The sequence below is a fragment of the Streptomyces sp. NPDC026673 genome (assembly GCF_040638135.1).
In the GTDB taxonomy this organism is placed as follows: Bacteria; Actinomycetota; Actinomycetes; order Streptomycetales; family Streptomycetaceae; genus Actinacidiphila.
Window position 1 is genome coordinate 113,931 of sequence record NZ_JBEZXR010000005.1, and the last position, 57,128, is coordinate 171,058.

At 71.2% G+C, this 57,128-nt stretch carries 55 protein-coding genes and 2 pseudogenes (2 of these 57 cut by a window edge); 43 read left to right on the top strand and 14 right to left on the bottom strand.

Annotated elements, in window-relative coordinates:
* Positions 1–312, top strand: partial view of a bifunctional hydroxymethylpyrimidine kinase/phosphomethylpyrimidine kinase gene (thiD, locus tag AB0F62_RS06095; RefSeq protein ID WP_361792669.1) — the 3' portion only. The gene continues 477 nt to the left of window position 1, outside the view; the window shows 312 of its 789 coding nt (coding positions 478–789); its start codon lies beyond the left edge, outside the window; the stop codon is at positions 310–312.
* A 97-nt stretch (positions 313–409) separates the two neighbouring features.
* On the opposite strand, the gene rpmB is transcribed toward thiD, so the two are convergent.
* Complete coding sequence (gene rpmB / locus AB0F62_RS06100; protein WP_014628431.1) at positions 410–595, bottom strand: 50S ribosomal protein L28; 186 nt, start codon at positions 593–595, stop codon at positions 410–412.
* Between the two features lie 268 nt (positions 596–863).
* On the opposite strand from rpmB, the gene AB0F62_RS06105 reads away from it, so the two are divergent.
* The 10 genes from AB0F62_RS06105 (at position 864) to mutM (ending at position 11,032) form a co-directional block, all read left to right on the top strand.
* Positions 864–2,537, top strand: a complete 1,674-nt coding sequence (locus AB0F62_RS06105; RefSeq protein WP_361792671.1) for a DAK2 domain-containing protein — start codon at positions 864–866, stop codon at positions 2,535–2,537.
* A gap of 782 nt (positions 2,538–3,319) precedes the next feature.
* A complete protein-coding gene (gene recG, locus AB0F62_RS06110; RefSeq protein ID WP_361792673.1) occupies positions 3,320–5,509 on the top strand; it encodes an ATP-dependent DNA helicase RecG in 2,190 nt (729 codons plus the stop codon).
* 95 nt (positions 5,510–5,604) lie between these two features.
* Entirely contained in the window at positions 5,605–6,123 is a 519-nt protein-coding gene (locus tag AB0F62_RS06115; protein WP_361792675.1) for a hypothetical protein, read from the top strand.
* 70 nt (positions 6,124–6,193) lie between these two features.
* On the top strand, positions 6,194–6,775 hold the full coding sequence (gene rsmD / locus AB0F62_RS06120; protein WP_361792677.1) for a 16S rRNA (guanine(966)-N(2))-methyltransferase RsmD: 582 nt from the start codon (positions 6,194–6,196) through the stop codon (positions 6,773–6,775).
* 35 nt (positions 6,776–6,810) lie between these two features.
* Entirely contained in the window at positions 6,811–7,290 is a 480-nt protein-coding gene (gene coaD, locus AB0F62_RS06125; protein ID WP_018562090.1) for a pantetheine-phosphate adenylyltransferase, read from the top strand.
* 10 nt (positions 7,291–7,300) lie between these two features.
* Positions 7,301–8,377 (top strand): cell division initiation protein, encoded by a 1,077-nt coding sequence (locus AB0F62_RS06130; RefSeq protein WP_361792679.1) that lies wholly within the window; start codon positions 7,301–7,303, stop codon positions 8,375–8,377.
* Between the two features lie 178 nt (positions 8,378–8,555).
* On the top strand, positions 8,556–9,095 hold the full coding sequence (locus tag AB0F62_RS06135; protein ID WP_361792681.1) for a DUF177 domain-containing protein: 540 nt from the start codon (positions 8,556–8,558) through the stop codon (positions 9,093–9,095).
* A 2-nt stretch (positions 9,096–9,097) separates the two neighbouring features.
* A complete protein-coding gene (gene rpmF / locus AB0F62_RS06140; protein ID WP_026251550.1) occupies positions 9,098–9,271 on the top strand; it encodes a 50S ribosomal protein L32 in 174 nt (57 codons plus the stop codon).
* Between the two features lie 19 nt (positions 9,272–9,290).
* The gene (gene rnc, locus AB0F62_RS06145) at positions 9,291–10,040 is read left to right on the top strand and encodes a ribonuclease III (protein ID WP_361792683.1); all 750 of its coding nucleotides are present in this window, start codon (positions 9,291–9,293) and stop codon (positions 10,038–10,040) included.
* Positions 10,041–10,132: 92 nt separating this feature from the next.
* The gene (gene mutM, locus AB0F62_RS06150) at positions 10,133–11,032 is read left to right on the top strand and encodes a bifunctional DNA-formamidopyrimidine glycosylase/DNA-(apurinic or apyrimidinic site) lyase (RefSeq protein ID WP_361792685.1); all 900 of its coding nucleotides are present in this window, start codon (positions 10,133–10,135) and stop codon (positions 11,030–11,032) included.
* Here mutM and AB0F62_RS06155 read toward each other — a convergent pair.
* The gene (locus AB0F62_RS06155; RefSeq protein ID WP_361792687.1) at positions 10,975–11,427 is read right to left on the bottom strand and encodes a helix-turn-helix domain-containing protein; all 453 of its coding nucleotides are present in this window, start codon (positions 11,425–11,427) and stop codon (positions 10,975–10,977) included. The two genes, mutM and AB0F62_RS06155, sit on opposite strands and share 58 nt — an antisense overlap.
* A gap of 200 nt (positions 11,428–11,627) precedes the next feature.
* Here AB0F62_RS06155 and AB0F62_RS06160 point away from each other — a divergent pair, with 200 nt between their 5' ends.
* The 3 genes and pseudogenes from AB0F62_RS06160 to AB0F62_RS06170 all read left to right on the top strand — a co-directional run.
* Positions 11,628–12,497: an aminoglycoside phosphotransferase family protein gene (locus AB0F62_RS06160; protein WP_361792689.1), complete on the top strand. Its 870-nt coding sequence runs from the start codon at positions 11,628–11,630 to the stop codon at positions 12,495–12,497.
* A 486-nt stretch (positions 12,498–12,983) separates the two neighbouring features.
* The gene (locus AB0F62_RS06165; protein WP_361792691.1) at positions 12,984–14,951 is read left to right on the top strand and encodes a SpoIIE family protein phosphatase; all 1,968 of its coding nucleotides are present in this window, start codon (positions 12,984–12,986) and stop codon (positions 14,949–14,951) included.
* A gap of 85 nt (positions 14,952–15,036) precedes the next feature.
* Positions 15,037–15,270: pseudogene (locus tag AB0F62_RS06170) on the top strand (site-specific integrase); the annotation flags it as partial.
* A gap of 23 nt (positions 15,271–15,293) precedes the next feature.
* Here the strand turns inward: AB0F62_RS06170 and AB0F62_RS06175 are convergent.
* Positions 15,294–16,187, bottom strand: a complete 894-nt coding sequence (locus AB0F62_RS06175) for a CAP domain-containing protein (protein ID WP_361792693.1) — start codon at positions 16,185–16,187, stop codon at positions 15,294–15,296.
* A 124-nt stretch (positions 16,188–16,311) separates the two neighbouring features.
* Between AB0F62_RS06175 and AB0F62_RS06180 the strand changes: the two genes are divergently transcribed.
* From AB0F62_RS06180 to smc, 3 genes are all read left to right on the top strand, one after another.
* On the top strand, positions 16,312–16,593 hold the full coding sequence (locus AB0F62_RS06180) for an acylphosphatase (protein WP_361792695.1): 282 nt from the start codon (positions 16,312–16,314) through the stop codon (positions 16,591–16,593).
* Positions 16,594–17,007: 414 nt separating this feature from the next.
* Entirely contained in the window at positions 17,008–17,196 is a 189-nt protein-coding gene (locus AB0F62_RS06185; protein WP_319131640.1) for a hypothetical protein, read from the top strand.
* 174 nt (positions 17,197–17,370) lie between these two features.
* Complete coding sequence (gene smc, locus AB0F62_RS06190; protein WP_361792697.1) at positions 17,371–20,928, top strand: chromosome segregation protein SMC; 3,558 nt, start codon at positions 17,371–17,373, stop codon at positions 20,926–20,928.
* A gap of 88 nt (positions 20,929–21,016) precedes the next feature.
* Here smc and AB0F62_RS06195 read toward each other — a convergent pair whose 3' ends face one another.
* Positions 21,017–22,006, bottom strand: coding sequence for an LLM class flavin-dependent oxidoreductase (locus AB0F62_RS06195; protein WP_361792698.1), 990 nt, complete (start codon positions 22,004–22,006; stop codon positions 21,017–21,019).
* Between the two features lie 100 nt (positions 22,007–22,106).
* Here AB0F62_RS06195 and ftsY point away from each other — a divergent pair, with 100 nt between their 5' ends.
* On the top strand, positions 22,107–23,330 hold the full coding sequence (gene ftsY, locus AB0F62_RS06200; RefSeq protein ID WP_361792700.1) for a signal recognition particle-docking protein FtsY: 1,224 nt from the start codon (positions 22,107–22,109) through the stop codon (positions 23,328–23,330).
* Positions 23,331–23,441: 111 nt separating this feature from the next.
* Here ftsY and AB0F62_RS06205 read toward each other — a convergent pair whose 3' ends face one another.
* Positions 23,442–24,116 carry a bifunctional DNA primase/polymerase gene (locus AB0F62_RS06205; protein WP_361792702.1) on the bottom strand — a complete coding sequence of 225 codons (675 nt, stop codon included), beginning with the start codon at positions 24,114–24,116 and terminating at the stop codon, positions 23,442–23,444.
* A gap of 299 nt (positions 24,117–24,415) precedes the next feature.
* On the opposite strand from AB0F62_RS06205, the gene AB0F62_RS06210 reads away from it, so the two are divergent.
* The 7 genes from AB0F62_RS06210 to ftsH all read left to right on the top strand — a co-directional run bounded on the left by AB0F62_RS06210 (position 24,416) and on the right by ftsH (position 34,748).
* Positions 24,416–25,861 (top strand): hypothetical protein, encoded by a 1,446-nt coding sequence (locus AB0F62_RS06210; protein ID WP_361792704.1) that lies wholly within the window; start codon positions 24,416–24,418, stop codon positions 25,859–25,861.
* Positions 25,862–26,255: 394 nt separating this feature from the next.
* Positions 26,256–27,614, top strand: a complete 1,359-nt coding sequence (locus tag AB0F62_RS06215) for an ammonium transporter (RefSeq protein ID WP_361792706.1) — start codon at positions 26,256–26,258, stop codon at positions 27,612–27,614.
* On the top strand, positions 27,611–27,949 hold the full coding sequence (locus AB0F62_RS06220; RefSeq protein WP_361792708.1) for a P-II family nitrogen regulator: 339 nt from the start codon (positions 27,611–27,613) through the stop codon (positions 27,947–27,949). The genes AB0F62_RS06215 and AB0F62_RS06220 overlap by 4 nt, the downstream gene beginning before the upstream one ends.
* Positions 27,950–28,040: 91 nt before the next feature.
* Positions 28,041–30,521 (top strand): [protein-PII] uridylyltransferase, encoded by a 2,481-nt coding sequence (locus AB0F62_RS06225; protein WP_361792710.1) that lies wholly within the window; start codon positions 28,041–28,043, stop codon positions 30,519–30,521.
* An 84-nt stretch (positions 30,522–30,605) separates the two neighbouring features.
* Positions 30,606–32,144, top strand: a complete 1,539-nt coding sequence (gene ffh, locus AB0F62_RS06230; protein WP_361792712.1) for a signal recognition particle protein — start codon at positions 30,606–30,608, stop codon at positions 32,142–32,144.
* Between the two features lie 75 nt (positions 32,145–32,219).
* Entirely contained in the window at positions 32,220–32,735 is a 516-nt protein-coding gene (locus AB0F62_RS06235) for a GNAT family protein (RefSeq protein ID WP_361792714.1), read from the top strand.
* A gap of 75 nt (positions 32,736–32,810) precedes the next feature.
* Complete coding sequence (gene ftsH / locus AB0F62_RS06240) at positions 32,811–34,748, top strand: ATP-dependent zinc metalloprotease FtsH (protein ID WP_361792716.1); 1,938 nt, start codon at positions 32,811–32,813, stop codon at positions 34,746–34,748.
* Positions 34,749–34,778: 30 nt separating this feature from the next.
* Here ftsH and AB0F62_RS06245 read toward each other — a convergent pair whose 3' ends face one another.
* Entirely contained in the window at positions 34,779–35,606 is an 828-nt protein-coding gene (locus AB0F62_RS06245; RefSeq protein WP_361792718.1) for a methyltransferase domain-containing protein, read from the bottom strand.
* 217 nt (positions 35,607–35,823) lie between these two features.
* Between AB0F62_RS06245 and proS the strand changes: the two genes are divergently transcribed.
* The 18 genes and pseudogenes from proS to AB0F62_RS06335 all read left to right on the top strand — a co-directional run bounded on the left by proS (position 35,824) and on the right by AB0F62_RS06335 (position 48,236).
* Positions 35,824–37,236 carry a proline--tRNA ligase gene (proS, locus tag AB0F62_RS06250; RefSeq protein ID WP_361792719.1) on the top strand — a complete coding sequence of 471 codons (1,413 nt, stop codon included), beginning with the start codon at positions 35,824–35,826 and terminating at the stop codon, positions 37,234–37,236.
* Between the two features lie 190 nt (positions 37,237–37,426).
* Positions 37,427–38,017, top strand: a complete 591-nt coding sequence (locus tag AB0F62_RS06255; protein ID WP_361792721.1) for a hypothetical protein — start codon at positions 37,427–37,429, stop codon at positions 38,015–38,017.
* Positions 38,018–38,243: 226 nt separating this feature from the next.
* Positions 38,244–38,675, top strand: coding sequence for a 30S ribosomal protein S16 (rpsP, locus tag AB0F62_RS06260; RefSeq protein ID WP_018562959.1), 432 nt, complete (start codon positions 38,244–38,246; stop codon positions 38,673–38,675).
* Between the two features lie 2 nt (positions 38,676–38,677).
* Positions 38,678–38,917, top strand: coding sequence for an RNA-binding protein (locus tag AB0F62_RS06265; RefSeq protein ID WP_018562958.1), 240 nt, complete (start codon positions 38,678–38,680; stop codon positions 38,915–38,917).
* Positions 38,918–39,008: 91 nt separating this feature from the next.
* A complete protein-coding gene (gene rimM / locus AB0F62_RS06270) occupies positions 39,009–39,533 on the top strand; it encodes a ribosome maturation factor RimM (RefSeq protein WP_361792724.1) in 525 nt (174 codons plus the stop codon).
* A gap of 4 nt (positions 39,534–39,537) precedes the next feature.
* Entirely contained in the window at positions 39,538–40,347 is an 810-nt protein-coding gene (gene trmD / locus AB0F62_RS06275) for a tRNA (guanosine(37)-N1)-methyltransferase TrmD (protein WP_361792726.1), read from the top strand.
* Between the two features lie 131 nt (positions 40,348–40,478).
* Complete coding sequence (gene rplS, locus AB0F62_RS06280) at positions 40,479–40,829, top strand: 50S ribosomal protein L19 (RefSeq protein ID WP_018562955.1); 351 nt, start codon at positions 40,479–40,481, stop codon at positions 40,827–40,829.
* A 41-nt stretch (positions 40,830–40,870) separates the two neighbouring features.
* A complete protein-coding gene (lepB, locus tag AB0F62_RS06285) occupies positions 40,871–41,509 on the top strand; it encodes a signal peptidase I (RefSeq protein WP_361792728.1) in 639 nt (212 codons plus the stop codon).
* Positions 41,502–42,611: a signal peptidase I gene (lepB, locus tag AB0F62_RS06290; RefSeq protein ID WP_361792730.1), complete on the top strand. Its 1,110-nt coding sequence runs from the start codon at positions 41,502–41,504 to the stop codon at positions 42,609–42,611. The genes lepB (AB0F62_RS06285) and lepB (AB0F62_RS06290) overlap by 8 nt, the downstream gene beginning before the upstream one ends.
* Before the next feature lie 82 nt (positions 42,612–42,693).
* On the top strand, positions 42,694–43,404 hold the full coding sequence (lepB, locus tag AB0F62_RS06295) for a signal peptidase I (protein ID WP_361792732.1): 711 nt from the start codon (positions 42,694–42,696) through the stop codon (positions 43,402–43,404).
* 43 nt (positions 43,405–43,447) lie between these two features.
* Positions 43,448–44,212, top strand: a complete 765-nt coding sequence (gene lepB, locus AB0F62_RS06300; RefSeq protein WP_361792734.1) for a signal peptidase I — start codon at positions 43,448–43,450, stop codon at positions 44,210–44,212.
* A gap of 2 nt (positions 44,213–44,214) precedes the next feature.
* Positions 44,215–44,694: an NUDIX hydrolase gene (locus AB0F62_RS06305; protein ID WP_361792736.1), complete on the top strand. Its 480-nt coding sequence runs from the start codon at positions 44,215–44,217 to the stop codon at positions 44,692–44,694.
* A 39-nt stretch (positions 44,695–44,733) separates the two neighbouring features.
* Complete coding sequence (locus tag AB0F62_RS06310) at positions 44,734–45,060, top strand: DUF2469 domain-containing protein (RefSeq protein WP_018562949.1); 327 nt, start codon at positions 44,734–44,736, stop codon at positions 45,058–45,060.
* Between the two features lie 92 nt (positions 45,061–45,152).
* Positions 45,153–45,524 (top strand): YraN family protein, encoded by a 372-nt coding sequence (locus AB0F62_RS06315; RefSeq protein WP_361792738.1) that lies wholly within the window; start codon positions 45,153–45,155, stop codon positions 45,522–45,524.
* A pseudogene (locus AB0F62_RS06320) lies at positions 45,524–46,495 on the top strand (ATP-binding protein); the annotation flags it as partial. The gene AB0F62_RS06315 and the pseudogene AB0F62_RS06320, both read left to right, overlap by 1 nt.
* A gap of 86 nt (positions 46,496–46,581) precedes the next feature.
* On the top strand, positions 46,582–46,854 hold the full coding sequence (locus AB0F62_RS06325) for a hypothetical protein (RefSeq protein ID WP_361792740.1): 273 nt from the start codon (positions 46,582–46,584) through the stop codon (positions 46,852–46,854).
* 633 nt (positions 46,855–47,487) lie between these two features.
* Complete coding sequence (locus AB0F62_RS06330; protein WP_361792742.1) at positions 47,488–47,763, top strand: winged helix-turn-helix domain-containing protein; 276 nt, start codon at positions 47,488–47,490, stop codon at positions 47,761–47,763.
* Between the two features lie 53 nt (positions 47,764–47,816).
* Positions 47,817–48,236 (top strand): hypothetical protein, encoded by a 420-nt coding sequence (locus tag AB0F62_RS06335; protein WP_361792744.1) that lies wholly within the window; start codon positions 47,817–47,819, stop codon positions 48,234–48,236.
* 56 nt (positions 48,237–48,292) lie between these two features.
* On the opposite strand, the gene AB0F62_RS06340 is transcribed toward AB0F62_RS06335, so the two are convergent.
* From AB0F62_RS06340 to AB0F62_RS06375, 8 genes are all read right to left on the bottom strand, one after another.
* Positions 48,293–49,222 (bottom strand): hypothetical protein, encoded by a 930-nt coding sequence (locus AB0F62_RS06340; RefSeq protein WP_361792746.1) that lies wholly within the window; start codon positions 49,220–49,222, stop codon positions 48,293–48,295.
* A 206-nt stretch (positions 49,223–49,428) separates the two neighbouring features.
* Positions 49,429–49,923, bottom strand: coding sequence for a DUF4365 domain-containing protein (locus AB0F62_RS06345; RefSeq protein ID WP_361792748.1), 495 nt, complete (start codon positions 49,921–49,923; stop codon positions 49,429–49,431).
* A gap of 234 nt (positions 49,924–50,157) precedes the next feature.
* On the bottom strand, positions 50,158–50,442 hold the full coding sequence (locus AB0F62_RS06350) for a hypothetical protein (RefSeq protein WP_361792750.1): 285 nt from the start codon (positions 50,440–50,442) through the stop codon (positions 50,158–50,160).
* Positions 50,439–50,669, bottom strand: coding sequence for a hypothetical protein (locus AB0F62_RS06355; protein WP_361792752.1), 231 nt, complete (start codon positions 50,667–50,669; stop codon positions 50,439–50,441). The genes AB0F62_RS06350 and AB0F62_RS06355 overlap by 4 nt, the downstream gene beginning before the upstream one ends.
* A gap of 88 nt (positions 50,670–50,757) precedes the next feature.
* A complete protein-coding gene (locus AB0F62_RS06360; RefSeq protein WP_361792754.1) occupies positions 50,758–51,609 on the bottom strand; it encodes a GH25 family lysozyme in 852 nt (283 codons plus the stop codon).
* An 88-nt stretch (positions 51,610–51,697) separates the two neighbouring features.
* A complete protein-coding gene (locus AB0F62_RS06365; protein WP_361792756.1) occupies positions 51,698–52,237 on the bottom strand; it encodes a hypothetical protein in 540 nt (179 codons plus the stop codon).
* Between the two features lie 13 nt (positions 52,238–52,250).
* Positions 52,251–55,454: a carbohydrate binding domain-containing protein gene (locus AB0F62_RS06370; RefSeq protein WP_361792758.1), complete on the bottom strand. Its 3,204-nt coding sequence runs from the start codon at positions 55,452–55,454 to the stop codon at positions 52,251–52,253.
* Positions 55,455–55,463: 9 nt separating this feature from the next.
* On the bottom strand, positions 55,464–57,128 hold the 3' portion of the coding sequence (locus AB0F62_RS06375; RefSeq protein ID WP_361792760.1) for a phage tail tape measure protein. Its footprint extends 597 nt past the window's final position; 1,665 of the gene's 2,262 nt are visible here — the last part of the coding sequence; its start codon lies off the right edge, out of view; it ends in the stop codon at positions 55,464–55,466.

Sequence of the window (57,128 nt, forward strand, 5' to 3'; positions counted from 1 at the left end):
GCCGCGGAGGCCGTCCTCAAGTGCGGCCCCCGCTGGGTCCTGATCAAGGGCGGCCACCTGAACGGCGACGCGGTCGACCTGCTCACCGACGGCGGCCGGGAGCACTGGCTGCGCGCCGTGCGCCACGACAACCGGCACACCCACGGCACCGGCTGCACACTGGCGTCCGCCATCGCCTCATGTCTCGCACGGGGAATGGACGTTCCGGAGGCGGCCCACGCCGCCAAGGAGTACGTCACCGGCGCCATCGCCGCGGGCTTCCCCCTGGGCGGCGGCATCGGCCCCGTGGACCACGCCTGGCGGTGGCGCTGAGAAGCGCCGGCCGTGCGAAGTCACAGCAGAAAGCCGGTCCACCACGAGGGTGGACCGGCTCCGGTAGCCGCAAGGCTGCGCTACGACGTCCTATGCGTCAGCGCGCGACCTTGCCGGCCTTGATGCACGAGGTGCAGACATTGAGGCGCTTCGGCGTCCGACCGACCACAGCACGAACCGTCTGGATGTTGGGGTTCCAACGACGGCGAGTACGGCGGTGCGAGTGCGAAATGTTGTTGCCGAAGCCCGGCCCCTTGCCGCAGACGTCGCAGTTGGCAGCCACGGGTCACTCCAAAGACTTCAGATGCACTAACGGATAAATCCCGGCGGCGTCCGACATCCGTCCAAAACACTGAAGGAAGGCCGGTGATGCCGAGGGATGGCCCGGGACAGCCCCAGGCAACCGGAGCAGCATACTACGTCCGCTCCTGTCCCTCGAAACTACCATGGTCAGCGGTACAGGGCGGTCCCCCGGTGGGCCCCGTCCATCAGTACGCTGCGTGCGGACACCTCCCCATCCCAGGTCCCCGGCCGCCCCGCAGGAGGAACACGTGCCGCCGACGCTCGACCCTCCCGCGGTCCGCGCATGGTGCCGGCTTTCCCTGCAGGCCCTGGGGCGGGCCCGCGAGGAGATCGACGCGATCAACGTGTACCCCGTCGCCGACGGGGACACCGGCACGAACCTCTTCCTGACCGTGGAGTCCGCGGCCCAGTCCGTGGACGCCGTCTTCGAGGGCCACGCCGCCTCGGGCGGCACCCCGGACCTCACCTCGTGCCTGCGCTCCATGGCGCACGGCGCCCTCATCGGGGCGCGCGGCAACTCGGGCACCATCCTCGCGCAACTGCTGCGCGGCATGACCGAGGTCCTCACCGAGGACGCCGCCGACCTGCGGCCGGCCCTGCGCCGGGCCGCCGAGTCGGCCTACCAGGCGGTCGCGCACCCGGTCGAGGGCACGATGCTCACCGTCGCCACCGCGGCCGCCGAGGCGGCCGCCGCCGTGACCGGCGACGTCCACGAGGTCTCCCGGACCGCGTACGAGGCCGCGCGCACCGCGCTGGTGGCCACCCCGCGGCAGCTCGCCGTCCTCGGCGACGCCGGGGTGGTCGACGCCGGCGGTCGCGGCCTGGTGGCCGTCCTGGGCGCCCTGGCGGACGCCGTCTCCGGCCAGGCCCCGATGGGCCCGCTCGACGACGCCCCGCGCCTGCCCCCGCCGAGGTCCGCGACCCCGGTGGTGCCGTACGGCTGCGCGCCCGGCGGGGACGGCGCGGACCCGCACGTGGTGCCCGGCGGCCCCGGCTTCGAGGTCATCTACCTCCTGGAGGCACCCGATTCCGCCGTCCCCGGCCTGCGGACCCGGCTGGACCGGCTCGGCGACTCGCTCGTCGTCGTCGGCGGGGACGGGCTGTGGAACGTCCACGTCCACGTCGACGACGTGGGCGCCGCCATCGAGGCCGGGATCGAGGCGGGCCGGCCGTATCGCATCAAGGTCACGCACTTCGGCGACCAGGCCCGCGCGCTCGAACGGGGCCGCCGCGGCGCCGCCGGCGAGCGCGGCGAACGGGCGCTGCGCGCCGTCGTCGCCGTCGTCCGCGGCGAGGGCCTCGCCGCGCTGTGCGCCGAGGCCGGCGCGGTGGTGGTCGCCGTACGCCCCGGGGAGCCGCCCGCCAGCGGCGACATCGCGGAGGCCATCCGCCGCGCGTACGCCCGCGAGGTCGTGCTGCTGCCCAACGACGTCGAACTGCGGGACGCGGTCGGCGCCGCGGCGGAGCAGGCCCGCGCGGAGGGCGTCCGCGTGGCCCTCATCCCCACGCGGTCCGCGGTGCAGGGCATCGCCGCCCTGGCCGTCCACGAGCCCACCCGGCGCTTCGACGAGGACGTCGTCGCCATGACCTCCGCGGCAGGCGCCACGCGCTATGCGGAGCTGGCCGTGGCGGAGGCGCAGTCGTGGACCATGGCCGGCGTCTGCCAGGCCGGGGACGTCCTCGGGCTCATCGACGGGGACGTCGCGGTGATCGGCGGGAACCTCGTCGAGACGGGGATCATCGTCCTGGACCGGATGCTGGCCGCGGGAGGGGAGATGGTCACCCTGGTCATCGGCGCGAACGCGCCGGGGGATCTGGCGGACCGGCTCGAGGCGCACGTCCGCGACAGTCACCTGGCGGTGGACACGGTGGTGTATGTGGGGGGCCAGGAGATGTGCCCTCTGCTGATCGGGGTCGAGTAGGGCTTCCCCCGGGGCCGGTTGTCGTGTGCGGCGCCGTTTGTGGTTGATGTTGGGGGTTTCCCTGCCCTCCCGCCCTCCCCCAACCTTCGGCCGGGGGTGCCCCCATCCGGCGCGGTCGGTGCGGGCCTCGCACCGTGTGCCTGGGGTCGGTGCCGCGCCGGGGTACGCCCCCAGCCTCCGGCCGGGGGTACCCCCACCTCGGCGCTCGCGGCGCTGCCCCACGTCATTCGGCACTGCGCGCACCGCTCGTCTCCCCCAGCCTCCGGCCAGGGGGAGCACCCCGCCACACCCCCTCCGGTCGTGTGGGCGCACGACGGCCGGTGGGGGTCAGCAAGGTACTCGCGGCGACCCCGGACCGCTTGCTCACCGCCTGCGTCCCCCAGCTACCGCTGGGCGGTGCCCCCGTGGGGCGCCTGACCCGTTGGGGTCAGCAAGCACGCGCGGTGACCCCGGACCGCCCAGTTACCCCCCTCCGGGGATCAGGCGCGCTACGAGAGGGAGGGGGCGGGGTCGGAGGGGTGGGCGTTCTGGACACTGGGCGTATTTGTGTGCGGCAGAGACGGCACCGACTTGGACCGCCCGCCATGCACGTAAATATGCGTCCAGAATGCCCAGCCCCGGAGGCCCCGCACCCGGCCCACCCACACACGTAGCGGCGCGGTGCCTGACCGCGCCGGGCAATCGGGCGGGCGGGCGGGGAAACCCCCAACATCGACCACGGCGGCGCCGCACACGGCGACGGGCCGCACAGAATGTCCGCCGCGTGCGCAAAGATGGACGCGATGTCTGCCCCCCTTGACGAACCGCTCGCGAAATCCGTCGGCGGCCGCACCGCGAAGGTGTTCGCCGACCACCTCGACCTGCGCACGGTCGGGGACCTGCTCCACCACTACCCACGCCGCTACGCCGAGCGCGGCGAGCTGACCCGCCTCTCCGACCTCCCCCTGGACGAACACGTCACCGTCGTCGCGCGCGTCGCGAAGGCGACGAAGAAGACGTACGGCCCGGGCAAGGCGCGCCTGGAGGTGGTCGTCACGGACGGCAGCGGCTCGCTGACCCTGGTCTTCTTCGGCCGGGGCGTGTTCAAGCCGGAGCACGACCTCCTCCCGGGCCGCCGCGGCATGTTCGCCGGCAAGGTGTCGGTGTTCAACCGGGCGCTGCAGCTCGCGCACCCCGAGTACCAGTTGTTGGACGCCGAGGACGGCAAGGAGGCCGTGGACGCCTTCGCGAACCGGCTGATCCCGATCTACCCGGCGTGCAAGCAGGTCAACTCGTGGACGATCGCGAAGACCGTGGACACCGTGCTGACCTCGCTCGGCGCCACGCAGTGGGCGGGCGCGGGGGAGCCGCTGCCCCCCGCGCTGCGGGAGTCGCGCGGGCTGGTGGCGCTGCCGGAGGCGCTGGAGAAGATCCACCGGCCCCGTTCCAAGGCGGACATCGCCGTCGCGCGGGACCGGCTGAAGTGGGACGAGGCGTTCGTGCTGCAGGTGGCCCTCGCGCGGCGTCGCGCGGCGGACGCCGCGCTGCCCGCCGTGCCGCGCGTGCCGGCGGAGGACGGCCTGCTGAAGGCCTTCGACGCGCGGCTGCCGTTCACGCTCACCGAGGGCCAGGAGCAGGTGTCGGCCGAGATCTTCGCGGATCTGGCGACGGACCACCCGATGCACCGGCTGCTGCAGGGCGAGGTGGGTTCCGGCAAGACGATGGTGGCGCTGCGCGCGATGCTCGGCGTGGTCGACGCGGGCGGCCAGGCCGCGATGCTGGCGCCGACGGAGGTGCTGGCGCAGCAGCACCACCGGTCGATCACCGAGATGATGGGCGATCTCGCCGAGGGCGGCATGCTCGGCGGTTCGGACCTGGGCACGAAGGTCGTGCTGCTGACCGGCTCGATGGGGGCCGCCGCCCGCCGCCAGGCGCTGCTGGACCTGGTCACCGGCGAGGCCGGGATCGTCGTGGGCACCCACGCGCTGATCGAGGACAAGGTGGGCTTCCACGACCTGGGCCTGGTCGTGGTCGACGAGCAGCACCGCTTCGGCGTCGAGCAGCGCGACGCCCTGCGCGGCAAGGCCAAGCAGCCGCCGCATTTGCTGGTGATGACCGCGACGCCGATCCCGCGCACCGTTGCGATGACGGTCTTCGGCGATCTGGAGACGTCCGTGCTGGACCAGTTGCCGGCCGGGCGCTCGCCGATCGCCACGCATGTCGTGCCGGCGAAGGACAAGCCGCACTTCCTCTCGCGTGCCTGGGATCGGGTGCGGGAGGAGGTCGAGGGCGGGCACCAGGCGTACGTGGTGTGCCCGCGGATCGGTGACGAGGAGCCGGACCCGAAGAAGAAGTCCGCGGAGGACGAGGCGGAGAAGCGGCCGCCGCTGGCCGTGCTGGAGATCGCCGAGCAGCTGGCCAAGGGGCCGCTGGCAGGGCTGAGCGTGGAGGTGCTGCACGGGCGGATGCAGCCGGAGGCGAAGGACGACGTGATGCGCCGCTTCGCCGCCGGCGAGGTCGACGTGCTGGTGGCGACCACGGTCATCGAGGTCGGCGTCAATGTGCCGAACGCCACCGCCATGGTGATCATGGACGCGGATCGTTTCGGCGTCTCGCAGCTGCACCAGTTGCGCGGCCGGGTCGGGCGTGGTTCGGCGGCCGGTCTGTGCCTGCTGGTGTCCGAGATGCCGGAGGCGACGTCGGCGCGGGCGCGGCTGGACGCCGTGGCCGGGACGCTGGACGGCTTCGAGCTGTCCCGCATCGACCTGGAACAGCGGCGCGAGGGCGATGTGCTGGGGCAGGCCCAGTCCGGAACGCGCTCGTCGCTGCGCGTGCTGACCGTGATCGACGACGAGGACGTGATCGCGGCCGCGAGGGAGGAGGCCACCTCGCTGGTCGCCGCCGACCCCGAACTGGCCGGTCAGCCGGACCTGCGCAGCGCGCTGGAGAGCCTGGTCGACGCGGACCGCGAGCAGTACCTCGACAAGGGCTGACGGACCGTCATTGTCAGTGCCCCCTGGGAGAATGGACACAGTCCGCGCCGATCCGCTCGGGAATCGGCGTAATCGGACCCTTGGGGGCTGATTTCATGTCGTTCCGTCATCTCAACGAACTGCCGCTCGGTGAGAAGGTCTTCCGGATCGAGCTCTCCAGCGACGACGACACCACCGTCACCCTGTCCCTGGCCGGCTGGTCCGAGGACGACCCGGACACCCTCCTCGCCTCCGGCACCCTCACGCTGCCGCTGACCGACGTCCCGTCCCTGCGCATCGCCCTCAACCGGGCCCTGCGCGCCCTCGCGCTCGTGGCCGACGTGGCCGAGCCCATCCCCGACCGCGACGTGCTGCGCGAGCTCTTCCCCGGCCACGGCGCGCCGTGGGTGCCGCAGCACGAGGAGGAGCTCGTCCGGCGGTTCCACGACGGCGAGTCCATCGCCCGCATAGCCGCCCGCTTCGGCCGCACGCCCGACTCCGTGCGGACGAAGCTGCGTGAACTCGGCCACGACCCGCGCCGCCCCGAGTACTGCCCGCCCGACGGCTGTCTGTCCTGGTCCCGGTACGCCTCGCCCGCGCTCGTCGGGGCCGTGGAAGAGCAGGGCCGGGACTGACCTACGTATCGTGGGGGAGCGGCGCCGCGCCGGCGCCGCTCCGCCCGCCCACGAGACGAATGAGCCGCAGATGACCCGCGTGATCGCCGGAGCCGCCGGTGGCCGCCGCCTGGCCGTACCGCCGGGCAACGGCACCCGACCCACCTCGGACCGGGCGAAGGAGGGGCTGTTCTCCACCTGGGAGTCGCTGCGCGGCGCCCTGCACGGGGCGCGGGTCCTCGACCTGTACGGGGGCTCGGGGGCCGTCGGCCTGGAGGCGCTGTCGCGCGGCGCCGAGCATGTGCTGTTGGTCGAGGCCGACCCCCGGGCCGCCCGGGTCATCCGGGAGAACGTCCGCACTCTCGGGATGCCCGGCGCCGAGGTGCGGGCCGGCAAGGCCGAGAAGGTGATCGCGGGACCGCCCCCGCAGACCCCGTACGACGTGGTGTTCCTGGACCCCCCGTACGCCGTCACGGACGACGAGTTGCGAGAGATCCTGCTCACACTCCGCACCCAGGGCTGGCTCGACGCGGACGCGCTCGCCACCGTGGAACGGAGCACCCGAGGCGGGGAATTCCGCTGGCCCGAGGGGTACGAAGGGCTCAGGGCCCGCCGCTACGGCGAAGGGACGCTTTGGTACGGTCGCGCCGCCGACGTTACTGACGCGTCATGAACCACCCGCAGAACCCTCAGAGCGAGGAGTCACCGTTGCGCCGCGCAGTCTGTCCGGGATCCTTCGATCCCGTCACCAATGGGCACCTCGACATCATCGCCCGAGCCTCGCGCCTGTACGACGAGGTCTATGTGGCCGTGATGATCAACAAGTCCAAGAAGGGTCTCTTCTCGATCGAGGAGCGCATCGCCCTGATCGAGGAGGTCACCGCCGAGTACGGCAATGTGCGCGTGGAGGCCTTCCACGGCCTGCTGGTCGACTTCTGCAAGCAGCGCGACATCCCCGCCATCGTGAAGGGCCTGCGCGCGGTCAGCGACTTCGACTACGAGCTGCAGATGGCCCAGATGAACAACGGGCTGTCCGGCGTGGAGACCCTCTTCGTCCCCACCAACCCCACCTACAGCTTCCTCTCCTCCAGTCTCGTCAAGGAGGTGGCGCAATGGGGCGGCGACGTCGCGCACTTGCTGCCCCCCGTCGTGCTGGAGGCCCTCAAGAAGAAGCTCGCGCAGCAGTAGAGTCTGGGACGTGGACGTCCAGAAAAAGCTCGACGAGATCGTGGCCGCCGTGGAGGCCGCCCGGTCCATGCCGATGTCGGCCTCCTGCGTGGTCAACCGTGCCGAGCTGCTCGCCATGCTCGAAGACGTGCGGTCGGCGCTGCCGGACTCGCTCTCCCAAGCCCAGCAGCTGCTGGGCGGCCGGGAGCAGATGGTCGAGGAGGCCCGCGTCGAGGCGGGCCGGATCATCGAGGCCGCGCACGCGGAACGCGGCTCCCTGATCTCCGACACCGAGATCGCCCGCCGCTCCCAGCAGGAGGCCGAGCGCATCGTCACCGAGGCGCAGCGCGAGGCCGCCGAGATCCGCGCCGAGGCCGACGACTACGTCGACAGCAAGCTCGCCAACTTCGAGGTCGTGCTCACCAAGACCATCGGCTCGGTGGACCGCGGCCGCGAGAAGCTGCTCGGCCACGGCCCGGTGCTCGACGAGAACGGCTACCCGTACGAGGACGACGACGCGCCCGAGCGCAGCGCCGACCCCGAGACGCTGCGCCGCCGCGCCGACGACTACGTGGACGCCAAGCTGGGCGCCTTCGAGGCGGTGCTCAGCAAGACGCTGGAGGCCGTCGGCCGCGGCCGGCTGAAGCTGACCGGCCACCGCCCCATCGACGAGCTGGGCGCCCACATGGGGGCCGGCGACCCCGAGATGCAGGCGCCCGGGCAGTCCGACGCGGAGTACCTGGCGGGCCTGGCCGCCCCGGTGGCCCCGGGCGACTACCAGTACGACGCGAACGCCGTGCAGCAGCAGCCCGACTACGGCTACCAGCAGCCGGACCCGTACCAGCAGCAGGGCGGGCAGCCGGACCCGTACCAGCAGCAGGGCCAGTACGCCGATCCGTACGCCGCGCAGCCGCAGCAGGCGTACTACGACCCGAGCTACGGCTGGCAGCAGCAGCCGCAGACCGGCTACGAACAACAGCAGCAGTACATCCCGCAGCAGCACCAGCAGGGTCAGGGCGCGGCGCTGGACGAGACGAGCTTCTTCGACACCAGCATGATCGACCTGAACCGGCTGCGGGAGCTGGAGCAGGAGCGCGGTTTGGGCTGAGCCCGGGGGACCGGTATCCTGATCCCTCAGCCGTGTGATCCCCGGCGCTTTGGCGTGCCCGCCGTCGTATCGACGGGCACGCGCCGAACCGAAGAAAGCAGGAGCCCTGAACACCCGCCTCGACCACCGCAACCCGCTCGTGTTCGACACGCATGAGCTGGGTCGTCGTCCTGGGGCGATGAAGAAGGTCTCCCGCTCGGTGCCGGCCCCCAAGGACATGGGCATCGAGGTCATCGGTGTCCGCGAGGGCACGGAGATCACGCTCGACCTCCGCCTGGAGTCGGTGATGGAGGGGGTGCTCGTCACGGGCACCGCCCGCGCACCGCTCTCGGGGGAGTGCGTAAGGTGTCTGGAGCCGATCGAGCGCGAGCTCGAGACGGAGTTCCAGGAGCTGTACTCCTACCCCGACGCCGACACCCGGACCGGTGGACACCATGGTGCCGCCGACGCCGGTGACGACGTCGAGGAGGAGGACACGCTCTTCCTCGAGGGCGACCTGCTCGACCTCGAGTCCGTGCTGCGTGACGCGGTGGTTCTCGAACTGCCGCTGCAGCCGGTGTGCCAGGACGACTGTCCCGGTCTGTGCTCCGACTGCGGAGTGCGGCTGGCGGACGACCCGGACCACCACCACGAGGTCACCGACATCCGTTGGGCGGCCCTGCAGGAAATCCAGCTGAGCGGTGCCGAGAACGGTGCCGACGAGAACCAGGAGAAGTAGCCGTGGCTGTTCCCAAGCGGAAGATGTCGCGCAGCAACACGCGCCACCGCCGTTCGCAGTGGAAGGCTGCGCCCGTGAGCCTGGTGGCGTGCGAGCGCTGCCACGAGCCGAAGCAGCAGCACATCGCGTGCCCGAGCTGCGGCACCTACAACCGTCGTCAGGTCCTCGAGGTCTGATCGGCGGGTGAGGGGCTCCATGTCGTCAGACGGCGCAACGTCGACGGACGCCGGTAGGGCAGCCTCGTCCCCCGCGGTTCTGGAAGGGCGGCTCGGGTACACACTCGAACCCGCCCTTCTGGTGCGTGCGCTGACCCATCGCTCGTACGCGTACGAGAACGGCGGTCTGCCCACCAACGAGCGCCTGGAGTTCCTCGGTGACTCCGTCCTCGGCCTGGTGGTCACCGACACGCTCTACCGCACCCACCCGGACCTTCCGGAGGGGACGCTCGCCAAGCTGCGGGCGGCGGTGGTCAACTCGCGCGCGCTGGCCGGTGTCGGCCGCGGCCTGGACCTGGGCAGTTTCATCCGCCTGGGCCGGGGCGAGGAGGGCACCGGCGGCCGGGACAAGGCGTCGATCCTCGCGGACACCCTCGAGGCGGTGATCGGCGCGGTCTACCTGGACCAGGGCCTGGACGCCGCGTCGGAGCTGGTGCACCGGCTCTTCGATCCGCTGATCGAGAAGTCCTCCAATCTCGGGGCGGGACTGGACTGGAAGACCAGCCTCCAGGAACTCACCGCGGGCGAGGGCCTCGGTGTCCCGGAGTACGTGGTCTCCGAGACCGGACCCGACCACGAGAAGACCTTCACGGCTGCCGCCCGCGTCGGTGGTGTCGAGTACGGCACCGGCACCGGCCGCAGCAAGAAGGAAGCCGAGCAGCAGGCCGCCGAGGCCGCTTGGCGCGGCATCCGCGCCAAGCGCGACGCGAACGGCACTGCCGCGAGCTGAACCCGTCAGGCCCGTCCGGCCGGCCCCGAGCCGCCCGGGCGGGCCTTCCGGTTTCCCGAGCCGGGAACCGACATCCGAGAGGAGCGCACCGCGTGCCGGAGCTGCCCGAGGTCGAAGTGGTACGCCGCGGTCTGGACCGCTGGGTGAGCGGTCGCACCGTCGCCGGGGCCGAGGTGCTGCACCCGCGCTCGGTCCGCCGGCACCTGGCAGGGGCCGAGGACTTCACGACCCGGCTGGAGGCGCAGACCCTCGGACCGGCGCTGCGCCGCGGCAAGTACCTGTGGCTCCCGCTCCAGGACTCCCCGTTCGCGCTCCTCGGCCACCTGGGCATGAGCGGCCAGCTGCTCGTCCAACCCGAGGACGCTCCCGCCGAGACCCATCTGCGGATCCGGATCCGCTTCGAGGACGACCTCGGCACGGAGCTGCGCTTCGTGGACCAGCGCACCTTCGGCGGTCTGTCCCTGCACGACTGCGTGCCCGGCGACCCCGAGCGGCTGCCGGTCCCCCTGTCGCACATCGCCCGGGACCCGCTCGACCCGCGCTTCGACGACGCGGCCTTCCACACCGCGCTGCGCCGCCGCCGCACCACCGTCAAGCGGGCGCTCCTCGACCAGTCGCTGATCAGCGGGGTCGGCAACATCTACGCCGACGAGGCGCTGTGGCGCACGAGGCTGCACTACGAGCGCCCCACCGCGACCCTCACCCGACCGGTCACGACGGAACTGCTCACCCACATCCGCGAGGTCATGACCGACGCCCTCGCCGCCGGCGGCACGAGCTTCGACAGCCTGTACGTCAACGTCAACGGCGAGTCCGGCTACTTCGACCGCTCGCTCGACGCCTACGGCCGGGAGGACGAGCCCTGCCGCCGCTGCGGGACGCCGATCCGCCGCCGTCCCTGGATGAACCGGTCGAGCTACTTCTGCCCGCGCTGTCAGCGGCCGCCGCGCGGCCCGGCCGCCGCGGCCGCCGTCGTGGTCCGCTCGTCGTAGCGGCGCTGCGCCTCCAGCACCTCGGGCATCCGCGCCTCCACGAGATCGATCAGCGCCAGCAGCCGGTCGGCCGTGTCCCGGCCGAGGGGCGTGAGGCTGTAGTCGACCCGCGGCGGATTGGTGGGCTGCGCCTCACGGTGCACCAGCCCGTCCCGCTCCAGCGCGTGCAGGGTCTGGGAGAGCATCTTCTCGCTGACGCCGTCGACCCGGCGGCGCAGCTCGTTGAACCGCAGCGGCCCCCTGACCAGCGCCCCCAGCGCCAGCGCGCCCCATCGGCCGGTCACGTGCTCCAGCGTGGGGCGCGACGGGCAGGAGCGGGCGAACACGTCGAACTCCAGGGCCGCCGCCACGGCATCGCCGCCGACGGTGTCGCACACCCGCGCGGAAGTCTCCATGCCGCTCAGCGTAGGCGTTCCGAACACTTACCGCAGGGTTGCGCTTCCCCGGAGTCAGCGTCCCGCCGAACCCCTGTCCGCGGGGCACGGCGGACGGCATCGCCCCGTCCGTCGCGACCCTCTCCGTACCCCACCCGGTGATCGAGCGGCCGGGCAGGAAACCGCCGTACGACCGCGGCCGTGCGGCGCACAATGGGCGGATGCCCACCGACGGCACACCCGCCCCCGCCGCCACCTACGACGAACCCGCCGGGCCCCAGCCGGAGATCCCGCTCATCGGCGGTGACGTCACCGAAGGCGTCGTCCGCGTCGGCGACACGGTCCGCCGCCCGACCGGCGCCCACACCCCGCTGGTGCACGCCCTGCTGCGGCATCTGGAGGACACCGGATTCGCGGGCGCTCCCCGGCTGCTGGGCATCGACGCCGCGGGCCGCGAAGTGCTGACCTACGTCACCGGCGAGGTCGCCGCCCGCCCGCGGCCCGCCTGGATCGCCGACGAGGACCGCCTCGCCTCGGTCGGCCGCCTGGTGCGCGCCTACGACGACGCGGCCGCCGGCTTCACCCCGCCCGACGGCGTACGGGCCCCCTCCGGTCCCACCCCGCCCGCGGAGATGCCGCCCGCGCCGCCCTATCCCGCGGAGCTGATCGGGCACATGGACCTCACCCCCGACAACATCGTCTTCCGGGACGGCGAGGCCGCCGTGCTCATCGACTTCGACCTGGCCAGGCCGGTATCCAGGGTCGACGAGATCCACAACGCGATGCTCTACTGGGCCCCCCTCGGCGATCCCGCCGACGCCGACCCCCCGCTGCGCGACGTCGACGTCCCCCGCCGCTGCCGCGTCCTCGCCGACGCGTACGGCCTGTCCGGCACCGACCGCGGCCGCCTGCTGGAGGTGGCTGTGCTGCGCGCCCGCCGCGCATGGTTCTCCATGAAGCGGATGGCCGAGACCGAGGGCGGCGGCTGGGCCCGGATGTGGCACGAAGGCGTCGGCGACCGGATCAAGCGCCGCGAAGCCTGGCTGGAGCGCCACGGCCCCTCCGTCGAGGCCGCGCTCACCGCTCCCTAGACCCGGGGAGAGCGCCGCTTGCGACCGGGCAACACCCCGTACTGGTCGAGCGCCAAGCCGGCGGACCACCCCAGGAGGCACAGCGCGTCCTTCGCCACCGATGCGGCAAGCTCCTCCACCGCGTCCCATCCCCACTCCGTGGCAACCGGCGCCGACCGCGTACGAGCCGCCCTCCGGCGGCGTGCCCTTCCCGACCACACCCACCTTCACGTGTGCGGAGCCGCCGCCGTTCAACGCAGGGCCGACGGCCGTCCGAGTCCGTCGCCGTTGGTGCCGGCCATGGATGTCAGCGCCTACGTGGCCGCGGACGTCTTCCGGTCGTACCGAGCCGGCACTCGGCGACCGTGTGATCGAACTGCCTCCATCGAGTTCCTGCCGCCGTCACTCGACTGAAGGCGGTCGGACACCCCCTTCAGCAATACATCACGACAAAATGCGTGAATATGGCTGAAGAGGTGTTTTGCCATATGCCCCAGGGAGCCTCGGATGGACGCCTCGAACGAACTTCTTCGAAGGGCTTGCCCGTCGGCTCTTCTGACGCTGGACGGTGCCATGCGCGGCCTCAACGCCGCATTGGCCTCGGCGCTGGGCAGGCCGGCGGAGCAGTGCCTGGGACGTGACTTCGGTGATCTGTGGCCTGCGAGCCAGCGGACGTCGGCCGAGAGTCTGGTGGACCACGCGGCCAGGACGACTACGGCCGCGATGCGGGTGCTGGAGTTCCCCGGGCAGAACGAAGTACCCGTTGCCTGCTTGATCGAGGCGCGGCAAGTCAAGGATCCCGCCGACGGCGAGCAGCTGGTCTGGGTGCACGCGCTGGATTCGGGAAACGACCTGCGCAGCCTGCTGATCCCGTTCCGGCTGGCCACCGAGGCCGCCGACCTCGGCCTGTGGATGTACGCACCCCATCGGGACGAGCTGGAGTGGCTCGGTGGCGCACCCGCCGTGGCCGCGCTCTTCCCGGATTCCGCCGCTCCGCTTTCCCAGGTGATCTCGGCGGTGCACCCCGACGACCGGGAGGCCTTCCGGAAGCTCCTGTGCTCCACCCCCACCCAGCGGTCCCCCTGGGTGAGGTTGCGATACCTCACCCGGCACGAGGGCTGGCACCAACTGGCCGCCCGGACCCGTCGGCTCCAGCTGGGGTATGGCGGCCCCGAACGGATCTTCGGGGTGGTCCGCGACGACACCAAACAGGAGAAGCGCAGGCAGAAGGCGCAGGCCGCACTGGCTGCCGAGCGACAGCGCGCCAGGGACATCGCCGACTTCTCCTCCGCCTTGATCGCCGCAGCCTCGGAGCAGGAGTTGCAGCAGGTCGTCCTGACCCGGCTCGCCGCGACCTTCGGCGCCTGCGGCGCCCTGCTCGCCCTCGTCGAGGAGGACCGCCTGCGTGTCTCCACCGATGCCGGGATTGCCATGCGCGAGGTCGAGGCCCTGCACGGCCTGCGGCTGGGCCATCCGAGTCCGCTGCCCGAGGCGATCCGCACCGGCAGGCCGCAGTTCGTCCGCAACCGGAAGCACCACAGCCACCGCTGGCCGCAGGGCCCGTTTCCGCGGCTCGACCGGCTCGGCTCCGACTACGCCTTCGCGATCACCCCCCTCGGCGAGACCGGCGATCAGCCACTCGGGGCGTGGGGGATGGTCTACGACAGCGGATACCGGCCGTCCCTGGACGAGCGGACCCTTATGGGCACGCTGGCCGACCTGGCAGGCCAGGCGCTCCGGCGCATCCGGTTGCAGCAGGCGCGGGTCGAGCTGGCCGCGGCGCTGCAGCAGACCATGCTCCCCACGCTGCCCGAGCACCTCCCGGGTCTGGAGGTCGCCGCCCGCTACCGGCCCAGCCGGGACGGGCTGGACATCGGCGGAGACTGGTACGACGCCTTCGTGATGCTCGACGGCGTGATCGCCCTGGAGATCGGCGACGTTCAGGGGCACGACGTGGACGCCGCCGCCTTCATGGGACAGGTCCGCTTGTCCATGCGCGCGATCGCCGCCCAGGATCCGGATCCCGGAACCGTGCTGACCCGCACCAACGAGCTGCTGACCACGATGGATCCCGCACGATTCGCCAGCTGCACCATGTTGTGCATCGACCCGCGCGGTGGACGGGTCACCGGCACCAGCGCCGGCCATGTGCCGGTGCTGTGCGCCCACACAGACGGCAGCCACGAGGTCCGTGAGCTGCCGGGCGGGCCGGTCCTGGGCGTCATGCCCGGTATCAAATACCGCGAGGAGACCTTCGCCTTGGACGAGGACACCGCGCTGGTCATGGTCACTGACGGAGTGGTCGAAGGACCAGGCCTGACGCTGGACGCCGGACTGGAACGAGCCGGAACACTGGCCGCCCAAGCCGTCCACGACGGGCTGGACGCCGAGCAGACCGCCGACCGCATCCTCGACGCCGCGATCGCGGTCGACCACCTCGACGACGTGGCCGTGCTGGTCATCCGACGTACATGACGGCGCCAGCGTCCTCCCACAGCGGGCAGGAGCCGGCCCGATCCGCGGCCGGCGCAAGGCCCCCGGCCATGCTCGCCCCCAGCCCAGGGAGAACGGCATGCACGCGCTGCGGCCCTTCTACGCCCCCGTGCTCCTGGACGCGGGGGAGAACATCAAGGCCCTGAGCGAGTACCTCGGCCATCACGACCCCGGCTTGACGCTCCGGACGTACGCGCACCTGATGCCCGCGAGTGACACACGCACGAGGGCCGCCGTCGATCGCGTGTTCGGCTTCACGCCCGCGACCGACGACGGCCCGGAGACGGCCCGAGCCGTCTGACACTTATCCGACCGGCGGCTTTCTCAGTAGCCGAAGTCCTGCGTCCACCAGGGGCCGCCCTCGCCGAAGACCGTGCCGACGCCGATCTTCTTGAAGTCGCAGTTGAGGATGTTGGCGCGGTGGCCCTCGCTGTTCATCCAGGAGTCCATGACCTCCTGGGCCGTGGCCTGGCCGCGGGCGATGTTCTCGCCACCGAGGTTCTTCACGCCGGCCTGGGCGGCGCGGTCCCACGGGTCGTCGTCGTCGGGGTCGGTGTGGTCGAAGAAGCCTCGGGCGGCCATGTCGGCGCTGAAGTCCGAGGCGAGCTCGGCGAGCTTCTTGTCGTTCTGGAGCGGCTTGCAGCCCGCGGTGGCCCGGACCGTGTTCACCAGGGCCAGGACCGAGACCTCGGCGGCACTCTGGTCGCCGTCCGGAATCTCTTCGACCGGCGCGGTGGTGGCCGCGGGCGCGGACGGGGTGGCGGCCGGTGCCGAAGTGCGGGACGGCTCCGGCGCGGCGGTGGTGGGGGTGTCGGTCGGTGCGGAGGCCGAGGGGGTCGGCGTCGCGGTGGTCGCGGGTGCCGACGGCGCCGCGGGGGGCGCGGTCGTGCGGGCGTCGCCGCGGCTCGCGGGGGCCTCGGTGTTGCGGTCGGCGGGAATGGTGCCGACGTCCTGGGGGCTCGCGGTGTTCGGTTGCCCGGCGGCCTGGACCTGGCCGGGAGCGTTGTCGTGGTACGAGAGCCCGCCGGAACCGTCCGGCGACGGCAGCAGTCCGCTGGAGACGCCGATGGCGCCCACGGCCAGTGCGGCGGACGAGGCCAGCAGCCCGGTGCGCACCGGGTTCTGCTTGCGCCGCCGGGCCCTGCTGCTCTGCCCGCGGTGGCGCGGGGCCTCCGAGAACGGCGCCGGCTCAAAGGCTTTACGGCTGTGGCGGCCCATCCGGTGCAGTCCTTTATGTCGACGGTGTTCACCCGAACGGGTGAGTCCTGTTGCGGCGCGACTGTACCGAAAGACAGGCGGGGCCGGTGTGAACCCTGTGCAACTGGCGGGTTAGCGTGCTTCCATGAACGACGCTGTCCGACTCACCGCATGGGTGCGAGGCCGCGTGCACCAGGTGGGTTTCCGCTGGTGGACGCGGGCGAACGCGCTGGAGATCGGTGGGCTCGACGGTTATGTGAGCAATCTCTCGGACGGTCGCGTGCACATCGTGGCCGAAGGCGACCGGTCGCAGTGTGACCGTCTGCTCGACTGGTTGCGCACCGGCGACACGCCCGGACGCGTCGACGGCGTCACCGAGATCTGGGGTGAGCCGCGCGGCGGCTACGACGGGTTCGTGATCCGCTGAGGTCCCCCTCGCGCACACCGCCCCGTCGTCCCAGGTGAGGGGTGAGGTGACGGACCGCTGGCAATCTCACGTGGCAAGAGCGGCAAGGAGGTTGCCATTTCGCGCACCGCGTGCGAGGCTGCCGACAGCGAGGACGCGGTGATCTTCGGGGAGCGATGTGACGGCCCCGTCCTCCACGCCACGCGGGACGCCCGCGGTGCCTTCTCGCACCGTGATTTCTTAGGCGCACCCGACGACCGGGCTGTGATCGTGTTGACCGTCAAATAATTTGGTGAGACGCTGGAAGCCCCGCGCACCGCAGCTGTAGGCATGGCAAAGGGCAGCTTCGGCGCACACGGCGCGGGTGCCTCTAACCCCTCACTCACGACCCACACCGCTCCCCGGTCGGTCACTCAGCGTGGAGGACCATCCATCATGGCAAAGGCGCTTCTCGGTTACGTCGGCGGCCCCGACCCTCGACTCCTCGCCGAGATGCGAAGGCTGCAGCAGCGTGTTCAGGACCTGGAAACCGAGCTCGTACGGATCCAGGCCGAGAACGATGCGCTGGCCGCTGCCTCGCACGAGCTCGTCGACGTACCTCACGCGGAGCCGGTTCTCGCTTGATCCGGCCTTTCGGCCGGTCAGTGGAAACGACTCCGTTTGGGAATGTGCAAGGGACGCCCCGGCGTCCCTTCGTCGTTTTCCGCCCCGTTGCCCTCCCATGATCTCCGCCCTTACGTTGCATGTGCCCCCCGCATTCCTCGGTGAAACCGGGAGCGGGAGGTAGAGTCCAGCGGCGTGCACCTCAAGAGCCTGACCCTGCGCGGGTTCAAGTCATTCGCCTCGGCGACGACACTGCGGTTCGAACCCGGAATCACCTGTGTCGTCGGACCGAACGGCTCCGGCAAGTCCAATGTCGTGGACGCGCTGTCCTGGGTCATGGGCGAACAAGGGGCCAAGTCGCTGCGCGGCGGCAAAATGGAGGACGTGATCTTCGCCGGCACGACGGGGCGGCCGCCCCTCGGCCGTGCCGAGGTGTCACTCACGATCGACAACAGCGACGGTGCGCTTCCGATCGACTATGCCGAGGTCACCATCACGCGGATCATGTTCCGCAACGGTGGCAGCGAATATCAGATCAACGGTGACACCTGCAGGTTGCTGGACATCCAGGAACTGCTCTCCGACTCCGGTATCGGCCGCGAAATGCACGTCATCGTCGGCCAGGGCCAGTTGGATTCGGTGCTGCACGCCGATCCGATGGGCCGGCGCGCTTTCATCGAGGAGGCGGCCGGTGTACTCAAGCACCGCAAGCGCAAAGAGAAGGCGCTGCGAAAGCTGGACGCCATGCAGGCGAATCTCGCCCGCGTCCAGGACCTGACCGGTGAGCTGCGCCGCCAGCTCAAGCCGCTGGGACGGCAGGCACAGGTGGCCCGCCGGGCCGTGGTCATCCAGGCCGACCTGCGCGATGCCCGGCTGCGGCTGCTCGCCGACGACCTGGTCACCCTGCGGGAGGCGCTGCGCACCGAGGTGGCCGACGAGGCCGCGCTCAAGGAGCGCCGCGACGCCGTGGAGACGGATCTGGCGGCCGCGATACAGCGCGAGGCGCGACTGGAGGAGCAGGTCAGGGCCCTCGCGCCGCGGCTCGCCGACGCCCAGGCCACCTGGTACGGGCTGTCGCAACTGGCCGAGCGGGTGCGCGGCACCATCGGCCTCGCCGAACAGCGCGTACGCCACGCCACCGCGCAGCCCGCGGAGGAGCGACGCGGCCGCGACCCGGAGGACATGGAGCGCGAGGCGGCCCGCATCCGCGAGCAGGAGGCGGAGCTCACCGACGCCCTGGAGGCCGCCCAGCGCGCCCTGGACGACACGATCGACCACCGCGCCGAGCTGGAGCGCCGCCTCGCGGAGGAGGACAAGGCCCTCAAGGCGGCCGCCCGGGCGATCGCCGACCGCCGCGAGGGCCTGGCCAGATTGCAGGGACAGGTCAACGCCGCCCGCTCCAAGGCCGGCTCGGCCGAGGCCGAGATCGGCCGGCTGACCGCAGCCCGCGACGAGGCGCGCGAGCGCGCCGAGTCGGCCCAGGAGGAGTACGAGGAACTCCGCGCCCGGGTCGAGGATCTGGACGCCGACGACTCCGAGCTCGACGAGCGTCTCGAGGCCGCCAAGGACGAACAGGCCCGCGCCGACGAGGCCCACTCGGCCGCCCGTGAGGCCGCCACCGCCGCGGAACGCCGACGGGCCGCCCTCGCCGCCCGCCACGACGCCCTCGCCCTCGGCCTGCGCCGCAAGGACGGCACCGGCGCCCTGCTCGCCGCGGGGGACCGGCTGACCGGGTTGCTCGGTCCCGCGGCCGAACTCCTCACCGTCGCCGCGGGCCACGAGGTCCCGGTCGCCGCCGCGCTCGGTGCCGCCGCCGACGCGGTCGCCGTCTCCGGCCCGTCCGCCGCCGCGGAGGCGCTGCGGCTGCTCCGCAAGGACGACGCGGGGCGCGCCGCGCTGCTCGTCGCCGGCGACGTGGCGCCGTCGGAGGGAGCCCCGGTGCCCCCGGGCGCGCGGTCGGCGGCCGCGCTCGTCGGCGGCCCCGACGAACTGCTCCCGGCCGTCCGCCGCCTCCTGCGGGACTACGTCGTCGTGGAGACCCTCGCCGACGCCGAGTCACTGGTCGCCGCCCACCCGCGGCTGACCGCCGTGACCGCGGAAGGCGACGTCCTCGGCGCCCACTTCGCCCACGGCGGTTCGGCAGGTGCGCCCAGCCTGCTGGAGGTGCAGGCCGCCGTCGACGAGGCCGCCGCGGAGTTGGAGGCGCTGGCCGGGCGGTGCGAGGAGCTCGCCGGGGAGCAGGCCGCCGCCAAGGAGCGCAGGTCCGCCGCCGCCCGTGTGGTGGACGAACTGACGCAGCGTCGCCGGGCCGCGGAGAAGGAGAAGTCCGCCGTGGCCCAGCAACTGGGCCGGCTGGGCGGGCAGGCGCGTGCTGCGGCGGGGGAGGCGGAACGTTCTGCCGCCGCCGTGGGCCGGGCGGAGGAGTCGCTGGCGGCCGCCATAGAGGAGTTCGAGGAGCTCTCCTACCGCCTGAGCGAGGCGGAGGCCGCCCCCGCGGACGAGGAGCCGGACACCGCGGTGCGGGACCGGCTGGCCGCCGACGGCGCCAACGCCCGGCAGACGGAGATGGAGGCGCGGCTCCAGGTCCGCACCCACGAGGAGCGGGTGAAGGGGCTGGCCGGCCGTGCCGACGGTCTGGACCGTGCCGCCCGGGCCGAGCGCGAGACCAGGGCGCGGGCCGCCCGCCGCAAGGCACGCCTGGAGTACGAGGCCGAGGTCGCGTCCGCCGTGCTGAAGGGCGCGCAGGGCCTGCTGGCGTATGTGCAGATCTCCCTGGGGCGCGCCGACGAGGAACGAACGGCGGCCGAACGCGCCAAGGCGGAGCGTGAGGCGGAGCTGGACACCGCGCGCCGCCGGGGCCGGGAGCTGAAGTCCGAGCTGGACCGGCTGACGGACTCCGTCCACAAGGGCGAGGTGCTGGGCGCCGAGAAGCGGCTGCGGATCGAGCAGCTGGAGGGCAAGGCGCTGGAGGAGTACGGCGTCGAGCCGGAGGGCCTGGTCGCGGAGTACGGACCGGACCAGCCGGTCCCGCCGTCGCCGCCCGCCGAGGGCGAGGAGCTGCCGGAGGATCCGGAGCATCCGCGAAACATGCCGCGCCGGTACCACCGCGGCGAGCAGGAGAAGCGGCTGAAGGCCGCCGAGAAGGCGTACCAGCAGCTCGGCAAGGTCAATCCGCTGGCGCTGGAGGAGTTCGCGGCGCTGGAGGAGCGGCACAAGTTCCTGTCCGAGCAGCTGGAGGACCTGCGGAAGACCCGCGCGGACCTGCTCCAGGTGGTGAAGGAGGTCGACGAGCGGGTCGAGCAGGTCTTCACCTCCGCGTACCACGACACGGCACGCGAGTTCGAGGGCGTGTTCTCGCGGCTCTTCCCCGGCGGCGAGGGCCGGCTGATCCTCACCGACCCCGAGAACATGCTCACCACGGGTGTGGAGGTGGAGGCTCGGCCGCCGGGCAAGAAGGTCAAGCGGCTGTCCCTGCTGTCGGGCGGTGAGCGTTCGCTGACCGCGGTGGCGCTGCTGGTGTCGATCTTCAAGGCCCGGCCGAGCCCGTTCTACGTGATGGACGAGGTGGAGGCCGCCCTGGACGACACCAATCTGCAGCGGCTCATCCGCATCATGCGGGAGCTGCAGGAGAGCTCCCAGCTGATCGTCATCACGCACCAGAAGCGGACCATGGAGGTCGCCGACGCGCTGTACGGCGTCTCCATGCAGGGCGACGGCGTGTCGAAGGTCATCAGCCAGCGCCTGAAGAGCTGACGCGACGTGTGAACGCACGGCAGCGATCCCCACGGGGGTTTCCGTCCCCCGTGCGGCGCCGTGCCCGGGCCCCGCGGCCCGGGCACGGTCAGTCCTTGAGCCGCGGCAGCACCTGCTCCGCGAACAGGCGCAGGCTCCGCCAGCCCTCCTCGACCGGCATGCCCCCGCACAGGGGGTGCAGGACGAGGGCGGCGGCCGGGTCGGTGCTCGTCTCCGCGAAGGCGACGCACTCGTCGGGGGTGACCACGCGGTAGACGCCCTCGCGGCGCAGTTCCTCCGGCGACGCCGCCGTGGAGCGCACCGCCGAGCGGATGCCGGAGGACTGCCAGGAGGCGTAGGTGGCCGCCTCGTGGAACAGATGGCCCCCGTACTCCGCCCAGGTGCGGTCCGGGTCCTCGGACAGATGGAGCAGCGGCACCTGCGCCGGGGGCATCAGGCACCAGCCCTCGGTGCCGTGCTCGGCCAGCTGCTGCCGGTAGTACGTCTCCAGCTCCGGGAGGTGGGCGCTGGGGAAGAACGGCAGGCCGAGCCGGGCCGCCCGGCGCGCCGCGGCGCGCGAGCTGCCGCCGACGATCAGCAGCGGGTGCGGGGCGCTGTACGGGCGCGGGGTGACCCGGACGGTGCGGCCGCGGAAGGTGAAGGGCTCACCGGTCCATGCCCGGAGCAGGGTCTCCAGCAGCTCGTCCTGGAGGGCGCCGCGCCGGTGCCAGTCGACCCCGAGGGCCGCGTACTCCTCCGGGCGGTAGCCGATGCCGGCGACGGTGACCAGCCGTCCGCCGCCGATGTGGTCGAGCACCGCGATGTCCTCCGCCAGCCGCAGCGGGTCGTAGAGCGGCCCGATCAGCGCCGAGACGGTCACCGCGATCCGGCGGGTCGCACCGAGGACGGCCCCGGCGAAGGCGAGGGGGGAGGGCAGCCAGCCGTCGGGGGAGCCGTGGTGCTCCTCGGTCTGGAGGGTCGCGACGCCATGCTCGTCGGCGTACGCGGCCATCTCCAGGGCGGCCCGGTAGCGGTGGCTGAGGGCCCCGGGCGTGGCCGCGGGGTCGACGAGGTTGAAACGTACGACAGTGGCGGGCATGGGCCGACGTTAGCTGACGAACCGTCAGATGAACAGACTCGTGGACCCCCGCCGGGTGGCTCCCTGGAGGGCGGGCCGCGTGACCGATACTGGACGGGTTATGGAAACCGTCATTCTTGCCGTAGTCATCGCCCTGGTCGTGATCCTGGCGGCCGGCGGGCTGGTGGTGGGCAGCCGCCGCAGGAAGCAGCTGCCCCCCGCGCCGCCCGCCGAGACGCCGACGATCACCGCGCCTCCCGCCGAACCGCACATCGGCGACGAGGCGGAGGCCCCGCGGGACGAGCCCCGCAGGACCATCGAAGAGGTCGAGCTCCCCGAGTCGGACGCCCCCGCGGGCGGCGTCATCGTCGAGGAGCGCCCGGCCGCCCCCGAGATCGAGCAGCCCGAACCCACGGCCGGCCGCCTGGTGCGGCTGCGCTCCCGGCTCTCCCGCTCGCAGAACGCGCTCGGCAAGGGGCTGCTCACGCTGCTCTCCCGCGAGCACCTCGACGAGGACACCTGGGAGGAGGTCGAGGACACCCTGCTCACCGCGGACGTCGGTGTCGCCCCCACCCAGGAACTGGTGGAGCGACTGCGCACCCGGGTGAAGGTGCTCGGCACCCGTACCCCCGCCGACCTGCGGCAGCTGCTGCGCGAGGAACTGCTGACCCTGATCGACCCCGACCTCGACCGCACGCTCCACACGGACGGGCTGCCCAATGGGGACGGGGCCGACCAGCCGGCGGTGCTCATGGTCGTCGGCGTCAACGGCACCGGCAAGACCACCACCACCGGCAAGCTCGCCCGGGTCCTGGTGGCCGACGGCCGCAGCGTCGTGCTGGGCGCCGCCGACACCTTCCGTGCCGCGGCTGCCGACCAGCTGCAGACCTGGGGCGAGCGCGTCGGCGCCCGCACCGTGCGCGGGCCCGAGGCCGGCGACCCGGCGTCGGTCGCCTTCGACGCGGTCAAGGAGGGCATCGCCGAGGGCGCGGACGTCGTCCTCATCGACACCGCGGGCCGGCTGCACACCAAGACCGGCCTGATGGACGAGCTCGGCAAGGTCAAGCGCGTCGTGGAGAAGCACGGCCCGGTGAACGAGGTCCTGCTGGTCCTGGACGCCACGACCGGCCAGAACGGCCTGGTGCAGGCCCGGGTCTTCGCCGAGGTCGTCGACATCACGGGCATCGTGCTCACCAAGCTCGACGGCACCGCCAAGGGCGGCATCGTCGTCGCCGTCCAGCGCGAGCTGGGCGTCCCGGTCAAGCTCATCGGCCTGGGCGAGGGCGCGGACGACCTCGCGCCGTTCGAGCCCGAGGCCTTCGTGGACGCGCTGATCGGCTCATAGGCCGATCAGGCCGGAGCCGTACGGACCGGCCCGACGACAAGGGGCGCACTCGCGTGAGTGCGCCCCTTGTCGTTGTCCGTTCCTCACGGTCCGTTCCTCACGGTCCGTGCGTCACGCGAACGCGCGGTCCCGGTGGCAGACGTACGCCAGCGTGCCGAGCAGCAGCCGGGCCTCCGGGGGCTGACGGGCGGCGTCCAGGGCCGGCGGCCGCAGCCAGCGGACCGGGCCGAGGCCGCCGAGGTCCGAGGGCGGGGCGGTCACATGGTCGCCCGGCCCGAGGCAGCGCAGGTCGAGGTCGGCGTCGTCCCAGCCCATGCGGTACAGCAGATGCGGGAGCTCGGCGGCGGCGCCCGGCGCGACGAAGAACTGCGCCCGGCCGTCCGGGGTGGCGATGACCGGTCCGAGGCGCAGCCCCATGCGCTCCAGGCGCACCAAGGCGCGTACGCCGGATCGTTCCGCCACGTCGATCACGTCGAAGGCGCGTCCCACGGGGAGCATGAGCGCCGCACCCGGCACGCGCTCCCAGGCGGCGACGGCCTCCTCGAGGGTGGCCCCGGCCGGCACCTCCCCGGCGAGCTCCAGGGCGTGGGCGCCCGGCGCCTTGCACCCCGGGTCACCGCAGGAGCACTGCCCGCCCCCGCGCGTGGCGCGCGCACCCGGCGCCACCGCCCATCCGCACAACCCGGTGTACTCCGCCACGGTGGTGCACGCCGAGGCGTGCGTCCGGCGGCGCGCGCCGGAGCGGATGTGACGCATCTCCCGCATGCTGCCGATCGTGAAGCCCATGACACCCCCAACGGGTCGCAGTTGCCGATGGTTACGCCCGTGCCTGATCGGCATGTGTCAAGTGAATCGCGCCGTGTGCACATGTAGTTCATTCGAAGGGGTGGCGAATGGTGGCGTTTTCGCTGGAGGCATCGCCGGATGGGTGATCGTAGGATTACTTTCGGTTTGCAAGCCCCGGAAGTGTGCGGGCCGGCGGGTATGCCGGAGGCAAGACTCGTAGGACACTGAGGCACTTGGGGGCCAGGCAGGCAACGGCCCTCATCCCCAAAGGTGTTGGGCGACGGAATGGGGGCATCACGGTGGGCGGCACACAGGACAAGCAGCCCAACGCGCAGTTGACCTCATGGTTCGTGCGCAGCGGCTGGTCCAAGGGCGAACTGGCCCGTCAGGTGAACCGCAGAGCACGCCAGATGGGCGCACTGCACGTCAGCACGGACACCTCCCGGGTGCGCCGCTGGCTCGACGGCGAGCAGCCGCGCGAACCCATTCCGCGCATCCTGTCCGAGCTGTTCTCCGAACGCTTCGGCACCGTCGTCCCGGTCGAGGACCTCGGCCTGCGGCCGGCGCTCCAGCCGCCCGCCAGCACCGGCGTGGACCTGCCGTGGGCGGGCCCGCAGACGGTCCAGCTGATCAACGAGTTCTCCCGCAGCGACCTGATGCTCGGCCGCCGGGGCTTCCTCGGCGCCTCCCTGGCGCTCTCCGCCGGCCCCGCCCTCGTCGAGCCGATGCAGCGCTGGCTCGTGCCCACCCCCGCCTCCGCCGACATCCCCCCGCCCCGCGAGTCCGGGGGCAGGGTCCGGCTCTCCGAGCCCGAGCTGGAGCTGCTGGAGGCCACCACGGTGATGTTCCGGCAGTGGGACAACCAGTGCGGCGGCGGCCTGCGCCGCAAGGCCGTGGTGGGCCAGCTGCACGAGGTGACCGACCTGCTCCAGGAAACGCATCCGCAACCCGTGGCCAAGCGGCTCTACCGCGTCACGGCCGAGCTGGCGGCGCTCGCCGGCTGGATGTCGTACGACGTCGGTCTGCACCCCACCGCCCAGAAGTACCTGGTCCTCGCCCTGCACGCGGCCAAGGAGGCCGACGACCGCCCGCTGGGCGCCTTCATCCTCTCCAGCATGAGCCGGCAGATGATCCATCTGGACCGGCCCGACGACGCACTGGAACTCATCCACCTGGCGCAGTACGGCAGCCGGGACGGGGCGACCGCCACCACCCAGGCGATGCTGTACGCGATGGAGGCCCGCGCCTACGCCAACATGGGCCAGGTCAGCAAGTGCCACCGCGCCGTACGCATGGCCGAGGACGCCTACAGCGACTCCCGCCCCGCCGAGGACCCGGACTGGATCAGCTTCTTCAACGAGGCCGAGCTCAACGCCGAGAACGCCCACTCCTACCGCGACCTGGCGTATGTGGCGGGCCGCAGCCCCACCTACGCCTCGCTGGCCCACCCGGTGATGCAGCGGGCCGTCGACCTCTTCGCCCAGGACAGCGTCCACCAGCGCGCCTATGCCCTCAACCTGATCGGCATGGCCACCGTGCACCTGCTCCAGCGGAACCCGGAGGAGGCCGCCGGACTCACCGTCCAGGCCATCGACGTCGCCAAGCACGTCCGCTCCGAGCGGGTCAACACCCGCATCCGCAAGACCGCCGACAGCGCGCTGCGCGACTACGGCGATGTCGCCGAGGTCGCCCAGCTCACCGAGCGCCTGGTGTCCGACCTCTCCGAGGCCGCCGAGAGCGCCTGACCCGGCGGCCCACCCCGCACCCCGGCCGCGGCCGGCCACCCCGACAGCCCGACTCGGCTCCCCCATGCCAGGTCAATCGGGTGCCCGCCGCGGCCGGTCCTCGTTCACCGGACACATCCGGATCGACGGCGTGGCGAGGTTTGTACACCCCGGCGCGCGCGGCACGTATACAGCTCGTCGGCCCGCCCGAGGGGTCACGGAGTCGTGACGGCGTCGTCATGGCGGCGCCCGCTGGGGCGGCGGTTCATCGCGACGTAACACGGACGACTTCTTCGTCACGGTGCCGAAACACCCCATGGCGTCGACGGAAACCCGGCTGGGACAACCTCATGGCGAAAACCGGCCCACTGAGCCCGCATCCCGCACGGGCCGTTCGGATGACGAGGAGACGCCGATGGCAGCAGGCTTTTTGACGCTTGCCGCAGACACGCCCACGCTCGACAGCGGTAGCACGGCGTTCATGCTGCTGAGCGCGGCACTGGTGCTCGTGATGACCCCCGGTCTGGCCTTCTTCTACGGCGGCATGGTCCGGGTCAAGAGCGTGCTGAACATGCTGATGATGAGCTTCATCGCCATCGGCATCGTCACGGTGCTGTGGACGCTCTACGGCTTCAGCGTCGCGTTCGACTCCGGGAACGCCTTCTTCGGCGGCTTCGAGTGGGCCGGCATGCGCAACATCGGGATCGCCCAGCTGTGGGACGGCTACACCATCCCGGTCTACGTCTTCGCCGTCTTCCAGCTGATGTTCGCGATCATCACCCCCGCCCTGATCAGCGGTGCGCTGGCGGACCGGGTGAAGTTCACCGCCTGGTCGCTCTTCGTCGCGCTGTGGGCCACGGTCGTCTACTTCCCGGTCGCCCACATGGTCTGGGCGTCCGACGGCTTCCTCTTCACCCGCGGCGTGATCGACTTCGCCGGTGGTACGGCGGTGCACATCAACGCCGGTGCCGCGGCGCTCGGTGTGATCCTCGTCATCCGCAAGCGCGTGGGCTTCAAGAAGGACCCGTTCCGGCCGCACAACCTGCCGCTGGTCATGCTCGGCGCCGGTCTCCTGTGGTTCGGCTGGTTCGGCTTCAACGCCGGCTCCTGGCTCGCCTCCGACGGCGTCGCGGCCGTGGCCTTCACCAACACCCAGGTCGCCACCGCCTCCGCGATGCTCGGCTGGCTCGCCTACGAGAAGATCAAGCACGGCTCCTTCACCACCCTGGGCGCCGCGTCCGGCGCGGTCGCCGGTCTGGTCGCCATCACCCCGGCCTGTGGCTCGGTGAGCCCGCTCGGCGCCATCGCGGTCGGTGTCATCGCCGGTGTGGCCTGCGCCGCCGCGGTCGGACTGAAGTACAAGTTCGGCTACGACGACTCCCTCGACGTGGTCGGCGTCCACATGGTCGGTGGCATCATCGGCTCCCTGCTCATCGGCTTCTTCGCCACCGGCGGGGTCGGCCAGACCGCCAAGGGCGTCTTCTACGGCGGCGGCTTCGACCAGCTGTGGAAGCAGTTCCTGGGTGTCGGCGTGGTCCTCGCCTACTCGCTGGTCGCCTCGGCGATCCTTGCCAAGCTCATCGACCTGGTGATCGGATTCACCGTCAGTGAGGACACCGAGGTCGCGGGCATCGACCAGGCCGAGCACGCGGAGACCGGCTACGACTTCGCAGGCGTGGCCGGCGCGGTCCGCGCCGCCCTCTCCTCCCCGGACAGCAGCAGTGGCACCGGCACCCAGGTGACCGACGCCCCGTCGAAGAAGGTGGACGCGTGAAGCTCATCACCGCGGTCGTGAAGCCGCACCGGCTGGACGAGATCAAGGAGGCCCTGCAGGCCTTCGGCGTCCAGGGTCTGACGGTCACCGAGGCCAGCGGCTACGGCCGCCAGCGGGGCCACACCGAGGTCTACCGCGGTGCCGAGTACACCGTGGACCTGGTGCCCAAGATCCGCATCGAGGTGCTCGTCGAGGACGGCGACGCCGAGCAGCTGATCGACGTGATCGTCAAGGCGGCCCGCACCGGCAAGATCGGTGACGGCAAGGTCTGGAGCATCCCGGTCGAGACCGCGGTCCGGGTCCGGACCGGGGAGCGCGGCCCGGACGCACTCTGAGGACGCGGGGGCGCGGCCGGAACTCCGGCCGCGCCCTTTCGCACCACCGATCCCGAGCAGTTTCACCGCACGGCCTGCGACTGGAGACAGTGTGACGGAGAGCGTCGACGCGAAAGCCAACGACGGAAACGCCCCTGCAGGCTATGCGGCGGCCCGGCTGGCCCTCCTGAACGGCGAGGGCCCGTCCGGGCCGCCGCGCCGTAAGGCACTGGCCGCCCTGACCGACGCCTGGCTCGCCGACCTCGCCCGCTCCGCCGCCGACCGGGCCGGGGCGCAGGGCTGGTCGCTGGTCGCCGTCGGCGGTTACGGCCGGGGCGAGCTCTCCCCGCGCAGCGACCTCGACCTGCTGCTGCTCCACGACGGCTCCGGCAGGTCCGGCTCCGTTGCCACCCTGGCCGACGGGGTCTGGTACCCGGTCTGGGACCTGGGCGTCGCCCTCGACCACTCCGTCCGCACCCCCGCCGAGGCCCGCAAGACCGCCGCCGAGGACCTCAAGGTCCAGCTCGGCCTCCTCGACGCCCGCCACCTCGCCGGGGACGCCGCCCTCACCGCCTCACTGCGCACCGCCGTCCTCGCCGACTGGCGCAACCAGGCCCCCAAGCGGCTCCCGGCCCTCCACGAGCTGTGTCAGGAGCGCGCCGAACGCCACGGCGAGCTGTCGTACCTCCTGGAGCCCGACCTCAAGGAGGCCCGCGGCGGTCTGCGCGACGCCACCGCCCTGCGCGCCGTCGCCGCCTCCTGGCTCGCCGACGCGCCCCGCGAGGGCCTGGAGGACGCGCGTACCCGTCTGCTCGACGCCCGGGACGCCCTCCACCTGGTGACCGGCCGTGCCACCGACCGGCTGGCCCTGCAGGAGCAGGACCAGGTCGCCGCCGCACTCGGCCTGCTGGACGCCGACGCGCTGCTGCGCCAGGTGTACGAGGCGGCCCGGACCGTCGGCTACGCCTTCGACGTCACCTGGCGCGAGGTCGGCCGGGTCCTGCGCTCCCGCCAGATGCGGCCCCGTCGGCGCGGGCTGCTGGGCCGGTCCCGCCCGGAGCAGAGCGGCGGACCGCTCGAGCGCACCCCGCTCGCCGAGGGCGTCGTCGAGCACGAGGGCGAAGCCGTCCTCGCCCGTACGGTCAAGCCCGAGCGCGACCCCGTGCTGCCGCTGCGCGCCGCCGCGGCCGCCGCCGAGAACGGCCTGCCGCTGTCGCTGCACGCGGTCCGCCGGCTCAGCGTGGCCCAGGCCACCCGGCCGCTGCCGGTGCCGTGGCCCGCGGAGGCACGGGAGCAGCTCGTCACCCTGCTCGGCGCGGGGGAGTCCACCGTGCAGGTGTGGGAGGCCCTGGAGGCCGAAGGCATGATCACGCGGCTGATCCCGGACTGGGAGCGGGTGCGCTGCCGCCCGCAGCGCAACGCCGTGCACATCTGGACCGTCGACCGCCACCTCATCGAGTGCGCGGTGCGCGCCTCGCGGCTGACCCGCCGGGTCGGCCGCCCCGACCTGCTGCTCATCGGCGCCCTGCTGCACGACATCGGCAAGGGCTGGCCCGGCGACCACTCCGAGGCGGGCGAGATCATCGCCCGGGACGTCGCGGCCCGCTTCGGCTTCGGCCGCGCCGACGTCGAGACGCTGGCCCTGCTCGTCCGCCACCATCTGCTGCTGATCGAGACCGCGACCCGGCGCGACCTGGACGACCCCGCCACCGTGCAGAGCGTCGCCGAGACCGTCCGCGACGCCGAGACCCTGGAGCTGCTGCACGCGCTCACCGAGGCCGACGCCCTCGCCACCGGGCCCGCGGCCTGGAGCGCCTGGCGTGCCTCGCTCGTCGGCGACCTCGTCAAGCGGGTCTCGGCCGTCCTGGCGAGCGGGGCGGTGCCGGAGCCCGCCGCCCCCGAGCCCACCGCCGAGGAGGAGCGGCTGGCGGTCGAGGCGGCCCGCACCCGTGGTCCGGTCATCGCGCTGCACGCGCACGCCGAACCGGATCCGGACGGTGCCGCCCCCCGGGCCGCGGACGGCGAGCCCGAGCCCGTCGGCGTCGAACTGCTGCTCGCCGTCCCCGACCGCCCGGGGCTGCTCGCCGCGGCGGCGGGGGTGCTCGCCCTGCACCGGCTCACCGTCCGCGCCGCCGACCTGCGCGCCGTCGACCCCATCGGCGATGGGCCGGTCACGCTTCTGCGCTGGCGGGTGGCCGCCGAGTACGGCTCGCTGCCCGAGGCGGCACGGCTGCGCAACGACTTCGCCCGGGCCTTCGCGGGCTCCCTGGACATCGAGGCGCGGCTGGCGGAGCGCGAGTCGGCCTACCCCCGCCGCCGCGGTGTGACGCCCCCGCCGCCGCGGGTCACGGTCGCCCGCGGCAGTTCCAGCGCCGCCACCGTCATCGAGGTCCGCGCCCACGACGCCCCGGGCCTGCTGCACCGCATCGGCCGGGCCCTGGAGTCCACCGGCGTGAACGTCAGGTCCGCCCGGATCAGCACGCTCGGCGCCAACGCGGTGGACGCGTTCTACGTCACCGACACCACGGGCGATCCGCTCCCGGACGTACGCGCGGCCGAGGTCGCCGACGAGGTCGAGCGGGCACTGCGCTGACACGGTGGAGACCTTTCCCGGGCCGGGCGGATACCCTTGAGGACGACCTATCACCCGCCCCCGACCTGAGGATCCGCGACCGACGTGTTCGACACCCTTTCCGACCGCCTCGCAGCGACATTCAAGAACCTCCGGGGCAAGGGCCGCCTCTCCGAGGCGGACATCGACGCCACCGCGCGCGAGATCCGCATCGCGCTGCTGGAGGCGGACGTCGCGCTGCCGGTGGTCCGTGCCTTCATCAAGCAGGTCAAGGAGCGGGCGACCGGGGCCGAGGTCTCCCAGGCGCTCAACCCCGCCCAGCAGGTCGTCAAGATCGTCAACGACGAGCTGATCGGCATCCTCGGCGGCGAGACCCGCAGGCTGCGGTTCGCCAAGCAGCCGCCGACCGTCATCATGCTCGCCGGTCTGCAGGGTGCCGGTAAGACGACCCTGGCCGGCAAGCTCGGTCTCTGGCTGAAGGGCCAGGGCCACGCCCCGCTGCTGGTCGCCGCCGACCTCCAGCGCCCCAACGCCGTGAACCAGCTCCAGGTCGTCGCGGAGCGGGCCGGCGTCGCGGCCTTCGCACCCGAGCCCGGCAACGGCGTGGGCGACCCGGTGCAGGTCGCCAAGGACTCCATCGAGCACGCCCGGACCAAGCAGTACGACGTCGTCATCGTCGACACCGCCGGCCGCCTCGGCATCGACGCCGAGATGATGCAGCAGGCCGCGGACATCCGCGACGCCGTGCAGCCCGACGAGATCCTCTTCGTCGTCGACGCCATGATCGGCCAGGACGCGGTCAACACCGCCGAGGCCTTCCGTGACGGCGTCGGCTTCGACGGCGTGGTCCTCTCCAAGCTCGACGGCGACGCCCGCGGCGGTGCCGCGCTGTCCATCGCGCACGTCACCGGCCGCCAGATCATGTTCGCCTCCAACGGCGAGAAGCTGGACGAGTTCGACGCCTTCCACCCCGACCGGATGGCCTCGCGCATCCTCGGCATGGGTGACGTCCTCAGCCTGATCGAGAAGGCGGAGCAGACCTTCAGCCAGGCCGAGGCCCAGAAGATGGCCGAGAAGCTGGCCAAGGGTCCCAAGGAGTTCACCCTCGACGACTTCCTCCAGCAGATGGAGCAGGTCCGCAAGATGGGCTCGATCTCCAAGCTGCTCGGCATGCTCCCGGGCATGGGCCAGATCAAGGACCAGATCAACAACCTCGACGAGCGCGACGTCGACCGCACCGCCGCGATCATCAAGTCGATGACGCCGGGCGAGCGCCAGGACCCCACGATCATCAACGGCTCCCGTCGCGCCCGCATCGCCCGCGGTTCCGGTGTGGACGTCAGCGCCGTCAAGAGCCTGGTCGAGCGGTTCTTCGAGGCCCGCAAGATGATGTCGCGGATGGCCCAGGGCGGGATCCCGGGGATCCCCGGCATGCCGGGGATGGGCGGCGGCGCCCGCCAGAAGAAGCAGCAGAAGAAGGCCAAGGGCAAGCGGCAGAGCGGCAACCCGCTCAAGCGCGCCGAGCAGGAGCGGGCCGACGCCGCCCGTCGCGAGCAGCAGGGCGGCGGCGCCTTCGGCATGCCGCCCGCCCAGGGCGGCCAGGACTTCGAACTGCCCGACGAGTTCAAGAAGTTCATGGGCTGAGTTCCGTCCCCGTCCGTGCGGCGGCGGCGCCCCCTTGCGACGGGGGCGTCGCCGCCGCACGTGCATGATGGACCCATGCGCGTACACATCCGCCCGCCGGAGCCCGCCGACGCCCCCGCCAACCGCGAGGCGGTGCTCCGCTCCGCCGAGCACGTGGGGGCGTGGAATCCGGTCGAACCCGAGGGGCTGCCCGAACTGCTGCGCCGCCAGGGCCCCGGGCTGCGCACCTTCCTGGTCCTCGACGAGGAGAGCGGCGGGATCGTGGGCAAGTGCAACGTGGCCAACATCGTGATGGGACGCTTCCGCAACGCCAGCCTGGGCTACGACAGCTATGTGCCCTTCGTCGGCACCGGGCGGATGAGCGAGGGCATGCGGCTCGTCGTCGACCGCTGCTTCGCCCCGGAACCGGGGGGGCTGGGCCTGCACCGGCTGGAGATCAACGTGCAGCCGGAGAACGAGAGGTCCGTCGCCATGGCCAAGCGCCTCGGCTTCCGCCACGAGGGCTTCTCGCCCCGGATGCTCTACCTGAACGACGCCTGGCGCGACCACGAGCGCTTCGCGCTCACCGCGGAGGAGTGGCCCGGGGCGTAGCAGCCCCGGCGTCTGCCGGGCGGGTCCGCGCGGCCCTGAGGGGCGACACCGCGGAGCTGTCCTTATCGTCGGGATATGGGCAATTCCGTACCGCCCCGGCAGAACCCGGACGACCCATGGCGGACGGAGGGCGCGCCACCCTCGCCGCCCACCCGGCGACGGCGCCGTATGGGCGGCTGGGGCGGCATGATCCTGGCGGCGCTCGTCGTCTTCCTCATCACCGACCTGGTGCTCTCGCTGTTCACCGGGTCCCGGCCGACCACGATCTCGTACACCGAGTTCAACCGGCAGCTCGCCGCGGACAACATCTCGAAGATCTACTCCAAGGGCGACTCCATCGAGGGGCAGCTCAAGAAGAAGCAGGACGTGCCCGGGGCCGACGAGGGCACGTACATGCAGTTCAAGACCCAGCGGCCGGTCTTCGCCGACGACGACCTGTGGGCGACGCTGACGAAGAACAAGGTGACCGTCACCGCCGAGCCCGTGGTCCAGCAGCGCGGCCTGCTCTACAACCTGCTGCTCTCGCTCGCGCCGGTCCTGCTGCTGGTCCTGCTCTGGATCTACGTCTCCCGCCGGATGAGCAAGCTGGCCGGCGGCGGACTCGGCGGCCTGGGCGGCCTCGGCCGCAGGGCCCCGCCGCGGCCGGTCGTCCCGGAGGAGGGCCGGCGCACCACCTTCGAGGACGTCGCCGGCATCGACGAGGTCGAGGCCGAACTGGGAGAGGTGGTCGACTTCCTCAAGCGCCCGCAGGCCTACCGCGCCCTCGGGGCGCGGATGCCGCGCGGCGTGCTGCTCGCCGGACCGCCGGGCACCGGCAAGACCCTGCTCGCCCGGGCGGTCGCGGGCGAGGCCGACGTGCCCTTCTTCTCCGCCTCGGCGTCGGAGTTCATCGAGATGATCGTCGGCGTCGGCGCCGGCCGGGTGCGCGAGCTGTTCGCCGAGGCCCGCAAGGTCGCCCCGGCGATCATCTTCATCGACGAGATCGACACCATCGGCCGTGCCCGCGGCGCCGCGGGAGGCCTCGGCGGCCACGACGAGCGCGAGCAGACCCTCAACCAGATCCTCACCGAGATGGACGGCTTCTCCGGCTCCGAGGGCGTCGTCGTCATCGCCGCCACCAACCGTCCCGACGTCCTCGACCCCGCCCTCACCCGTCCAGGCCGCTTCGACCGCGTCGTGCACGTCAGCCCGCCCGACCGTACGGGCCGGGAGGAGATCCTCCGCATCCACCTGCGCCAGGTCCCCCTGGAGGGCGGCATCGACCTGACCGCGGTCGCGCGCGCCACGCCCGGGATGACGGGTGCGGAGCTCGCCAACCTCGCCAACGAGGCCGCCCTGCTCGCCGTCAAGCGCGACAAGTCCGCGGTGGGGCAGCGCGAGCTCTCCGACGCCTTGGAGAAGGTGCAGCTCGGCGCCGCGCGGCCGCTGGTCATACCCGCCGAGGAGCGCCGCCGCACCGCCTACCACGAGTCCGGGCACGCCCTGCTCGGCATGCTGCACCCCGGCGCCGACCCCGTACGCAAGATCACCATCGTTCCGCGCGGCCGGGCCCTGGGCGTCACGCTCTCCACCCCCGACTCCGACCGCTACGCGTACACCGAGGAGTACCTGCGCGGCCGGATCATCGGCGCACTCGGCGGCATGGCCGCCGAGCACGTCGTCTTCGGGGTGATCACCACGGGCGCCGAGAACGACCTGGAGCAGGTCACCAACGTCGTCCGCGGGATGGTCGGCCGCTGGGGCATGAGCGAGAAGGTCGGCCCGCTCTCCGCGATCCCGTCCGACTCCCAGCAGCCCTACGGGCTGTCCGCCGCCCCGGCCACCCTCGACGTGATCGACGCCGAGATGCGCAGGATCGTCGACGAGTGCTACGGGACCGCCTGCCGGCTGCTGAGCCGGCACCGCGAGCAGCTGGACGCCCTGGCGGAGCGGCTGCTGGAGGCCGAGACACTGGAGGAGGACGAGGCCTACGAGGCCGCGGGCATCCCGCGGCTCGCCAAGGCGGCCGAGTAGCCGCCGCGGCGGTGCGCGGGAACGTTCCGGCTACACCCGGGCCACGAGGTACCGGAAGACGTTCTCCATCCGGACCGTGCCGTCGGCCCGCCGGTACGCGTGCAGCGCCTCCCGCAGCTCCTTGCGGACCTGGTCCTCGTCCGTGGCGTCCACGGCGGCGTCGAAGAGCCCGGTCGACACCAGGCCGCGCACGGCGCTGTCCATGTCGGGATAGCCGAACGGGCAGGACACCCGTCCCGAGCCGTCGGGACGCAGCCCCGCCCCGCGCGCCAGCTCCTCCAGGTCGTCACGGCCGCTGAGCCGGACCGGGGCGGCCGCGCCGCGCGGCTCGGCCAACCGGGCCGCGACCCGCAGAACGCGCTCGGTCGCGCACCGCTCGGGCGGTCCCCAGCCGGCCAGTACGACCGGGCTGCCCCGCTCCGCCAGGCCCGCAGCGGCCCGGAGCGCCGGGACGAGCGCGGCCGGGGCCGTCCCCGGATCGAGGGCGGTGATCATCGTGAACGGTGCCGCGTCCGGCCCGGACACGCGCTCCGGGCCGCCCGGCACCAGGCGGGTGCGCCCGTGCGGCCGCGCGGGCACGCCCCACTGCGGCTCGGGCAGCAGCCGCTGCCGGGCCAGTTCGAGGCGCCGTTCGTCCGGATCGCACCCCGTGACCGCCGCGCCCCGGGCCGAGGCCATGAGCAGCGCGAGTCCCGAGCCGCACCCGATGCCGAGCAACCGGGTGCGCGGGCCGACCTCCAACCGCTCGTGCACCGCCTCGTAGAGCGGTACGAGCATCCGCTCCTGGATCTCCGCCCAGTCACGCGCCCTGCCGTCGGTCCGGTGTGTTCGTGGGTGCCGTGCGAGCGTAGGTGTCATCGAGCGCCCCAATCAGCCGCGTCGCCGTCTCGCCGAAAGCCTTCCTCGTACGCCCCCCGGTTACGCCGCGCACGGGCGTCGTCACGCCGTGCATGCCCCCGGGAGCCAGCCAACTCCCCTTCCGGGCCGTAGTCCAGAGGTTTGAAGGTGGGGATTGGGCCGATTCCCGACCCCGCCGATTCACGCCCGGTGCCGCTGTCCCCGTACCATCTGCGGCATGGCAAAGGCTCCCGTACTCACGCCCCAGGCGGACGACTTCCCGCGCTGGTACCAGGACCTGATCAACAAGGCCGAGCTGGCCGACAACGGCCCGGTGCGCGGCACCATGGTCATCCGACCGTACGGGTACTCGCTGTGGGAGCGGATGCAGCAGGAGATGGACGCGCGGATCAAGGAGGCGGGCGCCCAGAACGCGTACTTCCCGCTCTTCATCCCGCAGTCCTACCTGACCCGCGAGGCCGAGCACGTCGAGGGCTTCGCGCCGGAGCTGGCGGTGGTCACCCACGGCGGCGGCAAGGAGCTGGAGGAGCCGGTCGTCGTCCGGCCGACCTCCGAGACGATCATCAACGAGTACTTCTCCAAGTGGGTGCAGAGCTACCGCGACCTGCCGCTGCTGATCAACCAGTGGGCGAACGTGGTCCGTTGGGAGATGCGCTCCCGGCTGTTCCTCCGTACGAGTGAGTTCCTGTGGCAGGAGGGCCACACCGCGCACGCCACCTACGAGGACGCCCGTGACTACGCCGCGATGATCCACCGCGACGTGTACGGCGACTTCATGATCGACGTCCTCGGCATCGACGTGGTCCTCGGCCGCAAGACCGCCCGCGAGCGCTTCGCCGGCGCCATCAACACCCTCACCCTCGAGGGCATGATGGGCGACGGCAAGGCGCTCCAGCTGGGCACCAGCCACGAGCTCGGCACCAACTTCGCCAAGGCCTTCAACACCTCCTACCTGTCGAAGGAAGGGCAGCAGGAGCTGGTCTGGCAGACCTCCTGGGGCGTGTCGACCCGCATGGTCGGCGGCCTGATCATGTCCCACGGCGACGACAACGGACTGCGCGTGCCGCCGCGGCTGGCGCCCGTGCAGGCCGTGATCCTGGCGATCAAGGGCGACGACGCGGTCGTCGCCAAGGTCCGCGAGATCGGCGAGCGGCTCAAGGCGGCGGGCGTCCGCGTCCAGGTCGACGTCCGCACCGACACCCCCTTCGGCCGCCGCGCCGTGGACTGGGAGCTCAAGGGCGTTCCCGTGCGCGTCGAGGTCGGCCCGCGCGACCTGGAGAACGGCACCGCGATGCTCGCCCGCCGTATCCCGGGCGGCAAGGAGCCGGTGGCGATCGACGAACTGGGCGCGCTGGTCCCCAAGGTGCTGGAGGAGGACCAGGCCACGCTGCTGCGCCAGTCCCGCGAGCGCCGCGAGTCCCGCACCGTGGACGTCAAGACGATCACCGAGGCCGCCGAGGCCGCGGCCACCGGCTGGGCCCGCATCCCCTGGGCGGACCTCGGCCCGGAGGGCGAGGCCAAGCTGGCCGAGCAGAGCGTGTCGGTGCGCTGCCTGGTCACCGAGGACGGCGGGGTTCCGGAAGCGGACGACGCGCCGGGTACCGTCGCGATCGTCGGGCGGGCATACTGACCGTCAACTGACTGAAAAGCGACGTACGTAATCGGCAGTACGTCCTTGCTTGGGGCGGGTGCGTGACTTCTCCACTGTCCTCCGCACCCGCCCTCAGCCGTACGCATCATCCGGAACTGACTAGTACGTGCAAAATATTTGGGATGGCCCGGTATCGGAACACAGGGCGCCCCCGGCTCGTTGTCACGACGTGAGCACGACACCACCAGTCCTCGCCGCCGAGCTGGCAGTCGCATGGGCCGACATTCAACGGCACCATCCCGAACTGCCCGATCTGGCCGCCCCCGAGTCCCTGATCGGAGAGTCCTCGTCCGCGTGCGGCACGGAGCTCTCCTTCGAGCGCCTGCTGCACGAGGCCGTCCACGGAGTCGCCGCCGCGCGCGGCGTCCGGGACACCTCTCGGGCGGGCCGCTACCACAACCGTCGATTCCTGGCCATCGCCGACGAGCTCGGCCTGGACCACTCCGAGGAGCCGCACCCCAGCAGCGGCTTCTCCCTGGTCCAGATGCGCCCGGACACCAAGAAGCGCTACCGGTCGACGATCGACCGGCTGCAGCGCGCGCTCAGAGCGCACACCGCGGCGACCGCCGCCGACACCGCCCGCAGTTTCCGCGGGCCCGCCGCCCGGCACGGGTCCTCGGGCGGAGGCGTACGGGTGAAGGCGGTCTGCGACTGCGGACGCAACGTCCGCGTCGTCCCGTCCGTGCTCGCGCAGGCGCCGATCGTCTGCGGGGCGTGCGGTACACCGTTCCGGATTCCGGAGGCCGCGGCGGTCGCGTGAGCGCCCGCCGCGGCACGGGGGCGGCGCCGTACGGGGGCAGCGCCGGTGGGGTCACCGGCGTGCGGTGGCATGCCCGCCGTATGGCAGAATGGTCAGCTGAGCACTCGGCAGCCGTGCAGGACCCCTCTCTCCTTCGGCTGACGCGTCCGTCGGGCAAACCGGCTCCACAACCCCACGTGGCTGTCTGTTCTGCCCAACCACGTCAACACCAGGAGAACCCACTCCCGTGGCAGTCAAGATCAAGCTGAAGCGTCTGGGCAAGATCCGTTCGCCTCACTACCGCATCGTCGTCGCCGACTCCCGTACCCGCCGTGACGGCCGGGCCATCGAGGAGATCGGTCTGTACCACCCGGTCCAGAACCCGTCGCGCATCGAGGTCAACGCCGATCGCGTCGCGTACTGGCTGGGTGTCGGCGCGCAGCCGACCGAGCCCGTGCTCGCCATCCTGAAGAAGACCGGCGACTGGCAGAAGTTCAAGGGCGAGCCGGCTCCGGCCCCGCTCCTGGTCGCCGAGCCCAAGGCCGACAAGCGCGCCCTCTTCGAGGCCGCCGCCAAGGACGCTGGTGACGAGCCCAAGGGTGAGGCCATCACCCAGAAGGCCAAGAAGTCCGACAAGAAGGACGAGGCCGCCGAGGCGGCCGAGTCGACCGAGGCCTGATCGTGCTCGAGGAGGCCCTCGAGCACCTGGTCAAGGGCATCGTCGACAATCCCGACGAGGTGCAGGTCGCCGCGCGCACCCTGCGCCGCGGGAAGGTCCTCGAGGTCCGGGTGCACCCCGACGACCTCGGCAAGGTGATCGGCCGCAACGGCCGCACCGCCCGCGCCCTGCGCACTGTCGTGGGCGCGATCGGCGGACGGGGTGTGCGCGTCGACCTCGTCGACGTGGACAACGTCCGCTGAGGTACGCAGCACCGGCACGGGCCGGGGGTGGCACTTGGGCCGCCCCCGGCCCGTGGCCTTATCCGACACGTGAGCACAGGAGCGCGAACAAGTGCAGCTGGTAGTGGGACGCATCGGCCGCGCCCATGGCATCAAGGGCGAGGTCTCGGTGGAGGTGCGCACCGACGAGCCGGAACTGCGGCTCGCCCCGGGCGCCGTGCTCGCCACGGACCCGGCCTCGGCCGGCCCGCTCACCGTCGAGACCGGCCGGGTGCACAGCGGCCGGCTGATGCTGCGCTTCGCGGGCGTCAAGGACCGCACCGGCGCCGAGGCCCTGCGCAACACCCTGCTGATCGCCGAGGTCGACCCGGACGAGACGCCGGAGGACCCCGAGGAGTTCTACGACCACCAGCTGATCGACCTCGACGTGGTCACCGTCGACGGCACCGAGATCGGCCGGATCAAGGAGATCTCCCACCTGCCGTTCCACGACCTGCTCGTGGTGGAGCGGCCGGACGGCGGCGAGGTCATGGTGCCCTTCGTCACCGAGATCGTCCCCGAGATCGACCTGGAGCGGCAGCGGGCCGTCATCGCCCCGCCGCCGGGCCTGCTCGACGAGGCCGAGGCGGAGCAGTAGGACCATGCGCATCGACGTCGTCACGATCTTCCCCGAGTACCTGGAGCCGCTGAACGTCTCGCTGGTCGGCAAGGCCCGGGCGCGCGGGCAGCTGGACGTCCGCGTCCACGACCTGCGCGAGTGGACCCACGACCGGCACAACACCGTCGACGACACCCCGTACGGCGGTGGACCGGGCATGGTCATGAAGCCCGATCCGTGGGGCGAGGCCCTGGACGCGGTCCTGGAGTCGGGCGAGGGCGAACCCGTGCTCGTGGTCCCCACCCCGAGCGGCCGCCCCTTCACCCAGGAGCTCGCGGTCGAGCTGTCGGCGAAGCCCTGGCTGGTCTTCACCCCGGCCCGGTACGAGGGCATCGACCGGCGGGTCATCGAGGAGTACGGCGAGCGGCTGGACGTCCGCGAGGTCTCCATCGGCGACTACGTCCTGGCCGGCGGCGAGGCCCCGGTCCTGGTGATGGTCGAGGCCGTGGCCCGGCTGCTGCCCGGCGTGCTGGGCAACGCCGAGTCGCACCGCGACGACTCCTTCGCCCCCGGCGCCATGGCCGACCTGCTGGAGGGCCCCGTCTACACCAAGCCCCCGGTGTGGCGCGACCGCGGGGTGCCGGACGTGCTGCTCAGCGGCCACCACGGCAAGGTCGCCCGCTGGCGCCGCGACGAGGCCTTCCGCCGTACGACGGAGAACCGCCCCGACCTCATCGAGCGCTGCGACCCGGCCGCCCTGGACAAGAAGGACCGCGCGATGCTCGCGGCCCTCGGCTGGGTGCAGGGCGAGGACGGCCGATTTGGGCGAGTCCCGGAGTCCGTGGAAGAATAGGCGGCTGCTGCTGTGCGTCCGGCGTGCGCCCCTGCCACAGGGGGACATGACGACCGTCCGACGGGCCGGCATTCGTATCACCACCACAATCCGCCGATGACCTGTGGCATGGGCGAAGAAAGCAGACGAACATGTCTCACCTGCTCGACACCGTCGACGCCGCGTCGCTGCGCAGCGACGTCCCGGCCTTCCGCCCGGGTGACACCGTCAACGTCCACGTCCGCGTGATCGAGGGCAACCGCTCCCGTATCCAGCAGTTCAAGGGCGTTGTCATCCGTCGCCAGGGTTCCGGCGTCCGTGAGACCTTCACGGTGCGCAAGGTCTCCTTCAGCGTCGGCGTCGAGCGCACCTTCCCGGTGCACAGCCCGATCTTCGAGAAGATCGAGCTCGTGACCCGCGGTGACGTGCGTCGGGCCAAGCTGTACTACCTCCGTGAGCTGCGCGGCAAGGCCGCGAAGATCAAGGAGAAGCGCGAGCGCTGAGCCCGCCGGGCACAAGCGGAGCCCTATAGGCTCTGCGCTCGATGGACACAGAGGTACACCTTCCGGAGCGCGACCGCGCCGATGCCGCCGAACGGCGGGATGAGCGGTCGCGCTTCGGCGTACGTACACAGCGGTATGCCCTGCTTGCCGTGGCGGGCGCCGCCGTGATCGTGATGGTCAACCTCTTCGTGGCGCAGCCCTTCGAGATTCCCAGCGGGTCGATGGAGAACACCCTGCGGGCCGGGGACCGCGTACTGGTCAACAAACTGGCGTACCGTTTCGGCAGTACACCCGCCAGGGGCGACGTCGTGGTGTTCGACGGCGAGGGATCGTTCGTGCAGGGCTCCGGCGGGACCGACTACGTCAAGCGCGTCATCGGTGTCGGTGGGGACCGGGTGACCTGCTGTGACGGACGGGGCAGGATCACCGTCAACGGGAGCCCGCTGGATGAGGATTATCTTTATCCCGGAGACACGCCGTCCCGGGTAGCGTTCGACATCGAGGTTCCGAAGGGGAGGCTGTGGGTGATGGGTGACCACCGTGCCGACAGCCGGGATTCCCGTGATCATCTCGGTGACCCCGGTGGTGGCACCGTCCCGGTCGACAAGGTGATCGGCAGGGCCGAGGCGACCATATGGCCGTTCGGCCGCCGCCGGTCGCTGGAAGGCGCCCATGGGTAGCCGCGGGCGGGAGCGTCCCGGTCAGCCGAGCAGGGCCGAGTATCTGGGCGACCAGGCGGGTCCGCGCAGAGGCGGCGGCCGGGCCGACCGGCGCAAGCTGGCGCGGAAGGTCAAGCGCAGGCGGCGGCGTTCCGCGGCCAAGGAGATACCCCTGCTCATAGGGGTCGCCCTGTTGATCGCGCTGGTGCTCAAGACCTTCTTGCTGCAGGCTTTTGTGATCCCGTCGGGCTCGATGGAGCAGACGATCCGGATCGGCGACCGTGTGGTCGTCGACAAGCTCACGCCGTGGTTCGGCTCCCGTCCGCAGCGCGGTGACGTGGTGGTGTTCAAGGACCCCGGCAACTGGCTGGAGGGCGAGCAGGCCCAGTCGGGCGAGGACCCGGTGGTCGTCAAGCAGGTCAAGGAGTTCTTCACCTTCATCGGACTGCTGCCGTCCGCGGACGAGCAGGACCTGATCAAGCGGGTCGTCGCGGTGGGCGGCGACACGGTGAAGTGCTGCGACAGCCAGGGCAGGGTCACCGTCAACGGGACCCCGCTGAACGAGCCCTATATCCATCCGGGCAATCCGCCCTCGGAAATTAAATTCACGGTCAAGGTTCCGCCGAACCGGCTCTTCGTGATGGGCGACCACCGGTCCAACTCCGCGGATTCCCGCTTCCATCTCAAGGACGCGGGCAACGGCACCGTGCCGGAGAACCTGGTGGTGGGAAGGGCTTTCGCCGTGGCGTGGCCCTTGGGGCACTGGGCGGGACTGAAGGAACCGGCGACGTATGCCGGCGTCGCCGCGGCGGGCGGTTCGGGCGCGTCTGCCGCCGGGGCGGGCCCCGGAGTGGCAACATCCAACAATCGGCAAGGAATGACCCCGCTCCCGACTCCTGCGGAACTCCCGCTCGTTATGGGAGTGGTGGGCCTGCACCGCATATGGCGCGGGCGGCAGCGCGGAGTGAGGAGTGGATGTGGGGGACCTGGTGGTCGGCGCAAGGTCCGGACGCGGAGAGCCGGAAGATCGGGACCCCACGGCGGGCACGGCCGGCAATGGCGAGGCCCCGGCCGGAAAGAAAGGCCCGGACGCGGGCGCGGAGACCTCCGAAGAGGCGAGTGACACGAAGGACCGAGACGGCGGCGCGAAGAAGGCGCAGCGTTCCTTCTGGAAGGAACTGCCGCTGCTGATCGTCATCGCGCTCGTGCTGGCCTGGCTGATCAAGACCTTCCTCCTGCAGGCGTTCTCCATCCCCTCGGCCTCGATGGAGAACACGCTCCGGGTGGGCGACCGGGTCCTGGTGGACAAGCTCACGCCCTGGTTCGGCTCCGAGCCCGAGCGCGGCGAGGTCGTGGTCTTCCACGACCCGGGCGGCTGGCTCGGCGAGACCATCCCGGCGAGCACCAACCCGGTGACGACGACGATCCAGAAGGGCCTCAGCTTCGTCGGCCTGATGCCGTCCGCGGAGGAGAAGGACCTGATCAAGCGGGTCATCGCGGTCGGCGGCGACACCGTGGAGTGCAAGGGCACCGGCCCGGTCAAGGTGAACGGGAAGGCCCTGGACGAGCCCTACATCTACCCGGGGAACACCCCCTGCGGCGACCGTCCGTTCGGCCCGATCAAGGTCCCCGAGGGCCGCATCTGGGTGATGGGCGACCACCGGCAGGACTCCCTGGACTCCCGCTACCACCAGAACCTGCCGGGCAACGGCACGGTCTCCGTGGACGAGGTCGTCGGCCGCGCGATCGTCGTGGCCTGGCCGATCGGCAACTGGGCCACCCTCCCGATCCCCGGCACCTTCGACCAGCCGGGCATCAACGCCGCGGCCGCCGGCCTCCCGGCCGCGGGCGCGATGGCCGGTGCCGTACCGCTGGCGCTGTGGCGGCGGCGCCGTCTGGTCAACCGCGCCGGATGAGAGGGCTGCCCCCGGTCCGTACCGCCGGGTAGGGTGCGGACGCATGAGCACCAGCACACGCACGGGCACGCGCACGGCGACGGGGCGAGCGGACGCGCAGGGCGGCGGACGGACCGGACGGATAGTCTCCGGTCTGGCCGTCGCCCTCGGTTGCGTGCTCTTCCTCGGCGGTTTCGTCTGGGGCGCGCTGCTGTACCGGCCGTACACCGTCCCCACGGGGTCCATGACCCCGACCGTGGACGCGGGTGACAAGATCCTGGCCCAGCGGATCGACGGCTCCGAGGTGCGCCGCGGGGACATCGTGGTCTTCACCGATCCGCTCTGGGGCGACGTCCCCATGGTCAAGCGGGTCGTGGCGGTCGGCGGTGACAAGGTGGCCTGCTGCGACCGGCAGGGACGGCTCACGGTCAACGGCGAGCCGATCGACGAGCCCTACCGGCTCGACACCGAGGGCCCGGCCTCGCCGACCCCCTTCTTGGCGACCGTACCCCGGGGCAACCTGTTCATGATGGGCGACAACCGGGCGACGTCCGAGGACTCCCGCTTCCGCCTCGGCGACGCCGACCACGGTTCCGTGCCGCGCAGCGCGGTGTCCGCGCGGGTCGACGCCAAGGTGTGGCCGCTCGGCCGTGTGGGCATGGTCGACCGCCCCCGGGCCTTCGCCGCCCTGCCGGGCGGCGGCCCCTCCGGCACGGGGCCGATCCGCGCGGTGGGCGTGTCGATCGCGGCCGGCGTGGTGCTGATCTTCGCCGGTGCGGCGTACGGGCCGGTCGCGGAGCGGGCGCGACGGCGGAGGGCGGCGCGATAGCGATGCGACGGCGCGCGGCGCGGGTCGTCCTGCTCGACCCCTGTGACCGGATCCTGCTACTGCACGGGTACGAGCCGGACGACCCGTCCGTGACCTGGTGGTTCACACCGGGCGGCGGGGTCGAGGAGGGCGAGAGCCTGGACGACGCGGCGCGGCGCGAGCTGGAGGAGGAGACCGGGATCACCTCCGCGCTGCTCGGCCCGGTGCTGTGGGAGCGTACGTGCGCCTTCGACTTCGACGGCAGGCGCTGGGAGCAGGACGAGTGGTACTACCTGGCCCGCACCGAGGACACCCGGGTCCATACGGGCGGTCTCACGGAACTGGAGCAGCGCAGCGTCGACGGGCTGCGATGGTGGACCTGCGAGGAACTGCTCGGCTCGCATGAGACGGTGTACCCGACCAGGCTTGCCGAGTTGCTGCGCACACTGCTCGACGAAGGTCCCCCATTGTCTCCGATTCGCCTGGGGACAGAGCGTGACTGACGCACAATGGGGGGACGTACGGCTGAAGGGGAACATGCCATGAGCGCCGAGGACCTCGAGAAGTACGAGACCGAGATGGAGCTGAAGCTCTACCGGGAGTACCGGGATGTCGTCGGCCTGTTCAAGTACGTGATCGAAACGGAGCGTCGGTTCTATCTCACCAACGACTACGAGATGCAGGTGCACTCGGTCCAGGGTGAGGTGTTCTTCGAGGTCTCCATGGCCGATGCGTGGGTGTGGGACATGTACCGGCCGGCGCGCTTCGTGAAGCAGGTACGAGTGCTGACATTCAAGGACGTGAACATCGAGGAGCTGAACAAGGCCGACCTCGATCTGCCATCGGACGACTCCGGCTTCAACGGCTGAGTCCACCGGGGCCCGCTGGTTGTCCACAGGCCCCGATCAAGATCATCTCTCGGGCGTCACCTCCGTCACAGTGAGTGACGGAGGTGGTACGGATGAACGCCCGAGCAGCTTTTGGACGCTACGGCGAGGAACTGGCGGCACGGTCACTGACCGAGGCTGGGATGACCGTGCTGGAGCGGAACTGGCGGTGCCCGCACCGCGAACGCCACGGGGAGATCGACATCGTCGCGGCGGACGGGGACGCGCTCGTCGTGTGCGAGGTGAAGTCGCGCGCCGCGGGCGGCGGTGAGCACCCGATGGCCGCCGTCACCGCGCGCAAGACCGAGCGGCTGCGGCGGCTGGCGGAATGCTGGCTCGCCGACCACGGCGGGCCGCCACCGGGCGGCGTGCGGATCGACGTGGTCGGTGTGCTGCTGCCGGCTCGGGGCGCCGCGCGCGTCGAGCACGTGCGGGGGGTGGCGTGATGGGATTCGCCCGTACGTGTTCCGTGGCGCTGCTCGGCGTGGAGGGCGTCGTCGTCGAGGTCCAGGCGGATCTGGAGCCGGGTGTGGCCGCGTTCACGCTGGTCGGGCTGCCGGACAAGAGCCTCAGCGAAAGCCGCGACCGGGTGCGCGCCGCCATCGTCAACAGCGGCGAGAGCTGGCCGCAGAAGAAGCTCACGGTCGGCCTCAGCCCGGCCTCCGTCCCCAAGGGCGGCAGCGGGTTCGACTTGGCGGTCGCGTGCGCCGTCCTCGCCGCGAACGACCGCATCGCGCCGCGCGACATCGCCGACCTGATGATGATCGGCGAGCTCGGCCTCGACGGCCGGGTCCGCCCGGTGCGCGGGGTGCTGCCCGCCGTCCTGGCCGCCGCCGATGCCGGATACAGCCATGTCGTGGTGCCCGAGCGCACGGTCGCCGAGGCCTCGCTCGTGCCGGGGGTCTCGGTGCTCGGCGTCCGCAGCCTGCGGCAGCTGATCGCCTTGCTCAACGACGAGCTCGCCCCCGAGGAGGCGGAGGAGCCCGCCGACGGGCGGCCCGATCCGATACTGGCCGGGCTCACCCTGCCCGGCGCCGGCCACGGCACGGGGCTCGTCGACACCGGCATCCCGGACCTGGCCGACGTCGCGGGGCAGGGCACCGCCAGGACCGCCCTGGAGGTCGCGGCCGCGGGAGGCCACCACCTCTACCTCAAGGGCCCGCCCGGCGCGGGCAAGACGATGCTGGCGGAGCGGCTGCCCGGACTGCTGCCGCCGCTGACCCGGCAGGAGGCGGTGGAGGTCACCGCCGTGCACTCGGTCGCCGGGATCCTGCCGCCGGGCCGGCACATGGTGGACCAGCCGCCGTACTGCGCGCCGCACCATTCGGCGACGATGCAGTCCCTGGTGGGCGGCGGCAACGGACTGCCGCGCCCTGGCGCCGTCTCCCTCTCCCACAAAGGTGTGCTCTTTCTGGACAGGACGTGTAAAACAGGTGGCTCGCCCCGAGGTGCTCCGTAGGCGCCAGCGTTGACCCGTTCACCCTGGCGCCACAGGATTTCCTCATGTTGCTTCTCGCAGGTCAGTCTGAGGCCAACCCGGGGCCCTTCCTCCTGATTTGGGGTTTGGGGGTGATCGTCCTGGGAGGCATCTTCGCCTCGAAGAAGGGAGCCGCCGGCATTCGCCGGTTGGTCGTGCAAGGTCTGGAACAGAACCCGGAGCAACAGGCCAAGGCGCGCGCGGTGCCCGAGAATCGCCTTCGCTTCATCGGTGGGTTCTTGGCCCTCTGCGGGGTAGTGGCGATTCCGGTATCGCTGTTCATGATGACCGGCCACTGAAGCGCAACCCCTGTCGGCCTCACGGCTGCGACGAACAGGGCCCCCGCCGGATCGGCAACCGGCGGGGGTCCTGTCGTCTGTGAGGGCCCGCTACGGCCTGCGGCGGGCCCGTTGGCGGCACAGCTCAACGTTCGCGCACACGAGCACGCGGCCGCCCGGCCCGGACCCGGTCTCGATCATGTGAATGATTCCGTCGTTCGTGTGGTGCTGGCACCGGCCACAGCGGCCGGTGCCGCGAGTCGGCTCGGCGTCGATCAGAGTCACGGCCGACCACCCGCCCGCGCCTCGCGCCAAATGCGGAGCAGGCCGGCGCCCGCTCGGCAGTCGTCGGCCGCGCACGCCCCGCACGCCTGTGCGTGATCGAGGTACCGCCGGTATGCGGCCTGTACGTCGCCCTCGGCGACCGCCAGGAGCAGCGGCACCCGGCCGCGCCTTGGTCGTTCCCCTATGGCTGCTCCGGCCCCTGTTCTACGCTCTGCCATGTCGACCCCTTCGCGGTCGGCTGTGCCCCCGGGTGCCGTGCCGCGGCCCCGGGGGTGCTGTGTGTTCACGGTACCGCTGCACACTGCTATACACAGCCATACAGAGCTACTTACTTCTGCGCAGCGATGTGCACTGCCGCAGGCTCAACCCATGGACGAGGACCGGAGCGGCAGCATCAACCCAGCGCGGCCCGTGTACGTCTATGTGCAGCTGGCCGACGACATCGCCGCGCAGATCGTGGAGGGCCGCCTCGCACCCGGGGCGATGCTGCCCGGTGAGCGAGACCTCGCGGGCATCTACGGCGTCGCCTACCTCACCGCCCGGCGGGCCGTGAGGTTGCTGCGGGAGCGGGGCCTCGTCGTCACGCTGCCCGCCAAGGGGACGTACGTTGCCGAGCAGGTCGAGGGCGCCGACACGTCCGAGTGACGCGCACCTCGACCACTGGCCGCAGTGCTGCCGCTGCGCCTACTGTCGAACATATGAACGAACTGCCGCCGGATGTGGAACGCCTCCGCGTGCTCCGCACGTACCTGGAGCTACAGCTCGCCGCGGTGGACGCGAAGATTGAGCAGGCCACGGCGGCCGACCGCCCGGCGGCGACGGCCAGGCCGTCACGCGACGAGGATCCGTTCGCCCGGGGAGGCCGCGGCTGGAGGCTCGAGAGCGTCCTCGCGCCGAACGGCAAGGGACCCCGACGCGGCGTCGTCCACCGGGGCGACTGCCCGGCCGCGGCCGGCGGATGGCTGAGTCGGAAGGAACTGGACGTCGCGCTCGATCAGCCGGAGGTCACGGCGTGCCCGAAGTGCCTCGAACGGCCTTCCCCGGGGCCAGGTAAAGGGGACGTTCATTTGAGCGTTCCGGTGTCTATGGAGAGCTTGACAACGGATGGTGTCTTCTGAGAGCGAACATGGATAACGCCAAAGAAGCCACTCGGCCACTCATCGCCGGGTCGCCATCAAGAAATTGGAAGCAGAATTTCATCGATGGGCCGGAAACTGACTGGATTTTCGACGACCAGTCTCCTCCCAGCGCCATGATTTACTTCACCTTCCACGATGACCGCACGGCGGGCGTGGTGCCAAATTAGCACCTCTTGGTAAGTTTGATAGGGGAGGCGAATTCGAATCTCCGACCGCCTGCCTCTACGGACCGTTGAAATTGTCGCAAACCCAAATGGGTCATCTCCAACATGCCTCAACTCTACGATATTCCCGGAGAATGTCGAGGTAGAGTCGATGCGATGCTTTTTCAGTTTTTCTGCAGCCTTCTCAATCTTTTCGGAAGCATCTGATTCAATGGAGACTGCATCTGGCATGGTCTCTGGGGCAGGGACAGAGGAGGCCCACTCGAAACTGGTCTCGAACTCACTGACTGAGGGCTCCGTCAGGATCTTGGCCAGCGCAGAGCAAAACTCCCTGCTGACCCCACGCGCCACCACAGCGTGCAAATCTCCCACGCTAGGAGAAGACTCCGGCTCAACGATGATTTCTTTAACTGCCATAAGCGACTGAGCCAAGGTGCGCGTAACGCGACGCTCGAAAGGCTCAGGTGCGGCTTTGAATAGCTCCAAATCGGCCGTGTCGAGAGTCTCTTCGCGGACCTCTTCCGTGTGTGAGAGAGGGACGAGGATGGGGATGATGAAAGAACCTTCTTGTGTATGATCCATTCGGGCGCGTCGCAATACCGCGTCCCCTTGGCGGGCATAGTTGCCGCCGATCTCGCCACGTTCGTTCCACGCAGTGGTACCGACAGCCCTCAGCAATTTGCGCGCAGAGGCGATCACTGTAGACGCAGCCTCGAAAGGGATCGTGTCGGTGATCGCATAGTCATTTGCCGCACGCAGATATGTTACATCCATATAGTGGTACCGGATGCCCAGAGCCACATCCTTTGGGCTCCTACGCTCTTGCCTAGCGATTCTCTCAACGATTCCGACAGCAATTCCAGGATCGTTTTCAGAAGGGACGCCGATCATGACTCCGTCGCGTACCCAGATCGTTCCCGCGGATCCAGGGGGTTGCCTTTCCCATCCCTCCGCTTGTAGGTACGTGCGAATCTGAGAGACAGTCGGGATTATGGCGCCGCGCGAGCCTAGGGTGCCAGTGGAGTGAAACATGATTTCACCTCCCTTTCCCAAACTTCCAGCGTTGCCGCCGTAAGTCGCTGCTTCTTTGGTACTACGATCTTGTCAGTAGGGGCCCCCGCACCGTTTACGCGTACCCAAAAAGCGGCCGCCCTGTGATCCGTTCCTGCATCGTGATGCTGAATCCAGTCCAGTGGATCCTTATAGTCCAGAATCACCAGGACAAAATAGACTGGAACCGCCGAGGCCGACCAGCTGTCACGCCAGTGGAGTTCCGAGTCCCAAGTGGCGCCCCTGCCCAGAATTTTGAATTGTGAGCTACATTTGATTTGGATCCGCGCTGCTGCTACTGCAAACTCAAGGCTGCCATCTACAGCGATTGCATCCTCATCTGGCGCCGTCTCGTTGAAGCCAACTGCGGCTTGGCTGAATATCGATTTCGCGTAGGCGACACCAAATCTGCCTTTAGCTGTGTTCAGATCCAGCGTGGCAATCGAATTCACGAGCGTTACCCCCCTCCCCACCGTGCGGTTTACCTCTTTCCGGCTCGCGACACACTCGCGCATGACTGCCGGCGCAGCCGTGGGTTCGACCTGCAACTAGGCGAAAATCTTAGCCACAGGGTAACGACATGTCACTAGTCGTGACCTTCAGTTGCCCAATTCGAGTGATCCCCGGAGACGGCAATGGCGCCCCCCGCACGGCCGTGTGAGGCCGTACGGGGGGCGTTGAGGCTGTCAGGCGAGGAACTGCACGGCGTACCCGGTGAGAGCGCCGATGACGGCCGCACCGCCCGATGCGGTCCACACGCGGCGTTCGAGGGCGGCGAGGCGGGCCTCGACCGCTTCGAGGTCGGTCCGCTGGTCGGCTAGGGCCTGGTCGGTCTGTCCCGCGCGCTGTACGAGCAGGGCCAAGCTGCCCTTGATCTCGGCCAGGCCCGTACCGAGGTCGCCGCGGAGGTCGGCCAGGGCGACGGCCACCGAGACGGGGTCGGCCGGCGGCAGCGTGGGGGGCGGGGTCACTTGGCGTCAGTCCCGTCAACGAGGCCCAGGCCGATGCGGTCGAGCAGGGCCTCGACGGCGGGCAGGGCCATCACGCGGGCGAGGCCTCCGGCGACGGCCAGGGCGACGGCCACGCCCGGCAGGGAGTCGGGGACACCGGAGGCGTCCACGATGGCCGGGAGCGCGACGGCCAGGCCGACGGCGCCCTGTATGACGGTGCGGATGGTGCGGCGGGTGGCGGTGCTCATGGGCGGTACCTCACTTTATGGTGCGGGTGGTGGGGGGACCGCCGGGCGCGGGGAGTCGGCCGCGCCCGACGGGGTCGAGCGGGGCCGATCAGGCGACGAGGGTGAACCCGCGCTTCTTGGCGAGCTTGGTCGCGCTGGTCTTGCCGGGGATGCCGTCGGCGTCCTTGCCGGAGTAGCCGAGTCGGTGCTGATACGCCTTGTACGCGGCCTTGGTTTTCGGCCCGGCGACGCCGTCGAGGGCGCCGGAGTACAGACCCTCGGCGTGAAGCGCGCGCTGCACCTCCTTGACCGATCCCGACGCGGGGTGCTTCGGGTAGTCCTCGAACGCGCGGATCAGGTTGGACAGGTCCACCTTCACCGGCTGGTGCGGAGCGGCCGGCGGCGTGGCCGGGGCCTTCCTCGCCCAGGCGCGCAGCGCGGCGCGGTTGGCGAACTGGCCGACGTTGGTGTCTACCGGCTTGTCGGTGTACTGGTGGAACTTCCATGCTGCCTTGATCCGCGGGTGCCCGGCCGACACATAGTCGGCGATCCACAGGGCGTCGCCCGCGTTGCTGCTGGTGTCCCGGGTCGTCCAATACGACTGGTTGCAGTACAGGCCGACGCGGTGAGTGTTGCCGCGCAGCCGCTTGACCTCGGCGAGGAACACGTCCTTGTCGTGGCAAGACACGCCCGGGTCTTCCCAGTCGGCGAACAGGGGGTCACCCTCGACGCTGGCGGCCTGCTGCACGAAGTAGGCGGCCTGGCGCTTCATGTCGCCCGGCCGCAGGAAGTGGTAGAAGCCCACGACGAGCCCGCCGGCGCGAGCGTGCGCGGCCTGCGCGGTCATGCGCGGGTTGACGTAGCTGGTGCCTTCGGTGGCCTTGACGAACACGAAGTCGAGCCCGGCCGTGGCGAACGTCGCGGTCTGGTAGGACGAGACGTCGATGCCCTTGACGGTCATGCGGGGGTGCCTCCTCGGGGCATGAAAAAACGCCCCGGCGCGGTCTGCGCGGGGCGTGCGGTGGGGTGCTGTTGGGGCGGCGCGGTGGCTACGCGGGCCCGGAGTAGGTGATCGAGATGTACGGGGCGAGGGTGCCCGTCGCGGTGGCGATCGACGTCGTGGTGCCGGTCGTGGTCTGGGCGGCAACCAACTCGATGTAGTCACCCGCGGCGAGCAGCTTCGGGAATGGCCGGGCCTCGACGGTCAGTGCGGTGGCGCCGATGGCGTCTGCGTCGGCGAACGTTCGGGAGCGGCCGCCGGCGAAGTTGGTGCCGTTGGCGAACCACAGCGCGTCACGCTGCGTGCCAGTGCTTCCGGAGGCGGGTCCGTTGAATGCGGTCGCTCCGGCGAGGGTGAACCATCCGGCGAACGGCGCGGTCCATCGCGTCGGCTGCGATGCGTTCCAGCCGCCGAGGGCGTCGAGCTGGATCGTGTCCCACTGGATCGCGTTCGCGGACGACTCGGTCGCGGTGGTGATCGTCTGTGCGGTCGACCGGACGGCCATGAATACGACGGCGCCGATCATGTAGAGCTGGTTCGTCTTGCCGGACTGGATCCGGCCGCCGGCCGGGGCGAGGTTGAACGCCACGGGGGGTGTCCTCCTACAGAGAGATGATGGCGGGCTGCGCGAGGCGAACGTCCTCGCTCGCAACCTGCGGCTTGCTGATGCCGTTCACGGCGCGGTCAACGGTCATGGCCTGCGGCGACGCGTTGTACGACGTCACGGGCATGATCGTGATGAAGTTGCCCCACACCTGGACACCAGCCGGGGGCGTGTTCGCGATGGTGAGCAGCACACCGCCCGTCGCGGAGTTCGAGGGCGCGGTGTACACGGCGTCGAACCACACCCACGCGCCCACGGTCGGGGTCTTCGAGGAGTTCGACGTCGTCAGGTAGGTGCGGTTCGCGTCGTACCAGTTGACAGAGATGCTGAGCGTCGTCGAGCCGAGGGAGCCGCCGACGTACACCCACCCTGACGCGCGGTACTGCTGGCCGGGTGTGACGTTCGACTTTGAACTCTCGACACGGGGACTGGCGGCGCCGGTAGTGGTCAGCAGGATGGATTGCGGGGCCCGCTTGGTGCGGGCCGTCGACGGGGCGATGGTGGCGCCGCCGAACGCCTGCCATCCGGCGGTGCCGTCCCGGAAGTCGTAGTTCGCGTTCGTGATCTCGCCGACGGCCTGGACGGTCATCACCTCGCCGCCGACCCGGATGTCGAACTGCGGGTCGTTGGCGAGGTCGGTCGTCCACAACAGGCCGTCGGTCACGGCGACGCGGATCACGGTGTCGTCCGCGTCGGCCGGCGCCGCGAGCTGGCTGCCGTCGGTGTCGTAGCGGTCCAGCGCGTCGACGTCCCACGTGCCGACGGTGTACGGCGTCGCGGGGGTGGTGTTGTAGTCGACGGTCCACCCGCGCGGGGACAGGGTCGCTGTCCATCCCTGGACGATCTGATCAATCGCGTCGGGCGGCATCCACGGCGGGGGGTTGCGGACGATGATCCGGTCTCCCACGCGGACGCGCTTCGCCTGCTCGATGAGCTGCGGGTCGTCGGCCAGGTCGACGCGGATCGTCGGGTACCGGGCCCCGTCGTATGTGCCCTGCCACACCCGCCATGACGCCATGTCCGGGAGCTGGTCGTCGTCGAACGCGTTGACGGTGTAGCTACCGGCGTACGTGCCGATCAGGTCGGGCGTCATGGGTCCCTGGTCGGCGACGGCCCGTGCGGAGCTGCCGCCGTCCCTGGACACTGTGACGTCGTTGAGGATCGCGGCGTCGTCGTCGAGGGGTTCGAGGGGCGGGGCGACTTCGCCTGCGGCGTAGTTCAGCGTGAGTGCTGGCCGCTGGTTGTACAGCGTCGAGCGGGCGCGGTAGGCCAGGCCGTCGCCGGTCGTGTCCTCGGAGATCATGCCGAGGTCGGCGTCCGCGGCGTCCTGGACCAGGTCGACGAACGTCGCGATGCGTTGCGGTCCGAGCAGCGTCGACGTTCCCCACTCGTAGTCGGTTACGGCGAGCGGGACGTCCTCCTCGCGGGCGAGGCGCGCGATGCGGTCGGATGCCCCCTCGCCGTCCCACGCGACCATGGCCGGGCCGGTTGCGTCGTAGGCGGCCGTCGAGGTGGCCATGGCCAGGTGACCGACCGCGGTGTCTCCCGAGTTGCTGCCGCCGAGAGTGACGCCCGTGATGCGGCCGACCGTGCGGCCGCTGATCGTGCCGCTGACCTGCTGCACCTCGCCGCCGTCGGCGAACGTGAACGCGTCGACGTCGAGGTAGTACAGACGCCAGTTGATGTTGTTGCCGGACTGGACGAGGTCGAGGCCGACACTCAGCCGCTTTCCCGACAGGACGCCCGCCGGGGTGTTGTTGAGCAGGCTGTCGCCGTCGCCGTTGACGGCCGACAGGGCGAGCCCGTTCGACGTCGTCCGCGACAGGGTCCAGCGCACGGCGCTGCCCGTGGCGTTGAGGGCCAGGATCGGCACCGTCGCGGCGGGCGTGTCCGTCGGGAGAGCGAGGAACATGCGCATCGCGAACTGCCCCGTCGAGGGGTACGAGGGGACGCGGCCGGTCAGGGTGCCCGTGCCGAGGGTCGGCAGGGGCGCCGATGCCACATAGTCCGAGGAGGCCGCGGGGGTCACGCCGACGCGGCCCGTCAAGGGACCGAGGCCCGGGGTCGCGGCGGCGAACGACGTCGCGTCCTGGCCGTCCTCCATCGGCCAATACGCGATGATGTCGCGCCGGGCCGGGCTGGAGAACTCGCGGCGCATCGGCGACTGCAACGCGGGCGCGCCCTGGCCGAGCTGCCGCAGCGTGCCCGATGCCTGCACCGGAACGGTGACGTCCTGGCCGGTCTGCCACCGGGACGGCCACGCCGGGACCTTGCCCCGGAACAGGACGTCGCGGTCGGAGCGGATCGCGGCCGTGCCGCCGATCGTCCACGCGCGGCCGGCGGAGTCCGTGAACGACGTCGCCCCGGGCGTGAGGGTGGTGAAGTCGGGGGCCGCGACTACCGGGCCGTCGATGCCGTTGCGGACCTCGAAGCGGTGCGCGAGGCCCGCGAACGGGACGCGGGCGGGGCTGGTCGTCGCGTCGCCGGAGGCGATCTGTAGGGGCGCAGTGCTGTTGAAGAGGGCGAACGTGCCGGGGACGGTGAGGCCGTCGTCGACGCTGAATTGCGTCCACGGCCCGTCGAGGGACGGAGCAGCGTAGAACCGGACCAGGATCAGGCCGTCGCCGCCGCCCGCGTGGAACGTGGCACGGACCGCGGCGCGGGGCGGCAGATGCGGCAGCGTCGCGTTACCGCCGGACAGGCCCGTCGAGCCGTCCGCGGAGACGTCGAGCGTGAGTGCGCCCTGATAGACGCGGAGGGCCCACGACTTCTGTCCGGAGGCGTTCCACTTGCCGATGAGGACTTGGTTCGCCGTCGGGTGGTACCAGTCGGCCGTGACCTCTGCGCGGACGTCGAGGTCGGCCGTGATGTCGAGGGCGGACGCGTCCGGGGTCGAGGCGACCGCGCCGACGGCGCCCGGCAGGGCCAGAGCAGGCGGCCCGCCGGGCACCGTCAGCCGCAGCGGGGTGTTACGGCGCAGCTTGCCGTACCACTTCCCGCGCGGGTTGAGTCGGGAGTAGTCGCCCGACTCGTTGTTCATCGTGAACGAGCAGGTACCCACGTCCGGGCGGGAACCCTCGTCGTGCTTCCCGGACGTGAGGACGATGCTGTCGCGGGCGTACACGTCGGCCGTGACGTCGACCCACTCGCCGTCGAGCTGGAGTTCTACGGCGACGTCGAGCGGGTCGTCAGGGAACGACACGGGGTCTCCTTATCCGAATGCGAGTTGGACGGAGCCGCGGCCGTCGATGCGGACCATGCGGCGGATCATGCGCTTGAAGTCGCCGTCAGCGCCGGTCACGTCGATGACCAGTCGGCCGGCGGCCGAGCCGCTGGAGCCGGCCGCGCCGACGCTGGCCGCGCTCATGCGGGCCGTCGTCATGCCGGGCGTGGGGACGTCGACGAGGTTGCGCATCGTGCGGTCGATGACGCCCGCGTTGTCCTCGGCGCCCTGGGCGATACCGGCCGGGATCCAGTGGCCGACCTGATCGGCCAGGACACGGGACGGGGAGTGGATGCCGAGGGCCCTCGCGATGGGGCCCGGGATGATGGACAGGGCCCAACTGGTGAGCGTCGACTTCAGCCATCCGCCCATGGAGCGGATTCCGGACCACAGGCCCGTGACGACGCTCTGTCCCTTGCTGTAGAGCAGGGAGCCGAGGGAGCCGATGCCGCGGGAGATCATGGCCGGCAGGCCGCGCACCCACTTGACGAGTTCGTTCGCCTTGCGGATCGAACCGTCCTTGATGGACTGCCAATGCTTGATGATCAGGCCCGGCAGGGTCCAGTTAAGGAACAGGTTGACGAGCTTGCCCGGGACGCCGCGCAGCCAGTTGACGACCGCGTTCCACACGCGGACCGTGCCGTCCTGGATGGCCTTCCAATGGCTGATGATGATGCCCGGCAGGCTGTACTTCATCCACAGGTTGAGGATGAAGTCGCCGACGGCCTTGATCTTGTTCCAGATCCAGTCCCACGCCTTGGTGGTCCACTCGACGATGGTGTCCCAGTTGGCAATGATCAGGGCGACGAGGGCGACGACGGCCGCGATGATCAGGCCGACGGGGCCCATCGCGATCAGCCAGGCCGCGGCCATGCGGGCGGCCTGGACCATGGACTGAAAGCCCATTGCGATCCATGACGCGACGACGGTTGCGGCCGAGGCCGCCGACGTCGCGGCGGTGCGGATCATCGCCGGGAGCAGGACGGCCGTCAGGACGAGGGCCGCCGCCTTGATCTCCGTCGAGTGCTGCCCGAGGAAATTGATCATCGACTCAAGGGCGGGGAGCACCTTCGAGCCGATGATGTCGACGATGCCCTGTTGCAAGCCGCGCTTGAATTGCTCGATGCGCGTCGAGGCGTTGTCTCGCAGGCTCTTGCCCATCTTGTCGGCCGCGCCGCCGACCTGCCCGAGTCCCTTCGCGGCGCTGCTGGGGTCCATCGCGAACAGGGCCGCGCCGAGGTCTTCGGCCTGTGTGCCGAACAACGCGGTCGCGGCCGCGCTCTGTTTCACGGGGTCCTTGATCGCGCGCAGCCGGTCGAGGGTGGTGTCCAGTGCGGCAGACGCGGACTTGCCGCCCTTGCCGAACTTCGCGGCCATGTCGGTCGCGTTGAGGCCGAGGGCCTGGAAGCCCTGCGCGGTCGTCGCCGAGCCGTCGACGGCCCGGATGCTGAATTCCTTGATCGCGTCGGCCGCGATGTCGGAGTCCCGGGCGCCGGCCTGGATGGCCTGGTTCATCAGGCCGACCGCGGTCGCCCCGTCGATGCCCGCCTTCCGGAACTGCGTCCCGTATTCGTTGAAGGTATCGACAAGATCATCCGCCTTGTTCGCGGACGACTGGAACCCGGCGGTCAGGATGTCGAACGCCTCGTCCGC

Bases quoted from the DNA above. Each gene is read 5' to 3' on its own strand.
- recG (WP_361792673.1), top strand. From the start codon at position 3,320: ATGTCTGCCCCCCTTGACGAACCGCTCGCGAAATCCGTCGGCGGCCGC.
- AB0F62_RS06115 (WP_361792675.1), top strand. From the start codon at position 5,605: ATGTCGTTCCGTCATCTCAACGAACTGCCGCTCGGTGAGAAGGTCTTC.
- rsmD (WP_361792677.1), top strand. From the start codon at position 6,194: ATGACCCGCGTGATCGCCGGAGCCGCCGGTGGCCGCCGCCTGGCCGTA.
- AB0F62_RS06135 (WP_361792681.1), top strand. From the start codon at position 8,556: ATGAAGAAGGTCTCCCGCTCGGTGCCGGCCCCCAAGGACATGGGCATC.
- rnc (WP_361792683.1), top strand. From the start codon at position 9,291: ATGTCGTCAGACGGCGCAACGTCGACGGACGCCGGTAGGGCAGCCTCG.
- AB0F62_RS06155 (WP_361792687.1), bottom strand. From the start codon at position 11,427: ATGGAGACTTCCGCGCGGGTGTGCGACACCGTCGGCGGCGATGCCGTG.
- AB0F62_RS06160 (WP_361792689.1), top strand. From the start codon at position 11,628: ATGCCCACCGACGGCACACCCGCCCCCGCCGCCACCTACGACGAACCC.
- AB0F62_RS06165 (WP_361792691.1), top strand. From the start codon at position 12,984: ATGGACGCCTCGAACGAACTTCTTCGAAGGGCTTGCCCGTCGGCTCTT.
- AB0F62_RS06175 (WP_361792693.1), bottom strand. From the start codon at position 16,187: ATGGGCCGCCACAGCCGTAAAGCCTTTGAGCCGGCGCCGTTCTCGGAG.
- AB0F62_RS06180 (WP_361792695.1), top strand. From the start codon at position 16,312: ATGAACGACGCTGTCCGACTCACCGCATGGGTGCGAGGCCGCGTGCAC.
- AB0F62_RS06185 (WP_319131640.1), top strand. From the start codon at position 17,008: ATGGCAAAGGCGCTTCTCGGTTACGTCGGCGGCCCCGACCCTCGACTC.
- AB0F62_RS06195 (WP_361792698.1), bottom strand. From the start codon at position 22,006: ATGCCCGCCACTGTCGTACGTTTCAACCTCGTCGACCCCGCGGCCACG.
- ftsY (WP_361792700.1), top strand. From the start codon at position 22,107: ATGGAAACCGTCATTCTTGCCGTAGTCATCGCCCTGGTCGTGATCCTG.
- AB0F62_RS06205 (WP_361792702.1), bottom strand. From the start codon at position 24,116: ATGGGCTTCACGATCGGCAGCATGCGGGAGATGCGTCACATCCGCTCC.
- AB0F62_RS06215 (WP_361792706.1), top strand. From the start codon at position 26,256: ATGGCAGCAGGCTTTTTGACGCTTGCCGCAGACACGCCCACGCTCGAC.
- AB0F62_RS06235 (WP_361792714.1), top strand. From the start codon at position 32,220: ATGCGCGTACACATCCGCCCGCCGGAGCCCGCCGACGCCCCCGCCAAC.
- ftsH (WP_361792716.1), top strand. From the start codon at position 32,811: ATGGGCAATTCCGTACCGCCCCGGCAGAACCCGGACGACCCATGGCGG.
- AB0F62_RS06245 (WP_361792718.1), bottom strand. From the start codon at position 35,606: ATGACACCTACGCTCGCACGGCACCCACGAACACACCGGACCGACGGC.
- proS (WP_361792719.1), top strand. From the start codon at position 35,824: ATGGCAAAGGCTCCCGTACTCACGCCCCAGGCGGACGACTTCCCGCGC.
- trmD (WP_361792726.1), top strand. From the start codon at position 39,538: ATGCGCATCGACGTCGTCACGATCTTCCCCGAGTACCTGGAGCCGCTG.
- rplS (WP_018562955.1), top strand. From the start codon at position 40,479: ATGTCTCACCTGCTCGACACCGTCGACGCCGCGTCGCTGCGCAGCGAC.
- lepB (WP_361792728.1), top strand. From the start codon at position 40,871: ATGGACACAGAGGTACACCTTCCGGAGCGCGACCGCGCCGATGCCGCC.
- lepB (WP_361792730.1), top strand. From the start codon at position 41,502: ATGGGTAGCCGCGGGCGGGAGCGTCCCGGTCAGCCGAGCAGGGCCGAG.
- lepB (WP_361792734.1), top strand. From the start codon at position 43,448: ATGAGCACCAGCACACGCACGGGCACGCGCACGGCGACGGGGCGAGCG.
- AB0F62_RS06305 (WP_361792736.1), top strand. From the start codon at position 44,215: ATGCGACGGCGCGCGGCGCGGGTCGTCCTGCTCGACCCCTGTGACCGG.
- AB0F62_RS06310 (WP_018562949.1), top strand. From the start codon at position 44,734: ATGAGCGCCGAGGACCTCGAGAAGTACGAGACCGAGATGGAGCTGAAG.
- AB0F62_RS06315 (WP_361792738.1), top strand. From the start codon at position 45,153: ATGAACGCCCGAGCAGCTTTTGGACGCTACGGCGAGGAACTGGCGGCA.
- AB0F62_RS06325 (WP_361792740.1), top strand. From the start codon at position 46,582: ATGTTGCTTCTCGCAGGTCAGTCTGAGGCCAACCCGGGGCCCTTCCTC.
- AB0F62_RS06330 (WP_361792742.1), top strand. From the start codon at position 47,488: ATGGACGAGGACCGGAGCGGCAGCATCAACCCAGCGCGGCCCGTGTAC.
- AB0F62_RS06335 (WP_361792744.1), top strand. From the start codon at position 47,817: ATGAACGAACTGCCGCCGGATGTGGAACGCCTCCGCGTGCTCCGCACG.
- AB0F62_RS06355 (WP_361792752.1), bottom strand. From the start codon at position 50,669: ATGAGCACCGCCACCCGCCGCACCATCCGCACCGTCATACAGGGCGCC.
- AB0F62_RS06360 (WP_361792754.1), bottom strand. From the start codon at position 51,609: ATGACCGTCAAGGGCATCGACGTCTCGTCCTACCAGACCGCGACGTTC.